The organism is Yersinia sp. 22-579 (assembly GCF_030433455.1).
Classification (GTDB): Bacteria; Pseudomonadota; Gammaproteobacteria; order Enterobacterales; family Enterobacteriaceae; genus Yersinia; species Yersinia enterocolitica.
In genome coordinates this window covers 54,484-110,767 of record NZ_JAUJTZ010000001.1, presented here as the reverse complement: position 1 = coordinate 110,767, position 56,284 = coordinate 54,484, and the positions used below count along the sequence as shown (strand labels likewise).

Sequence of the window (56,284 nt, the reverse complement as noted above, 5' to 3'; positions counted from 1 at the left end):
ACCCTATCCGTACTCAACGATATCCATGATCAACCTTGTATCGAATAAATTATCCTTGGAATTGTTAAATCAATTCCATTCAAGGTTAAGCGCCCATCTTAGCGGCATAATTAAGATTATCAATCGTTGAACCTAAACAATCAGTCAAAGTGACATTTCATTACAAAGCCATTTAGCCAAAAACACAATCTGACGGTATGGGTCACGCACATTTACAGGTATTATACCTGCAACCCGCGGGTCACCGTAGATCCTCCTCACTGTCGCCTCCACTGCGAAGGACTGGTTATATGCAACCGTTGAACGGCCCAGGTGTTCCTATTGCCAATGATCGCAATGTTGCGCCAACCAAATTGCCCTCTGCGGGTCAAGTGGAAGAGCGGGCTTTGACCCCGGCACAGCGCACCACGCTGGAAAAGCTAATAGTGCGGATCATGGCGCTCAGCCCGATAAAATCTGCCGAAATTTGGGCGGGGTTGCGCCATGACTTATCCCTTAGCAGCACCAGTGATTTACTGGCTCGCCACTTCCAACCAGCCGAGCAGTTACTGCAAACTCGCTTGTCTCAGGCTCAGGAAAACCATGCCAATCACCAACTACGCCAACAGCTTACCGAGTTGCTGCCCCAAGGCAATAACCGCCAGGCGGTGAGCGATTTTATCCGTCAGCAGTTTGGTCATACAGTGTTAAGTCAGTTAAGCCATGCTGAGTTGCAACAGGTGTTGGTATTACTGCAATCCGGTACGCTGAATATTCCACAGCCTCAGTTAACAACGATAACTGACAGACCATTGCTGCCTGCGGAACATCAACATATTCAATCATTAGTAGCAAAACTCAGTGCGGCGACCGGCGAGCAGCCAGCCAAAATTTGGCAGGCACTATTTGATATGGTGGGAGTGAAAAGTAATGACCCGCTGCCCGCGCGCCATTTCCAAATACTCAGCCAGTTTTTACAGGTCAAAGTGGCGCTCAGCCAGCAGACTGCACCAACACTGATTAATCTACAAACGGCTCTGAAACAGCCCGCCGATGCGCAGGAACAGCAGCTCTTAATTGATTATAGTCAGAATCGTTTCCAGGCTAGCCCAACCACACCGCTAACGCAGGCGCAGTTAAACGACATTATTAATGTCTTGTTTGCCGCCCGATTAGACCGGGCGAATGCCGCCCAGCGCTTAGCCGAAGATCAAAAAACCCTTCAACCTTTGATTAACCCACTGATTGCCGCCCTACCACAGTCATTACAACCTTTGTTGCAAAAACCATCACTGGCCTTTGTCGCGCTAATTATTGTCATGGCTTTTTTACTGGCTATTTTTCTCTAAGTGCATTGAACCACTTTATTGGCTCAGGTTATTTCGCTCTAAGCCAATAAAGTGACGCCCCTTATCTCAGAGCACTAATAATAGCCAGCCGACCAACCCACTCCATAATAAAAATGGCAGTGAATAAGCATGGAATTTTAGCCAAATGGCCGGTTCACCCGCCATTCTAAGTGCAATTAAATTGGCCATAGACCCCAAAGCGAAACCAAAGCCGCCAATATTAACGGCATAAGCCACCAGCGCACTGGAAGGCAGATAATTAAGTAATAAAATGGTCGCCGGAACATTACTGATAACCTGGGATAACCCGATGCCCAATATATAAGCCGCAGCCGCAGATAAGGTTTTGATTTCACCGAAGAGTGGCTGTAAGCCAGGTAATTCAGTCAGTAAGCGCACATCAATAAACATCGCCATAAAGACCACGATCAAGCTCCAGTCTATTGCCAGTAAAACGCGCCGCGCCAGTAATAATAACCCAGCAAAAACAACCAATAGCCCGTAACCCGCCCAGCCAAAATCTACACAAATAATAAAAATTACATACAGTGCCAAACAGCTGAGTAATAAGCGAGATTGATAAGGGTAAACCGGGCTGGAAGCTTGTTTGCTAATTTTACGTGCTGGGAAACGCCACCAGGTCACGGCCAGCAAGGTCAACAAGATTGTTGCCGCCAGCGGGGCCATTTGCCGTGTAAAACCAATAAATGACAGCTCGGAACGGCTCCATAAAAGAATATTTTGTGGATTGCCGATCGGCGTTAATAATGACCCTGCATTCACCGCCAGTGCTGAGAAAATAATCAGGCGTGAAACCGGTAAAGCAGATATCTTTTTTAGCGTTAAAATCAGTGGAACAATGATAAACAGTGCCACATCATTGGTCAAAAAAGAGGACAACACTGCCGCTGACAAGACTAAAAACAGCGCCAGATGCCGCTCCGTCTGTAATGTATTAATAATCTTCCGACCGATAAAATCGAAGTAACCACTCACCTCGACGCCTTTCGTCAGTAGCATTAATCCCAATAAAGTGACAATAGTGGTCCAGTCAATAAACTGAGGGAAGGCCGAAATCTTTGCGGGCATCAATGCGGTCAGGCCGATACCTAAAATCAACAGTATATGCAGCAAACGATCTTTCAAAAAAGGCCTGAAAACAGTTTTTGCTGCGTGATGGGTAGTCGTGAATAGTGTCATCAGAAGATCTACAAATAGCAGGGGCTGACAAAGAAGGCCACGTTAGCGCAGCCCGTCGTTTTATACCAGCCCCTATTCTCTACTTCAGGCCAAACTTATCCGCAGTGGCCTCAAGCTAGATTTGGGTATTTTGTTTTATCGCTTTTCTAAAATCATCCATTGAACAGAATCCTTTAGCATCAATCGGACACCCTTTAATTTCCAGTGTGATGCGTTTTGGCGGAGCTTGAAGTGACAGCGGTGTTTTATTACGGATTTGCTCGGTCGACAAATAGATATACTCAATCTTCATCAATTCTTTGTTTTGTTTAATATCTTTCCAACGCTCAAATACTACCTTACCGCTGATGGGTGTTTTCTCATACTGATCTGGCAACTGATATTCTTTCGTTTTGAGTGCGGCCAATAATGACGCAATATTGGAGTCATGCCCAACCAACACCGCCAATTTGGCTTTTTGTGCCGCTAATTCATTGGGCGTTTTCTCACCCATCGGATCAAGGGCTGAACTGATAAAACCAACCAACTTCTCGGCAGCATTATCTGCTATAGCGGGTGAGCCGAATAAAGTTTCATGGTAGAGATTTTTAATATCGATTAATTTACGCCACTCTTCAGAAGAGTGAATGCGCCCCCAGGCGACATCTTTGGCTGGAAAACCTTCATAATATTGCAACATGAAAGCATCCGAGGCACCGGTACCTAATCTTAGTGGGCCGGTAATGCCCGGTTCTTTATTTTGTACTAACACAATATCAGTCGGTTGTGCGCTCCAGTCACATTTTTTATCGATCAAACACGCAGGTGAGTTTTTATAATCCAAAATATTGGACAGCAAATCATAATTAGGTTGTAAGCGCTTATTCAGCCCCTCAACCCCACCTGGCCCGGCGTGTTGATTAATAGAGGCTAATGCCTTCTCTTTAAACTCGGGCGTTATATCCAAGGTAATGATTGGATTAAATACCGGGTCCATTTTGCCAATTTCTTTTTGGTGGACAACGGGCACATTACAACCGGGGAAAGCACCAAATAAGAAATGCTGCGCGGTATCAATGGTTCTGGGTAAACTGTTGGCGTAGGTAAATACCGTCGTAGTTACTGGGCATCCTTTTGATTTTAATAACTTAGTATCTGCCAGCCACTCGCGGAAATACCCGCCCATCATCGCCTCAAGCTCTGCTCCTTTTGGCGTCAGATAGCCTCCAGGTGTCGTCCATTGCGGCCATTTGTCCGGTGTTGCACTGGAAAGCATATCGCCATAATTCACCAGAGGTGCGCGTATACCATGACGACTCATGACCAAAACCTGTTCAAGCTTATAATTATCGCTTTTATCTTGAGCCATAATATGGGGTGAAGCAGGAAGGAGTATTGCCAATAAGGTCAAGGTATACGCCGTTTTTACTTTTATCATCTCAAGCTCCGTCATCCAGTTGATGGTATATCCCCTTCTCGCTTGACGTTGCGGGGTGGGCTGCAAAGCCAATCACTGCGGGTATAAGAATCGATAGATATCCAATTGCTACAGATTTGTTACAACAGACATGATAGACACAGAAAAGAGGTAAAAGCGGAGTCACATCACAGTTCCACTCATTTCTTATCCCCGTCATACTTCGAGCTGCAGGTGTGTTGGCTACGCTCAATAACCCGAATCACTTACTCATGTAAGCTCATCGGAATTATCTCCCTTGCCGCCTTCCTGCAACTCGAATTATTTAGGGTATTTGGGGAGCAATCTGAGTGTTGCCACAGCGATATTTTAAACAGAAATTATTTCCTGGCAGGTATATCCGGAATAATTAAATCCCCACGCAATGCGTATGAGCCCAGCACATTTTTGGTTTTCTCATTAAGCCATGCCACTATTTTTGCCGCCATCGCATCCATAGAATATTCAATCGCAGGAATGGTCGGCACCCCTGGATAATGTAATGACCCAGCCAGGCTAAATACCATAATGTCATCAGGAACAGATTTATTAAACGCCTGAAGCTGTGGAATAACGCTTTGAGCTTCCCGCTCATCCGCCACCAGTAAGGCATTAAAATTGAGTGTCGCACTGCTATTAAGTAGCACTTGTAACGCCACTGATGAAGAAGAGGAGTCCATGAAGATCAGATCACGGTTGAAGGGCAAAAAGTTATTTTCCAATGCTCGCTTATAACCCAACAGCACTTCGTCCACATACCCGCTGCTATCCGGATTTATTAAAGCAATCTTTCTTCTACCCTGTTTTATTAAATAATTACAGGCGGTTTCTGCGGCAAAAGCATGATCAAAATGGATACTATTAGTCGCATCGACGTCCATACAATCGACCAGAATAATACTTTCATCCGCGAGATTAAGCGGGAAACGGGCACCAATGATCAGCACGTCATCACACAAGCCACAGGTCAATTCATCCAGTGCCTGCATAACTTCAGCTTTGTTATTGGCAAAACGCAACAGCAGATGCTTTTGATGCTGACTCAGATGTTTTTCAAGTGCATACAGATAACCGGTGGTTTGGTTTATATTTTCCTGCGCACAGATAACACCAATGCACCCCGTAGACTGGCTCAATAATGATTGTGCGATAACATTTGGCCGATAATTAAGTTCATCGACCGCTCTCAGTACGGCCAGGCGGCTGGCTTCCTTAACGCCACGTGAACCACTCAACACCCGTGAGACTGTGGCTTTAGAAACCCCAGCTAAACGTGATACATCGTTGATTGTAGACATGATTCTCTCCTCGGCAGGCTTTAGTCCTTGCCTGTCATTCCTAAATACAGCTCGGCCCAACTATTGCAGCTTCCTGAGTATAGTCGTTTCCATTTGTCATGGAAACCGAATTTCCATCACGTTTCAAAATAGTTATCCAAACCTCAAAGCTGTGATAGCCATCAAATAAATAATCCCTTTATATACTGGACTTTGATGGCTATCACAGTTCTCTCCACTTTGGATGGAAAACGGTTTCCGTATGATATCCAATCATTCTCGAAACAGCCGCATTACCTAATTGGAAAACGGTTTCCGTGGAGTGTCAAAATCGTTTTTCATCTCGTTTTTATATTTTGAGGATGGTTGTAGATGTTCAAGATTATGTTGTGTTGCTCTGCCGGGATGTCCACCAGCATGTTAGTTAAGAAAATGCGGGTCGTTGCCGATGAAAGAGGGATTCCTGTTGAGATTGATGCTTTTGGCGTATCTGAATTTGATACTCAGTTTCCGCGCTATCAGGTCGTACTCCTCGGGCCGCAAGTGAAATACATGTTAGGTATGCTCTCAGAAAAGGCCGCTGCTCACGGTATTCCTGTTCAGCCCATCGATATGATGGATTACGGAATGCAGCGTGGCGATAAAGTCCTGGACTATGCACTGTCGCTCATTAACGCGACCCACTAAGAAGGTGTTCAAATGAGTTCTCTTTATCAATCGATGGTTGCTGTTATTGAACAATCTATTACTCCACTAGCCGGACGTCTCGGACAGCAAAAATATGTTATTGCTATCCGTGATGGCTTTACCGCAGCACTGCCTTTCATGATCATCGGCTCATTTATGCTGGTGTTTATTTTTCCCCCCTTCTCTGCCGATACCACAATAGGATTTGCCCGAGCATGGTTGGACTTTTCTCAGACCTACCGTGCACAGCTCATGCTGCCATTCAATCTGAGCATGGGGGTCATGACATTTTTCATTTCGGTTGGAGTAGGAGCAAGTCTCGGTCGACAGTTTAATCTTGATCCGGTCATGACAGGTTTACTGGCATTTATGGCCTTTTTGTTAGTCGCAGCACCTTTTGCCGACGGCAAAATCTCGACTCAGTACCTTTCTGGTCAAGGGATCTTCACTGCACTGATTACCGCTATTTATTCTACCCGCGTTTATGCCGCATTGAAGCAACACAATATTACTATTCGCTTGCCGAAAGAGGTGCCAACCGGTGTTGCGCGCTCTTTTGAAATTCTAATCCCGGTTCTGGTCATTATTGCCACCCTGCATCCACTCAATTTATTCATTGAATCGCAGACTGGCATGATCATTCCAGAAGCTATCATGCATTTACTGGCTCCATTAGTTTCTGCATCAGACTCATTGCCAGCAATGTTACTGTCAGTATTGTTGTGTCAGATTTTCTGGTTCTCCGGTATTCACGGCTCACTGATTGTTACCGGCATCATGAGCCCATTCTGGATGACCAATCTGGCAGCAAACCAGGCAGCCTTGGCCGTCGGCGCAACCTTACCGCATATCTATCTGCAAGGTTTTTGGGATCACTACTTACTGATTGGTGGTGTAGGTTCCACATTGCCACTGGCTTTCCTGCTGTTACGCAGCAAAGTCACTCATTTACGTACCATTGGCAAATTGGGCGTAGTACCAAGCTTCTTCAATATAAATGAGCCTATTTTGTTCGGTGCTCCCATCATTATGAACCCAATAATGTTCATACCTTTCATTTGTGTACCCATGATCAACGCCGTGCTGGCCTACACTGCAACCAAACTAGGATGGCTGGCTCAAGTGGTTTCTCTGACCCCGTGGACAACACCGGCTCCGATTGGTGCATCCTGGGCGGCAAACTGGGCCTTTAGTCCTGTAGTGATGTGCTTGATATGTATGATGGTTTCTGCCCTGATCTATCTGCCATTCCTACGTGCTTATGAGCGCTCGTTAGTCAAAACTGAAGGGGAAAAAGTCTCAGGCAACGCACCATCACTTTCAGATACCGTCCGTAGCAACTGATAAAGAGAGCAGATTAATGAAATACCAATTTCCAGATAACTTCTGGTGGGGCAGCGCCAGTTCTGCATTGCAAACTGAAGGAGAAAGCTTGCGCGGAGGCAAAAGCCCCACAACCTGGGATGCCTGGTACGCCAGCCAACCGTCGCGCTTTCACCAACAGATTGGCCCGAATGATACCTCTACGTTCTATCGCAATTGGAAACAGGATATTAATTTACTTAAACAACTGAATCACAACAGTTTTCGCACATCATTGAGTTGGGCGCGATTAATCCCAAATGGCGTTGGGGAAGTGAATCCTGAGGCAGTGACTTTTTATAACAATGTGATAGACGAACTTCTGGCCCAAGGTATTACGCCTTTTATTACCTTGTTTCACTTTGATATGCCGATGGCGATGCAAGAAATTGGCGGTTGGGAAAACCGTGAAGTGATTGATGCCTGGAAGCACTACGCCGAAGTATGCTTTGAACTGTTCGGCGACCGGGTTAAGCATTGGTTTACCTTCAATGAGCCAATTGTTCCGGTTGAAGGTGGCTATCTATATGACTTCCATTATCCCAATGTGGTGGATTTCAGACGTGCGGCGACAGTGGCATATCACACGGTGCTGGCACATGCGACAGCAGTTAAAGCTTATCGCGCTGGTTCGTATGAGGGGGAAATCGGTATCGTGCTGAACCTGACCCCGTCATACCCACGCTCGCAGAACCCTGCTGATTTGCAAGCGGCCGAATGTGCTGATCTCTTGTTTAACCGCAGCTTCCTTGATCCAGCATTGCGCGGTGAATATCCACAGGAGCTTATTGATTTACTGTGTGATTACGACCAAATGCCGCTACGCCTGCAAGGGGATAAAGCCTTAATTGCTGAGGGTAGAATCGATCTGCTGGGTATTAATTACTATCAACCACGGCGCGTAAAATGCCGTGACAGTGCGGTAAACCCACAAGCACCTTTTATGCCCGAATGGCTGTTTGATGCCTACGAAATGCCAGGCCGTAAAATGAATCCTTATCGCGGCTGGGAGATTTATGAACCTGGTATTTACGATATTTTGACCAATTTACGGCTTAATTATGGTAACCCTCGCTGCTTTATTTCTGAAAATGGTATGGGGGTCGAAAATGAAGAGCGATTTATCCAAGACGGAAAAATTAACGATCAATATCGCATAGACTTTATTTCCGACCATTTGAAATGGCTACATAAAGGAATCAGTGAAGGTTGTAATTGCCTTGGCTACCATATGTGGACATTTATCGATAACTGGTCCTGGTGCAATGGTTATAAAAACCGTTATGGCTTTATTCAATTAGATTTACCCAGCCAGAAACGAACAATTAAAAAAAGCGGGGAATGGTTTACGGCTACCGCGGCAAATAATGGTTTTGATTAATTTAGGAATAAATCATGATTGAATTAGAAGAAGCAGTAATGGAAATTATTGTTAATGCCGGACAATCACGTAGCCTGTGCTTTGAAGCATTACAAGCTGCACGCAAAGGCGACATTGATAAAGCCAAAAGTTTACTACAGGAAGCTGATGGCTTTGCCCGTCAGGCGCACCATATGCAAACCAAGCTAATTGAACAAGATGCAGGAGAGGCCAGACAACCGATGACACTTATTATGGTTCACGCACAGGACCATTTAATGACTTCTTTATTGGCTCGCGAATTATCAGAAGAAATTATTCATCTTTATCAGCGTTAATTTTTAATTATAAAAAATATCATCCATCTTAAACGGAGAGACTATTACGCCTAAAATTCAAATAAAACTTATTCTAATGAAATTATAGAAACAACCTTACTTTGGTGATAGCACTATTATCCTGTTAAATTCGGGCGAGATAATATCGCCTACTATAATAAAATACTAAATTGAGATAGCGATGAAAATATATAAACAACTTCCATTAGCAATGGCGGTTATCGCCGCGCTTTGCCCTCTTTCTGTACTGGCACAAGAAACAGTTACCACGATTACCACTGAGCAACTTAATAAAATAGTGGCCGATGCAGTAGAAAAAGCACTGGCAGAACGTAAAGAAAAAATAGAAGCTGCCACTATTCAAAAACCAAGCGTAGATATCGTTGAGAAAGCCTCTATTCCGCCAAGCCCGGATATGGCTATCCCTTACGGTCTAAAATTCAATGCTTATGCACGTTATGGCGCACAGTTCCAAGCGGGTGACCAAAAATACGTAGGCGTTGATGGCTCCTATAATGGTTCTTCAGCGATTGGCCGTTTGGGTAATGAAGGCAACGGTGGGGAGTTCCAACTTTCTAAAGCCTTTAAAGGCGACAATGGCGCGATATGGGATGTGGTGGTCATGCTTGACCATTGGGGTGATGAAGTTAACCTGAAAAAAGCGTACGCCGGGGTGACTAACTTATTTGAATCTCAGCCGAATGCTTATTTATGGGCTGGTCGTGATTTCCATCAGCGCCCACAACAAGGTATTAATGACTACTTCTGGATGACCCACGACGGACAAGGTGCCGGGATAAAAAACCTGGATCTCGGTGGTGTTCAACTTGATGCAGCAGCTGTTGGTGCAGTGCAATCCTGTAATCCTGAAGTTGTCGCAGACCAATCAAATCCATCACGCATTACCTGTACTGGTGGTTCAGGAACCGGTGATAACGGGCATTATGCTCTGACCTCCAAAATACATGGCGTGAAGTTGGGGCCGATCAATTTTGAATTGTTTACCAACTATGGTTTTGATTCTAAAGCTATTGAAAGCGAAGAAAAGTTGAAAGCCTGGCAGACTGCCGTAGTGCTTAGCCATACAGGTGAAAACATCGAAAATAAATGGGTTACCCGTTATTCAGATAATTCCGACAACAGTGTTTATAACAAAACCGCTGACCTCCGTACTATTTATACCAGTGTTGAGGGTACCTATAAGTTCACACCACAAACCTCCGTGACCTACCTCGCCGCATTCCATGATTATGATAGAAGTAATCATAATGAGGATAATCGTCGTAACTATGGTGTGATTATTCGCCCAATGCATTTCTGGAATGACGTTCATTCGACCTGGCTCGAAGCGGGTTATCAGCGGGTAGATTATGATACCGGCGGCGATAACAAAGGCTGGAAACTAACACTGTCCCAGAATATTTCTATCGCAATGGGCGCAGACTTCAGACCAATGCTGCGCTTCTATGTCACCGGTGGTGAAGTCGATAACAAACATACTGCCACCACGACCGACACCGAAGATACACGTCTTGACTCTTTCAACGTCGGGGCGATGTGGGAAGCCTGGTTCTAGTCCATATTCAGGATAGCCGCTACGGCGGTTATCCTGAGGCAACACTGCATTGATAAATATCGAATTAATAAAAATCCTATCTCGCCATCATTACCTCATATTGTCTTACCGTATATCTGCCGTTATCTTGGTATCCATGCGGAATTACACTTTCACCGGCCATAAACAACGGATAGGAATAATAATGATGAAGGTTTTGGGCCTTATTGGCGGTATGAGTTGGGAATCAACTATCCCCTATTACCGGATGATCAACCAACACGTTAAAGAGCAATTAGGCGGATTACACAGCGCCAAGATTATTCTCTACAGTGTGGATTTCCATGAAATTGAGCAGTTACAGGCCAAAGGTGATTGGCAAACTGCGGGCCAGGTGCTATCCGATGCCGCGCTGTCCTTAAAACGTGCCGGGGCAGAGGTTGTGGTGGTATGCACCAACACCATGCACAAAGTGGCAAATGATATTGAAACGGCCAGTGGATTACCTTTATTGCATATTGCCGACGCCACTGCGGCGCAAATCAAGCAACAAGGGATCAATAAGATCGGTTTACTCGGCACCCGCTATACCATGGAGCAAGATTTCTACCGTGGGCGTTTAACTGAAAAACACGATATTAACGTGATTACGCCAAACAGTGCAGACCGCGAAATCATTAATCGCATTATTTATGAAGAGCTATGTCTTGGCATTACCAGTGAAACGTCACGTCAGGAATATCGCCGTATCATCGGCCATTTAGAAGAGCAAGGCGCACAAGGGATTATCTTTGGCTGTACTGAGATTACCCTACTGGTAAATACGCAAGATGCCAAGGTGCCGGTATTTGATACCACGGCGATACATGCTAAAGCCGCAGCTCAATATGCGCTTCAGCCATAGTAATACTGAAAGTTGATAGCATCACGGGCCAAGAATATCAGCCGATAATGATATTCTTGCCCGCAGCTTTTGCGCTATAGAGCATTTTATCTGCGCGAATGAGTAATTGCTCCTGCAATTCGTTTTGTTCCAACTCAACCACACCCAGACTCATTGTGACATGAATATTGCCATCCACCGGCATGATCTCAACCAATTTTCTGATTTTCTCAGCGATACTTTTGGCCTCAGTTAATTGCGTATTAGGTAAGACAATCATAAATTCATCGCCACCCCAACGGCCTAAAACGTCAATCTCTCTAATGCTATTCCTAATGACATCAACAATATGTGTCAGAGTTAAGTCACCCACCAAATGGCCGTATTTGTCATTAATAGATTTAAAATTATCTAAATCTAATGAAAGTAATGAGAGTGGCTGGCAAAAACGCTTAGCACGGTTATATTCATGCTTTAGAACCTTTTCTAACAAATAACGATTCGCAGCAGAGGTTAATACATCCGTTTCTGAAAGAATTTTTTTAATATCTAATTGCTGTTGAAGCTGAAAATTACTTTCACGTAACTCAGTAGTTCGTTCTTCGACTAATGCTTCCAAGGTTTTATTTTTTAATTCCAATTTTTCAAGACGATTCTTTCTGTCATGGATATTCCGGTGAGCACCTATCATTCTGGATACTGTGCCATCACTATTACGTTCAATCACCTTGCCGCGATCCTCTATCCAGATATAGTCACCATCATGAGTTCGGCAACGGTATTCAATCTGATATCTTTCGGCTTGTTGATTTATATACGCATCGAACTGAAACATAACCCTTTCAAAATCATCTGGATGAATAATTTTCTCCCAGGTATGTACTGTATTCTCAAAAGCATGGGCCGGATATCCCAGCATTTCATACCAGCCGGTATTGCGATAAACAAATCCATTGTTGGCGTTCCAGTCCCAGATACCATCACTTATCACTTCGAGAATTTCATGAACGACGCGCTCATTTAAATCGGCAATCTTAAACTTCTGATCACTTTGATTATGGCTCATTAAACTACCCTGCTGTGTTGGTAAATTAGAAAGCAAAAATAGATTTGTTTAATTATTGTTCTAATATTGTGAATTAACGTTTTTGAGCAGGCAAGGATTTTTTAGCTCTAAATTTGACTTTAAAAGAATATAAACACAGTAAAAACAGGCAAGATTAGCGTGAATACTTTACGATTCAATCACCTACTTTTTATAGTGTTATCTTTACCAGATCTTGAGTATAAGATATTTTTATGAATAACATGTGATCTACCAGACTTCTTTTATAAGAAACGCAGAAATTAAGCTAAAAAATAGGTATTTTTGTTAATTGGGCTATTTCCGAGAGCTGTGTTTATTTTATAGCGAATAAAAAAGCCTGCGATCTCTCGCAGGCCTAATTATTAACGATCATCTAGCAGAAATATCTGCGATTGATCTTATTTCTGGTATTTACGCATAACCAAGGTAGCGTTGGTGCCACCGAAACCGAAGCTGTTAGACATAACCGTGGTCAATTCACGTTGAGTTGGCGTAGTGATGATATTCATCCCATCAGCCTGCTCATCCAGATTTTCAATATTAATGCTTGGAGCAATAAAGCCGTGCTCAACCATCAATAAGCTAAAGATAGCTTCGTGCACACCGGCGGCACCCAGAGAGTGACCGGTCATGGCTTTGGTTGAGGAGATAGCTGGCGTGTTATCACCAAATACTTCGCGGATCGCACCCAACTCTTTCACATCACCCACAGGAGTAGAAGTGCCGTGTACGTTCATGTAGTCAATTGGTGTATCAACGCCGTCCATTGCCATCTTCATGCAACGTACTGCGCCTTCACCTGATGGGGCCACCATATCAGCGCCATCTGATGTTGCGCCGTAACCCACAATCTCAGCATAGATATGTGCGCCACGCGCCAGCGCATGTTCCAACTCTTCAACAACAACCATACCGCCGCCGCCAGCAATGACGAAGCCATCACGGTCTTTATCATAGGTACGGGATGCTTTATCTGGAGTTTCATTGTATTTAGTAGACAATGCGCCCATAGCGTCGAACTCGCAGGACATTTCCCAGCACAGTTCTTCACCGCCACCGGCAAACACCACATCCTGTTTGCCCAGTTGGATCAGTTCCAACGCATGGCCAATACAGTGTGCTGAGGTGGCACAAGCGGAACTGATGGAATAGTTTACGCCTTTGATTTTAAAGGGTGTTGCCAGACACGCGGAGACACCAGATGCCATCGCTTTAGTCACCATATAAGGGCCTACGCCACGCAAACCTTTCGCGCGCATGCCATCAGAACCGGCAACCTGGTTACGTGGTGAACCGCCACCAGAGCCGACGACCAGCCCACTGCGGAAATTGGAGACTTGTTCTTCCGTCAGACCAGAATCTTCAATGGCCTGTTTCATGGAAAGATAAGCATAAACAGAGGCATCGCTCATAAAGCGCAGCACTTTACGGTCGATATTTTCTGTAATGGTCTCAGGTGCGAGCTTTACGTCGCCCCACACATGGCTGCGCATGCCTGCGTCTTTAAATTCCTGAGAGAAAGTAATGCCAGAGCGGCCTTCCTGTAAAGATGCCAGAACTTCCTGCTGGTTATTACCAATGCTGGATACAATACCCAAGCCAGTAATGACTGCACGCTTCATTCAATACCTCTTCCACTTATTTTACATTCGGGATTTTGCAACGCACTTTAGCGTACAGTTGTACGCCGAACAAGTCCGATCAGCGTAATATACCCAGATAATTTTACGATTTGCACGCAGCGGGTCACATAGTTAGAATCGCCCTACCCCTTGAGATATGAGTCTTTCAACGTGAGCCACCCCCCAATCCAAACGGCAACATTAAGCTGGAATGAACAGGGTACACCTGTATCGGAACAGTTTGGTGACATCTATTTTTCTAATGAAGATGGATTAGAAGAGACTCACTACGTTTTTCTCAAGGGAAATGGCTTTCCCGAGCGCTTTGCCCAACATCCGCGTGATAACTGTATTTTTGCCGAAACTGGTTTTGGTACTGGGTTGAATTTCCTGACATTATGGCGTGACTTCGCCCAGTTTCGCCAGCTTCATCCCGCAGCTAAACTGCAACGTTTACACTATATTAGTTTCGAAAAATACCCCCTTCAGGTCGCTGATTTAGCCGCCGCCCACCAGCGCTGGCCTGAACTGGCCTGTTTTGCCGAACAACTCCGTGCTCAGTGGCCGTTGCCGCTGGCCGGATGCCACCGCATTTTACTGGCTGAGGGGGCTATCACGCTGGACCTGTGGTTTGGTGATGTGAATACCCTGCTGCCTCAGTTGGATTCCAGCTTGAATAATCAAGTGGACGCGTGGTTCCTTGACGGTTTTGCACCGGCTAAAAACCCTGATATGTGGAATGATGTGCTGTTTAATGCCATGGCACGAATGGCAAGGCCCGGCGGCACATTCGCCACTTTTACGGCGGCAGGATTTGTACGCCGTGGCTTGCAACAAGCAGGGTTTGATGTCGCTAAAATAAAAGGTTTTGGGCAGAAACGTGAGATGCTGACCGGCGTACTGCCACAACGCCTTAATACCCAATCTGAGCCTTGGTATCACCGGCCATCGGCCACTCGTTGTGATGATATCGCCATCATCGGCGGAGGAATTGTCAGCGCCTTAACCGCACTAGCGTTACTGCGCCGTGGCGCTAAAGTGACACTTTATTGCGCCGACGCACAACCTGCCCAAGGTGCATCAGGCAACCGACAAGGCGCACTCTACCCACTGCTTAACGGCAAAAATGATGCACTGGAAATCTTTTTCACCAGTGCTTTTACCTTTGCCCGCCGCCAATACTCTCAATTACTTGAGCAAGGTATCCGCTTTGATCATCAGTGGTGCGGCGTCAGCCAGTTGGCCTTTGATGCTAAAAGCCGTGGCAAGATTGATAAAATGCTGCAAACCGATTGGCCGGCATCACTTGCCGCAGCGATGAGTCGCGAACAACTCAGTGCGCTGGCTGGGTTAGATTGCGCTCACGATGGTATCCACTACCCCGCCGGTGGTTGGCTTTGCCCATCAGACCTCACCACAGAACTCATGGCGCTGGCACAACAAAATGGTATGACCTGCAACTATGAGCATGAACTGCATCAGCTAGAGCGGATTGACGGGCAATGGCAGCTCACATTTAAGCAATCGATAGCAAACAATAAGCAATCAACAGCAAACAAGCAACCGCAGGCAAGCAGGCAACATGCCACTGTGGTGCTGGCCACCGGCCACCGCTTACCCGAATGGGAGCAAACACGGCATCTGCCGCTGTCGGCTGTGCGCGGGCAGGTTTCACACATTCCCACCACGCCGGTACTCAGCCAGTTGCGGCAAGTGCTGTGCTATGACGGTTACCTAACACCAGTGAACCCCGCTAATCAGCACCACTGTATTGGTGCCAGTTATCAGCGCGGTGATGTTACGACTGATTTTCGTGCCGACGAACAGCAAGAAAATCGGGATCGCCTGTTACGCTGCCTGCCTGATGTCAGTTGGCCGCAACAGGTGGATATCAGTGATAATCAGGCGCGCTGTGGCGTGCGTTGTGCTATTCGTGACCATTTGCCGATGGTGGGCGCAGTACCGGATTACAGTGCCACACTGGCGCAATACCAGGATTTGCCAAGTAAAATTCAGCATGGCGAAGACATTCCCCTCGCGCCGGTGTGGCCAGAGCTATTTATGGTAGGTGCTTTGGGGTCACGCGGTTTGTGCAGCGCGCCATTGGTGGCAGAGATTCTGGCCGCACAAATGTTTGGCGAACCGCAGCCATTAGATGCAACCACGCTGGCGGCCCTGAATCCTAACCGATTCTGGATTCGAAAATTACTGAAAGGCAGGCCGGTACAACAGCGTACCTCGATATTATCTTAGCCGGAGAATCGCGTGGCTAACTCCTGCGACTCCAAGGACACATGAATCCCCAAAGTCATTGACGTCGCAGGTAGGCAGCAAGCGAGCAAATCCCGATGAGCTTACACCGGTAAGTGATTCGGGTGCGTGAGCGTAGCTAACACCCCTGCTGCTTCAAAGACGAAGGGGGATTTTGGGCGTTTTCCAATAAACGATCCCACAACCCCAATACTAAAGCCTGATCCGGAGGGGAAAGCTCACCGGCTTTGATGGCTTTATCCAGACTGGTTTGGACCCTTGCGTGTAGCTGCTCAGCAGTGTGCTCACCAAACTCTTCAGATTCAGCCACTGCCAATGTCAAATGACCGCGCAGGTAACCGCCAGCAAATAAATCATCATCACTGGCGTGCTCTACCATGTCATCAATCTGCGCCAGGATGTGCGTTTCAAACTCTGCGATCATCGTTTCCTCAATATATTCATTTTTATATCCAAAAATAATGGATGTTCAGTCAAACAGAAAACTAAGCTAAATCTTCCGGGTAAGGGAAAAGCTCTGCCGCGAATGATGGCGTATTGTAAAACGATTGTAGCGCCTGAATAAAGCGCGCAGGTCGTGGGGATATTCCGTTTTCCAGATGCCACAATACCTGTTCGCGCACTTTTCGTTGAAATGTGATGCGGTCTGGCTCGCAATCACCTTCCAGATTGTCGCAACTGACATTGAACGGGAAACCGGCTGCCACGCAAAACATCCATTCCAGTGCCTGTGGCTTGATCTCAACCACTTCAAACTGGCTTTGAGTTAATGCATCGCGCCCATCGGGGCAGTACCAATAGCCAAAATCGACTAACTTGCGGCGCTCTTCCCCGGCAATACACCAATGAGAGATTTCATGCATACCGCTGGCGTAATAACCATGAGCGAAAATCACCCGATGATAAGAAAACTGTTCATCGGCGGGTAGATAGATGGGTTCATCATCGCCTTTCACCAATTGGGTATTATATTCATCACTAAAACAGCTATTAAAAATATCGATTAATTGTTGATAATCATGAGTCATGCTTGGGTCCGTAACAGCGGTATCAGCAGCGGCATTCAAGCTCACTGTTCTGTTTGATATTTTCAGTTATGCAAAACAAATTATTATGCGAAAACATGTAATCCTAGCCAGGTGGAAATCTCAGCACCGTGGCTGTCATACAGTAGCTTGCAGCTCATGACGAATGACACCACGACAATCATTGGGCGAATCAATTTCTGCCCTTTGGTCAATACCATGTGAGCCCCCAGGCGTGCCCCCAGGACTTGCCCCACCAGCATCACCAACCCGATACTCCACACCACTTTGCCGCCGACAATAAAGAAAATCAGGCTACCGAGATTGGAGGTGAAATTGAGCACTTTGGCGTGAGCCGTGGATTTCGCCAGATTAAAGCCACACAAGGTCACAAAGGCCAGAGCATAGAAAGAACCGGCTCCAGGGCCAAAGAAACCATCATAAAAACCTACACCACCGCCCGCTATTAGGGCGAAGGGCAGCGCAGACAGACGGCGTTGTTGGTCAACTTCTCCGAGCTTGGGGGTCACCAGAAAATAGACCCCAATACCTATCACCAACAGTGGCAAAATTTGCCGCAGAATATCGGCCCGCATATGCTGGACTAAAATGGCGCCTAACATTGATCCCACCACAGTGAGAGCAATGGTAAGCCTTTGTTCCTTCAGATTAACCGCTCCACGGCGGATAAAATAAAGGCTAGCGGAGAATGATCCACCAACAGATTGTAGCTTGTTGGTCGCCAACACCTGCGCCGGCGGTAACCCCACCGCCAGCAGTGCCGGAACGGTTAGCAACCCGCCGCCGCCGGCGATGGAATCAATAAATCCGGCCAATAAAGCGACTAAAAATAATATCCCTAAAACCGCAGGACCTAGGGTAAACCAATCCATGATTTATTCCGCAGCGAAATGGTTATCCAACAAAGCCTGACAGGAAGGTGGCAATGGTGGTGGTAAGGTTTTGCCCGGTTTAGCACTTGGCTGATGAGGCTGGAACCAACTTTCCAATTCAGCACCACACCCATCACCCGGTGGTGGCGTATCTTGGTCCAGACATTCCAGGCTATCGGCCGGGCAACGCAAACGCACATGCATATGGGCACGATGCCCAAACCACGGCCGCACCTTATGCAGCCAGGTACGATCCGCACCGGCGTCTAAACAAAGCTGCTTTTTAATCGCCGGATTAACGAAAATACGTGTCACTTCATTATCATTGGCAGCCAGTTTAATCAGGCTTTCAACTTGCGGCTGCCACAATGCTGGCATCACGCGTTTACCGTCGGCGGCAACCAAATCAATGGGTTGTGGTTTTAATAATTGCTGCTGGCTCCAACGTTGCTTCGGCAGTTGCAGCCAAATATCCACATCCAGGCCAGATTGATGGCTGGCATGACCGCTGCTAAAACGCCCGCCAGCGGGCATCGCCATATCACCAATCAACAGGGTACCCAGCTGATTTTTCTGGGCTTTATCACTCAGGCGATGGATAAAGTTCAACAAATCCGGATGTCCAAAATAGCGGCGCTGATCCGGGCGCATCACCTGATAATCGGCTGACTCAAGTGGCAACGGCATCGCACCAATAACGCAGCCATTGGCAAAACCACCAATTGCCTGCGGAGATCCTGCCACCGGGTGAGTAATCTGTTGCCATGGCGTCGCTGCCATAACCGGGCTGATGGCAATCAGTGCCAATAAGCCCGCTATCCATTTTTTCATTGTACTTACCAGCGCGGAACGTCTGAAACCACATCGCCACACTGTGCACGCTGGCGCAGTAGGTGATCCATTAACACGATAGCCATCATCGCTTCGGCAATCGGCACGGCGCGGATGCCAACACAAGGGTCATGACGACCACGGGTAATCATCTCAACCGCTTCGCCCTGCCGGTTAATAGTTTGCCCCGGAACCGTGATACTGGAGGTGGGTTTCAACGCGATATGTGCCACCACTGGCTGCCCACTGCTGATGCCACCTAAAATGCCGCCAGCATGGTTACTTTGGAAACCTTGTGGCGTAATTTCATCGCGGTTTTCGCTACCACGTTTGGTCACCACAGCAAAACCATCGCCAATTTCCACCCCTTTCACCGCATTGATACTCATCAGCGCATGGGCTAAATCAGCATCTAAACGATCAAATACGGGTTCCCCCAGACCGACAGGCACATGTTCAGCCACCACGGTAATTTTGGCACCAATAGAGTCACCCGCCTTTTTCAGCTCGCGCATCAGGGCATCCAGTGATTCCAATTTGCTGGCATCCGGGCAGAAGAAAGGATTTTGTTCAACTTGATCCCAGTCAACCACGTCACAACTGATATCACCGATTTGTGCCAAATAACCACGCACCTGCACGCCAAATTTCTGCGCCAGATATTTTTTCGCAATAGCACCGGCAGCAACACGCATCGCCGTTTCACGGGCAGAAGAGCGACCACCGCCACGATAATCACGCACCCCGTATTTCTGCTCATAGGTGTAGTCGGCATGGCCTGGGCGGAACACATCTTTAATTGCGCTGTAATCTTGCGAACGTTGGTCGGTATTTTCAATCATCAAGCCGATACTGGTACCGGTGGTGATCCCCTCAAACACGCCAGACAGAATGCGCACTTGATCCGGTTCACGGCGTTGAGTGGTGTAGCGAGAGGTACCTGGCCGACGTCGGTCGAGATCCAACTGAATATCAGCCTCGGTGATAGGAATGCCCGGTGGAACACCGTCTATAATACATCCCAAGGCGATACCGTGAGATTCACCAAAAGTGGTGACGCGGAAAAACTGCCCTATACTGTTCCCAGCCATCACGGCTCCTTGAATTCTCGAATAAGCACTTTGTCAGGGCAATACTCGTCACCCTGACAGGTTTAAAAGTCAATGATCAATCGCGATACATGCTGAAATGTGACGCACAATCAATTAGTTGCTGTTTGGTCAGCATAAAGACGCCATCACCGCCATTGTCAAACTCCAGCCAAGTGAACGGCACATCTGGATATTCATCCATCAAATGCACCATGCTGTTGCCCACTTCACAAATCAGCACGCCATCATCTTGTAAAAAGTCTGGCGCACAAGCCAGAATGCGACGGGCCAGTTTCAAACCATCGCTGCCCGCAGCCAGACCCAGTTCAGGCTCGAAGCGGAACTCCTGTGGCAAATCAGCCATATCTTCAGCATCAACATACGGCGGGTTGGTGACAATCAAGTCATATTTGATAGGCGGTAAATCGCGGAACAAGTCAGAGCGAATAGGCGTGACCTGATGCTCCATGCCGTGCTGCTGAATATTGTGCTCAGTCACCGCTAACACGTCATTGGAGATATCGACAGCATCCACTTCCGCTTCCGGGAAAGCGTAAGCACAAGCAATAGCAATACAGCCGCTGCCGGTGCACATATCCAAAATATGCTTAGGTTGCTGACGAATCAGCCCAGAAAAATTGTTATTAATCAGTTCACCAATCGGTGAACGTGGTACCAATACACGCTCATCAACGTAATATTCCATGCCACAGAACCAGGCTTTATTAGTCAGGTAAGCAACAGGAATGCGCTCATTTACCCGGCGAATAACTCGCTCAACAATACGATGACGCTCGCTGGATGTCAGACGCGCACTGCGCATATCTTCTGGAATATCTATCGGTAAAAACAGGCTTGGAAAAACCAATTGCACCGCTTCGTCCCACGGATTATCAGTACCGTGACCATAAAAAATATTGGCCGCGTTAAAACGGCTGACGGCCCAACGCAACATATCCTGAATGGTGTGCAGCTCATTTACTGCTTCATCGACGAAAATCTTGTCCAAGGTATTCTCCAACTGGGGCTTAAAATCATTATCTATGCCCCTAGTTTGCCATGAAGCCCGCCACAAATCAGCAGCAATACATCAGTTGAATGATAACCAAATAATGAAATAGACATTAAAGCCATCAATCCTACCGTTACATTTATTTAGACAGATGAATCTCAACAGGTAAACTGGGGGAATTGCATAAGTACGATGAACAGATAATGAAAAATAAATATCACCTGACAACAGATGAATTACAGCTATTTAAAGAGTCGATAGCCGGAGCAAAGAAGCTAAAACAAGACACGATCGTCCATCGCTCGCCACCCAAACTGGGTAAAAAAATTGCACCAGAGCGGTTGCTGCAAGAACAAGTGGATGCCAGTTATTATTTTTCCGACGAATTCCAACCGCAGTTGGATACCGAAGGCCCCACACGCTATGTGCGACCCGGTGTTGACCATTTTGAAGTGAAAAAACTGCGACGCGGCGATTACTCACCCGATATGTTTTTGGATTTACACGGATTAACGCAGAAACAAGCCAAGCAGGAGTTGGGAGCATTAATTGCGGCTTGCAAACGCGAACATGTACATTGTGCCTGTGTGATGCATGGGCATGGCAAGCATGTTCTGAAGCAACAAACACCGCTATGGTTGGCGCAACATCCAGATGTGCTGGCATTTCATCAGGCCCCGAAAGAATGGGGAGGCACGGCAGCATTATTGGTATTAATCGAATTAGAACAGTAGCCGAATTGGCTGGTGGGATGCATTTTTGCTAACGCTGTATACATACAATCTACCCGTTACAAAGAGTAGAAATAACAAGAGCGCGACAGTGACGCCGCGCCCATTGATCATTGGCTCAAATGATACTTAGCCGTGACAGGCTTTAGCTAAAAGCTGTGTCGGGCTAACCTGCCAGTCAAAAGTCCCTTTGCCCGTCTCATCATCCAAATCAACACAAGCGATGGCTGACGTCGCAAACATCGGCGGGCATTGCCCCGGACAAAGTTCAGCCACTAAATAGCCGACCAGCGGCAAGTGTGAAATGACTAGCACCGCAGCGCAGTCTTCTTTTGCCAATGCTTGTAAATAGCAACTAACAAAAGCAGCATCCCCACCTGGCGTTAATTCTGGCATCACTTCCTGTTCAGCCGGAAGGGTCAGCACTTCACGCACCACTGCCAATGTCTGCCCTGCGCGTAAATAAGGGCTAACTAATACCCTATCAACATCAACGGACTGGTCGTTTAACCAGCTCGCGATCTGACGTGATTCATCTTGACCACACAGAGTCAGAGGCCTTTGCGCATCACTGGCTGCGTCAAGAGCCGCGTCGCCGTGACGCATAATGAAAACTTGCATATTGCACCGTTTTTGTTAACAAAATAACGCTATACAGAAACGCTTTGCGTGCTGTACCGCCGAAACCTTTGCTTGAGAGCAAAGAAACTTCATAACGATAACGCGCCGTCTCTCTATGGCGGCCGGGCATTTTGCCTGAAACTTAAGGTAAAGAAAATGGCTGTTTTTACACCAGTAACACCGACAGCCAACCTTGATTGGTTACAGAGTAACCATATCAACAGCTTAATCCAAACTCTATCACCTATGCAATAAGTGACAATTCATTCATTTTGGCATGAATAGTCACTTTACGTGATTCTAATTTAAGGTAGCGCGGGTAGCTCCCGATGTATAGCGGCCTTATCCGTTAGAATTGCAGGTGGTGATCTTGTTCACACTCTTAATTATGTGCGGTAATAGCCTCTTCATCCATACTGTTTTCAGGCGGATAAAACCTTTTTTGCTGTTCAGCCATCGTGACCAATAATGAGCAAGGCTCAAAACGCTCGCCATATTGCTGGGCAAGTAAATTCAGTGTTTTTACCACTTTATCTGCGCCCAGCCTGTCCATATAGCGGAAAGGCCCGCCCAAGAACGGAGGGAAACCAATCCCGAACACTGCACCAATATCCCCATCACGCGGATTACGGATGATGGATTCATCCAGACAACGCGCGGCTTCATTCAGCATCATCATCGTGCAGCGCTGTGCTATCACCGCAGATTCGAGATGCGTCTTCGGTGTGACACCCAGTAAGGTATACACGCTGGTGTCCACTTGCTTACCGGGGCTTCTTTTCCACTTAAAACCGCTACTTTTAGCGGGATAAAGGTAGAAACCGCGACCATTTTTACGCCCTTTCCGCCCATCCTTCAATATGACATCAAAAGAAGGCGGTGCGGCAAAACGTGCCCCTAATTTCTCCACCAAAATAGGCATTATTTTGGTTCCCACATCAATTCCCACTTCATCCAGCAAGGTTATCGGGCCAACCGGGAAGCCAAAATCGATCAGCGCTTTATCAACTGAATCGATAGGTTCACCGTCTAATAGGCAGCGGGCTGCTTCATTGATATACGGAGCCAAAATACGGTTTACATAGAACCCGGCACGATCAGCGACCACAATCGCTGTTTTGCCCTGTTTGCGCGCTAAGGCAACCGTGGTTGCAATAGTTTCTTCGCTCGTTTTTGCATGCGGAATAACTTCCACCAACGGCATTTTATCCACCGGACTAAAGTAATGCAGGCCGATAACCTGCTCCGGCCGCTGTGCCTGTGCCGCTATGTCGCTGATTGGCAGAGATGATGTGTTTGAGGCGAAAATAGTGTGAGGAGCCGCGAAATGCTCAATATCTGCCACCATCTGCTGTTTCAACGATAAATCTTCAAATACCGCTTCAACCACAATATCCACATTGCCAAAACCACAATAATCTGTGCTGCCGGAAATCAGCATCATCTGCCGTTGCCGCTCAGCCGGGCGCATCCGTTTACTGCGCACCCGCTTGCCTAAAGCATCCCAGGTATATTTCAGCGCCTGATTAATTCCAGCTGGATTGATATCTTTAATCCGGACTGGCAAACCCGCACGGGTTGCAGTGACATTAGCAATACCACCGCCCATCAGGCCCCCCCCTAAGACCCCTACACGATGGATCGCACGAGGCTTCGCTTTGCCACCGGCCTCTTTTTTCAGCGAGGTGGTGGCAAAAAACAAGCTGCGTAATGCGGCTGACTCAGGGGTCATCGCCAGCTCACCAAAAGCTTTAGCTTCGGCTTCATAACCCGCAGGGCCGCCGTGGTCTAACCCTTTACGCACCACATCAATAATACGCTCGGTTGCTGGATAATGGCCTTTGGTCTTTGCCCGCGTTTTCTTACGGACAATATTAAATAACAGTGCTTTACCTAGAGGGCCACTGAGTAAACGTTCCTGCCACGGCAAGGCTCGCTTATCAAGCCAACCGGCTTTTGCCCGCTGAATAGCCACATCCAGCAAGATGTCCTGTGGCACTACACCGTCCACCAGCCCCATTTTAAGTGCCTGTCGCGCACGAATCTGCCTGCCCGTTAATATCATATCCAGTGCCCTACTGACCCCCACCAGGCGTGGCAAACGCTGAGTACCGCCAGAACCCGGCAGCAGCCCCAATTGCACCTCTGGTAAACCGAGCACGGTTTTATCATCCTGTGAGCAAATTCGGCTATGGCATGCCAGCGCCAATTCCAGACCACCACCAAGACAAGCGCCGTGGATAGCGGCGACTACCGGTACAGGAAATGCCGCGATTTGTGCCAGAATGGATTGACCTTTCTGAGCCAAAATTCGGGCATCCTGCGCAGTGCGACAAGCGGCAATCATGGTGATATCAGCACCAGCGATAAAAGAGTCCGGTTTGCCAGAAATAATCACTAAGCCTTGTAATTGGCTCAAGGCCTGTGCTTGTTGCAGTATTTCAGCAATTTGTTCTGCGAATTCAGCTTTTAAGGTGTTCACTTTATCACCGACAACATCAACAGTAATGATACCAATATTGTCGGGCCGAACACTGAGGGTGAATACAGAATGGGCCGGAGCGACAGCTTCCACCTGGGTCATTTCATCACCACTGTTAAGCGTATTTTCCTGACTCATTACTCCACCTCCACAATCATTGCTGCACCCAAACCACCCGCAGCACATGCGGTTGTTAGCCCTAATCCCCCACCGCGACGACGTAATTCATGCAGTGTTTGAGTAATCATACGCGCGCCAGTTGCCGCAAAGGGGTGGCCATAAGCAATAGAGCCACCTAATACGTTGAATTTGCTCATATCAACTTCACCAATCGCTTGGCTGCGCCCCAGTTTTTCCCGTGCGAAGCTATCACTGGCAAACATTTTCAGATTCGCCAGTGTTTGTGCAGCGAATGCTTCATGCATATCGATAAGAGTTAAGTCTGCCAGGGTGATTCCGGCGCGATCGAGTGCTAATGGTGTGGCGTAAGAGGGGCCTAATAACATGTCTTGCCAGACATCAATGGCCGAAAAGGCGAAGCTGCGCAAGTAACCTAACGGCTGGAGACCCAATTCCTTCGCTTTTGATTCACTCATCATCATGACGGCGGCTGCACCGTCGGTCAGTGGTGTGCTGTTCGCGGCCGTGACACTGCCGTGTTTGCGATCAAATGCCGGACGTAATTTGGCATATTGCTCCATAGTGGAATCTTTGCGGATATTATTATCTTCAGTGATGGCATCACTAAAAGGTGGAATATAAGCCGTCATCACCTCATCGTGTAATAACCCTTGTTGCCAGGCCTGTGCCGCCATTTGGTGAGAACGCAGCGCTAACGCATCCTGATCCTGGCGACTAATTCCATAGGTTTTTGCCATCTGCTCGGCCGTATCCCCCATGCGCAAGCCCGTTGAATACTCAGCAACCGCAGGTGCTACCGGCAGTAAATCGCGCAGTTTTAAGCGGCTAAACAATTTCAATCGTTGGGATAACGTTCGGGCTTTATTGACGTCAACCAAGGTTCGTGCCAGCGCTTTGCTGACACCAATAGGCAAAACAGAAGAGGAATCTGCACCGCCGGCAATCGCTACCGTCACGGAGCCAGCAATGATGCTTTCCGCCACATTGGCCACCGCCTGAAAGCTGGTCGCACATGCGCGCGAAACACTGTAAGCGTCGGTATGCACACTCATGCCCGTGCCCAATACTATTTCACGGGCAATATTTGGCGCTTCTGGCATCTGTACCACTTGGCCGAATACCAGTTGATCAATCAATTCAGGAGCAACACCACTTCTGGCTAATAATTCACTGACCACAATTTTGCCTAAATCTACAGCTGGCACACCATGATAAGCAGTTGCCTGCTTGGCAAAGGGGGTTCGCAGGCCGCTGACTATGGCAATGCGATCGCCCTGGCGCGTCACTAGCGGTAATGGCTTACTCATAAATGCTCCTGATAAGTCAAAGTGGCTTTGATTAAAACTATAACAAATAACAGGTCTGACCTGATCTAATTATTGTTAACCAAATATTTACATTTGGTAAACCTATAGAACAGGAAAGTGAGAGCAGGAGCAACTTTTCGGACTAAAAATGGGAAGTGAGAAGAACTGACAGGCTAATAACTTATCTGGAAGTGATATATCAAATGTGATGAATTCAGAAGGCAAATCATCCAAAAACAAACGCGAAGCCAAAAGCTCCGCGTTTTAGGTATTCAGCTGAACTGAATAAACTCACAGCAAGGTGTGAATTAACGCAGACCTAACTGGAAAATCATGGTTTCAGCCTGGCAGGCAAAAGTGAAATCGACGGTTAAGCGCACGCCACCATCAGTTTCTTCCAGCTTATGCTCGATTAGGCAAGGCTCAGATTCCACAGCACGCGCTTTTTCAGTTAGCGTTTTCAGCATCGCTTCAGCTTCTGCACGATTGTCGAATACACAGCTATAGGAGGCGGTGCAATCGGTGTTGTCCATGATAGTACCTACATCGATACAGCAGCAGGCTGCGGTTTCTTCTGCGCTACAGCGGTTGTTTGTTGATCCAACAGTTGCATCTGACATCTTCAATTCTCCTCAACGGACATTTCAAAATAGGTGCAAATTGCCTATCAGATAGCGCAAATAACAATTGGCGCGAACAAATAAGACATAGTGCAAAAAATATTTTCTCTGACGCTATTTTACTACCGTCAGTCATCTGGCACTAGGACTTACTGTTTATAGGCCTATTAAGTGACGGAAATCACACTCAAATTGTTTGTTCAATCATCAATAGTGTAATAATTGCTACGAATTTGTGAGCTTTTTGTTAACTACGTCTATTTTTTGCAATCAAATCCGCTCAAATGTAAAAACATACTTGCAACACCCTCGCTGGTCAGACCTATACTTCAGCCACTGGTCTGCTTTGTCTGACCGATAACGGACCCTACAATCCCGCATTCTCTTGTTACGGTATGTAACATTAATTAAAACAATGAGGTTTTGGTCATGAACCAGAAAAACCTGTTTACCCGATCAGCTCTGGCAGCTGCAGTGGCAATAATTTCTTCAAACGTTTCTGCGGCCGGTTTTCAGTTGAATGAATATTCAGCAGCTGCATTGGGCCGCTCTTTCTCTGGTGAAGGCGCTGTTGCTGACAATGCTTCTGTTGGTAGCCGCAACCCCGCCGCAATGACCTTATTCGACCGCCCTTCATTCTCCGGTGGTTTCGTGTATGTCGATCCTAATGTTGATATCAGTGGAACATCGCCAAGCGGCAGAAGTACCAGCGCCAAAAACATCGCGCCATCAGAGTGGATCCCCAATATCCACTTTATTATGCCACTGAATGAGCAATGGGCAATTGGGGCTTCCGGTACCTCAAACTACGGTTTGGCCACTGAATTTAATGATGACTATGTCGCCGGTTCTCTGGGGGGTCAGACTGACCTGAAAACTGCAAACCTCAATTTAAGCGGTGCCTATCGCCTGAATGAAAACTTCAGCTTCGGTCTGGGCTTTAATGCCGTTTATGCCGATGCGAAGATTGTACGCCATCTCGGTGAAGCTGGTGGTGGACGTTTACCGTACAGCACTGAAGTCACCCGTATGGAAGGGACCAAGTGGGGCTATGGTTGGAATGCGGGCGTTCTGTATGAAGTGGATAAAGAGAACCGTTACAGCTTCACCTATCGCTCCAAAGTGAAAATCGACTTTGATGGCGACTTCAGCAGCCAGTTACCACCTCCAGGTGGCACTGGTGGTGCAGTGATTCCAGGCGCCCTGACTCTAAACCTGCCAGAAGTCTGGGAAGTGTCTGGCTACAATAAAGTGGCACCACAATGGGCGATTCACTACAGCCTGGCCTACACCAGTTGGAGCCAGTTCAAAGAGCTGAAAGCCACCGGAACCAACGGTAACACTCTGTTTGAGAAGCAAGAAGGCTTCCACGATGCTTACCGTATCGCGCTGGGTACCACCTATTATTACGATGATAACTGGACCTTCCGCACCGGTATTGCTTTCGATGACAGCCCGGTTCCAGCCGATAACCGCACTATCTCGATTCCAGACCAAGATCGTTTCTGGATAAGTGCCGGTACCACCTACGCATTTAACAAAGATGCATCAGTTGATGTGGGTATTTCCTATATGCATGGCCAGAACGTGCATATTACAGAAAAAACACCAACAGGATTGGGCGGACAAACTTATGAGTTCGACTCTAAAGGTACCGCACTGCTGTATGGCGTGAACTTCAACTATGCCTTCTGATAGCAATTATTAGCAGCGTTATTTTCCTCACAATAGTTGCCCACAAAAAAGCGCCTCACGGCGCTTTTTTATTTATTCAACCCCGAGAAGAGAGTAGATGTTCACCGCCAATGAGCGGGATAAGCCTTGCTAACACCTCATTATATAAACCTGATTCTGATTCAATCAGAAATTTAGCCTTACGCTGACGCCAGTCAAAGGTTTGGATTAGGGTCGTTGCCACAACACAAGGCTCATCAAGGTTGGTAACCGGAACTTCGGTAGGTGAGCCACGGACACTGCTACTCACAGGACAACACATCACCAATCCGGTTAAGCGGTTATATGTTTCATGTGAAAGAATAAGAGCAGGACGATATTTGCCAATCTCTTTCCCTTTCGTTGGTTCAAAATCCAACCAACAAATATCGCCTCGCTTTGGTGTATACATTAATAATCAAGCTCCCTCTCCGTGGGATGTGTAAGTTCATCAGCATGTGCCGTGTAAGCGCTAAGTCCGGCAAGCAGGCTTTCTTCGGTCAATGGCTTTTTGACGACTTTTTGAATCACTAATCCTTGTTCGCTAATATCGATATCAACAATGTCACCCACCTCAAAATTAGGGATAGTTTTAAGATTACCCGACAACCGTAAGGCAACACTATTACCCCATTTTTGTAATGTGGCTTGAGCTCGCATAATCACCCCCTTCACTTTATGTATCTACAATGAGTATACACCCTTCAACTACGTAGATACAGCAGCAACAAAAAAGCGCCTCGCGGCGCTTTTTTAATTGTCGGAATAGCACATCTATCAGTTAGGTGAATCGATACTTTCCAAATCACCCTCAATAGCTTGAGCATTCGAGTTTGCTTCTGGTTTCAATTGCCCACCGTTCGCCAGGAAATCATTCCGTTGGAAGTAAGCTTCGCGCACCATCAGATACGGGTCGGAAGAGTTACGCAGCAAGCCATCTGAATCCAATAGCTGGGCACGGGTTTCAACACCATCCAACATCCATTTGCCTGCCGACATCCAGAAAGTCAGATACCCCAGCACTGGATAGACGTAATCAACCGCATTACCACCATCTTCACGGATCGTGAAGCTGCCATAGCCCGGTAATACAACGTAAGGCCCATAGCCGACATTATAGTGCCCCAACGTGCTACCAAAGCGATTCGGCACTTTTTTCGCCAGTTTTGGATTCGCCATACCGGCTACATCTATTAAGCCCCCCATCCCCAAAATAGTGTTGAGGAAGAAGCGGTTAAAGTGCTTCATAGCGTTGTACGGGTCACCGACCAGGAAGCTGTTAACCATGCTGGCTGGCTCTTCAAGGTTACCCAGGAAGTTACTCATCCCATTACGCGCAGGTTGCGGCACATAATCGCGCCAAACAACAGCGACCGGACGCACGACATAAGGGTCAAGAACCTCATAGTTAAAATTGAACATTGCCCGGTTAAAACCTTCCAGCGGATCTGAGCGGCCCTGCTCCCTTTGATCCGGCGAGCTACTGGCGCAGCCTATTAACAACACGGTTGCAAAAGCCAGCCCAATCAGGCGGTAGTTCATATCTTTCTCCATGAAATTCTTTCCAGCCCCTTATATTTAAGGGATCTGTTTGTTTATCTGAACATGAATAGTTTGGGGCTGCCCTTTGGTGCCAAAATCCTGCACACCGCTTTCACCAAACCAATCACCTGGCTGCGAATTAGCAGTGCCATCCAGTGAAATACGCGCACGCACTTTCACCTGTTGCAACGAGGAGAGCAAACGCTCCGGCATCATTGCATTGCTATCATCCAGTGTCACGGATAGCGGAAATCGGCTCAAAGGTAACTGTTTTACCGCAACGGGGATCGGGTTTGCGCCATCCGTTACCGAGATAATCAGCGCCCCTTGCTGGGGTAATTTCTGGGCAGCCTCTGGTGACAACGAGATCTCTATTCCCAGTGTAGCTGTTTCCTGCCCTGCCTGTGATTTCGCTTGCGCGATACTGCGTTTTATCACTTCGACGCGAGAATCACCAGCAGGCAGCAATTTTAGCATAACTTCCCATGCACCAATGGCTTGTTTGAAATCACCCTGCTCAAAAGCATTAAAAGCTAACAAGCTCATGGCACGTAAGTTGGTGTGATCCTGCCCAACCATAGTACGTAACATCTTGGTTGCCAGCTGATTATCTTGCGGATCATTGGAACGAGTCAGCACTTCAGCATAGCCCAGCCTAACGTCATCATTATCGGGCGCTAGTTGGTAAGCTTTAGCAAAAGCTTGCGTGGCGGTGGTGGCATTATTCAGTGCCATGCCCACTCTGCCAAGCATCATCCAATCATTGACGTTACCGCTATCTTGTTGCAACGAGGTACGCAATCCCAGCCCTAAACGAGCGACTTCCTCCATAGTAAGAGGCTCAGCCCGCTCATTGGCAACTCTGGCGCGTAACTCTGGCATCTGAGCTTCAACCTGATGCCATGCCTGCACTTGCGCTAAGCCGCCTGTTTTCACATATAACCCGACCGAAACCACCACCAGAATGACTACGCCCGGTAATAAAACCCAGCGGTTGATTGGGCTGGTGTCTTCGGTGGATTCATGTGGGATATCTGTTAGCAGATTTTGCTGTAATTCCTGAATCAATTCAGGCCGCTGTTCCACTACGCCCTGGGCTTCGTCTTCTGCCAATTCAGATAACCGGTCTTGATAAATCGCCTTATTTAGCTCATCTCGGGTAGTTACCGATGAATTGTTCTCTTGTCGCAGCGCCGGAATGACCAACAAGGCACCCGCGACCGTCAGCAAAATAATCACTATCAGCCAAAAAACCATTATGGTTGTTTCCTGTTCGTCTTTTTGTGTGAAGCCGAAGGTTGTTTTTGTTCAGCCAGCAGAATGTCTAACCGCTGCTGCTCCTGCGGTGAAAGTGAGGCCTCTTTCTCCACCCGCCGCCGGGCGCGTAACACTACTATCACTGCACCAATCAGAACAAACATGGTCGGGCCGACCCACAAAATCAAAGTTGCTGCCGTCACCGGTGGCTCATAAGTGACGAAATTGCCGTATCGGGCCACCATATAATCAATAATTTGCTGTTTAGAATTGCCCTGCTGCTGCAATTCGTACACCTTGCCGCGCATATCAGCAGCAATGATGGCATTGGAATCAGCAATGCTGTTGTTTTGACATTTAGGGCAACGCAATTGCTCGGTTAACTCACGATACTGCTGTTCCTGCTCCACGGAGCTAAAGGTGTAAGTATCAATGGCTGCAAAAACATTGGTCGCAAAAATACTCCAACCCAATATCAGGCCCAGTACCAGACTGAATAATCTCATGCGCCCCCCTGATACTTTTTATACAGTGGCAGGATTTCCTGCTGCCAGACGCGATCATTAAGATCACCGGCATGGCGATAGCGAATAATGCCCTGACCGTCAATCAAGAAAGTTTCCGGCGCGCCATAAACCCCCAGATCCAGCCCCAACATGCCATCGCCATCATACAAACTCAGCGCGTAAGGATTACCCAGCGAATTAAGCCACTGCACCGCTTTGGCGCGATCATCTTTATAGTTCAACCCCACCACGCGAATACCCTGCGCCGCCAGCTTATTCAGATATTCATGCTCGGCGCGGCACGTCGGGCACCAGGTCGCCCAGACATTGAGCAACATGGGTTTGCCGTCATGTAATACCGCCTGATCGAAAGTTTTCCCCGGCTGCTCAAGGGATTCTAGTTTAAAAGCCGGTACCGGTTTGCCAATCAGCGCTGACTCCAGCATGGTGGGATCATCGCCATTAGCATTGCGGGTCAATTGCACCAGAAAAGCCACAACCAGCAGCAGAAAGAGCACCAGTGGAATGAACATCAGCTTATTGAATGAAGATTGAGATTTCATTATTTAGCCTCCGTCGCCGCGCCGCGTTTTAACTTTTTGCTCATCCGATAGCGGGGATCAAACATACAGAAAATGCCGCCGATGGCCATAAACACCCCGCCATACCAGATCCAACGAACGAATGGCTTGTAATACAAGCGCACCGCCCATGAGCCATCATCCAGCTCTTCACCCAGTGCAGCATACAGATCACGTGTCAGGCCACCATCAATGGCGGCTTCCGTCATCATCGAGCGAGCCACACTGTAATAGCGTTTTTCTGCATGCAAAGTCGCTTCAGGTTTGCCGTTTCGGGTGACATCAATAATGCCCACACCGCCGGTATAGTTTGGCCCTTTAACGTCATGAACATCGCGGAATACGAAGTGATAATCGTGGATATCAATGCTATCACCGGCTTTCATGCGCACATCACGTTCGACACTATAATTTTGACTGAAGGCAATACCGATCACCGTCACCGCCACCCCAAGGTGCCCCAGCACCATCCCCCAATGACTACGGGAAAGATGGCTCAGACCACGCCAGAAACCATGACGATGCGTGGCGCGTTCGTGCAACTCCATCACAGTCAGGATAATCACCCAGATAGCCATCATCAGGCCAACTACGGTCATTCCGGCAATAGTATCTTGCAGTAACCAAGGGACTAATATCGACATTAGCAAAGTGACCACCAGCGCCACACCCAAGCGTTTGTAAAGCTTGCTCGGCTCATCGCGACGCCAGCGAACTAATGGGCCAATCCCCATTAAGAGCGCCATAGGAGCCATCAGCCAGGTAAACATGGTATTAAAGAAGGGTTCGCCGATGGAGATGCTGCCCAATCCAAGCTGTTTGTGGACCAATGGCAGCAATGTGCCGAGCAATACCACCAACATAGCAGCAATTAACAGCACGTTATTACCCAGCAGGAATGTCTCGCGCGAGAACACTTCATGCTGGGTCCGGCTGCGCACTTGTGCGCCTTTAACCGCATACAGCAGCAAAGAGCCGCCGATAACTATCACTAAATAGGCCAGAATAAACATGCCGCGCGCGGGATCAGAGGCGAAAGAGTGCACCGAGACTAATACACCGGAGCGCACCAGGAATGTTCCCATCAGGCATAAAGAAAATGCGGTAATTGCCAGCAATACTGTCCACGCTTTGAATGTTCCGCGTTTTTCAGTGACGGCCAATGAATGAATCAGCGCCGTCCCTGCCAGCCACGGCATAAAGGAAGCATTTTCTACCGGATCCCAGAACCACCAACCGCCCCAACCGAGTTCATAGTAAGCCCAGGCGGAGCCGAGCACGATCCCCATAGTCAGGAATACCCATGCGGCCTGAGTCCACGGGCGTGACCAGCGAGCCCAGGCACTATCGAGCCTTCCGGCCATTAAAGAGGCAATGGCGAAAGCAAATGCTACCGAGAAACCGACGTAACCCATATAAAGCAAAGGTGGATGGAAAATCAGCCCGACATCCTGCAACAGCGGGTTCAAGTCATTACCATCAATCGGGAAATCCGGCAAAGTGCGGTTGAACGGATTCGAAGTCAGAATAATAAATAGCAGAAAGCCGCCAGTAATCATTCCCAATACCGACAACACTCGGGCGACCGCATCATCCGGCATGGAGCGGCTAAACAGTGCCACCGCCAGTGACCAACAACTGAGTAGCAATACCCACAACAGCAATGACCCTTCGTGCGCGCCCCAAGTTGCCGCAATGCGGTAATAGACCGGCAGATGTGAATTTGAGTTCGCCGCGACATAAGAGACGGTGAAATCATTTACTACAAACGCATATACAAGGCATATAAATGACAGCGCGATGGTGGCAAACATACCGTAGGTCAATGGCCTGCCGGTTGCCATCATACGGGTATCCTGGCGAGCAGCCCCCCACTGCGGATACAAACTCAGCAATAGCGAGATAGCCAGCGCCAGACATAACAAGAAACTGCCAATTTCGGGCATCATGAGGCATTACCTTGTGCAGCGGTGCTGTTGTAGGCCTCAGCCGGGCGGGTATGGTTTTCTTTCATCGCCTCTTTGACTTCCGGTGGCGTGTATTTTTCATCATGTTTTGCCAAGACTTCTTTGGCATTGATGGTATTTCCTTCAGCAAATACCCCTTGCGCCACCACCCCCTGCCCCTCACGGAATAGGTCGGGTAGAATACCGGTATAAGTCACTGTGACGGCACCTCGCGCATCGTAAACCTTAAAACTCATTTCTAACGTTTTGTCGTCACGCTTCACTGAACCCGGCATCACCATACCGCCGATACGCAAACGCTGACCGATTTCCGGCTTCTCATGGCGCTCGCCTTTGCCCTGCAAAATTTCGCCCGGTGTATAAAACAAATCAATATTAGAACGCAGCGCATACAGCACCAGTGTGGTGGTCAAACCGATACCGATTAGAACCACCATCGCCAGATAGAGCCGACTTTTTCTACGTGGGTTCACTGTTGTTTCTCCTGCAAGCGGGCTGTATTTTTAACTGAGTGATGCTGAGCCTGATTCGCCTGACGAATACGTTGTTCTCTCGCCTCACGGCGTTGAATATCCGCTAATAATTGTTTGTGCTGCCATACCGTGTGTATCCATAGGCCAAGCAGCGATAAGACCGTTGCCGCTATCGCCAGCCAGACATAAAAGGCATAGCCCCCCATGGCAAAAAATGCCGCCCAAGAATTAAAGGCCGGATTCATACACGAGGCTCCTTACGCAACAAAGCAGCGACCCAAGGCCGATGGCGCTCTTGCTGCAAAATCAGATTGCGCAGGCGCATTAATGTCAGGGTGATAAAGAAGAATAGATAACCAAAAATAGCCCAGCGCAGCGGGGATCGCATACTCGGATCAATGCTTTGCTGCATGTTAGTCGAACCTTGATGCAAGGTATTCCACCACACGACAGAGAAATGAATAATGGGGATATTGACCACGCCGACCAGTACCAAAATACCGGCGGCGCGCCCAGCCAGTTTGCGGTCTTCAAAAGCGTTATACAGGGCGATCACCCCCAGATAGAGGAATAACAGCACTAACTCGGAGGTCAGCCGCGCATCCCAGATCCACCATGTTCCCCACATGGGTTTACCCCAGGCCGAACCGGTAACCAAAGCGATAAAGGTAAATACTGCGCCCACCGGGGCCATGGCGGCCACGACGTTATCGGACATTTTCATTTGCCAGACCAAACCGACAAACGCCGCGATAGCCATCGACATATAAATGCCCATCGACCAAATCGCCGCCGGAACATGCAAGTAGATGATACGGAAGCTATCACCTTGCTGGTAATCCGACGGGGCGAAACCAAAGCCCCACACCCAGCCCACAATCAGGCAGATAACGGCCCCGATACCCAGCCATAGAATAAATCGGCCACACAACTGATAGAGCCGTTCAGGTTTAGCGAATTGATGAAACCATTTCCACATTTTTCATTGCTCACATTAAAATTGGACGGGCATCACCGCATGGGCAATACCGGTGCAGGGAACGGCGCGCAATCTGCTCTGACTGGCGTTGGCTACCGCGCTTAAGCTTCTGAAAATCGGTACTCTTTACTCCCTATAAGGCTTTTCTTCCTATAAGGCTTTTATTACTCATACCCGCCCTAAACAGCTAGTGCACACTCACTCTCAATGCAGCGGCGGTAGCAAAAGGCGCCAGTGTCGCGCTCCCCGCCAACATCGCGCCCAAAATCGCCAGATAACCATCGATGGGTAGCGACATTGAAGCAGCGTCAATGGCCGCAGTAGCAAATATCAGCACCGGGATATACAGCGGCAGCACCAATAAGCTCAGTAAAACTCCGCCCTTACGTAATCCCACTGTTAGTGCCACACCGATAGCCCCGATAAAGCTTAACGTCGGCGTCCCCAATAGCAGTGTCAGCGCCATCGCAATCGCGGTGTTACTGTCCAGGGAAAGCAATAAAGCCACCAGCGGCGATAAAATAAGTAAAGGTAGCCCGGTAACCACCCAGTGAGCACACACTTTACCTAACACCGTGAGTGTCAGCGGGCTGGGTAACAACAACAATTGCTCAAGAGAACCATCGTGAAAATCATCACGGAAAAGTCGCTCTAGTGATAATAGTGATGCCAGCAAGGCTGCAACCCAAACTATGCCAGGTGCAATGCGCGCCAGTAATTGCGGCTCTGGGCCGATACCCAGCGGAAACAAGGTAATCACAATCAGAAAAAACCAGAGCGGATTAACGATTTCTGCACCTTTTCTGAAGGCAATTTTTAATTCACGGCGCAACACGCTAATAAACATTAATTCTCCTGCGTGTTGGTTAAACGAATTTTACGTACCTGCTGCCCGACACCATCCAACTCCTGATGAGTGGTGAGCAGCACCATGCCTCCTTTGGCGGCATGTTCCACAAACAGAGCCAACAAGGTGCTAACCCCCTGTTTATCAATTGCGGTCAGGGGCTCATCCAAAATCCATAACGGTGCCTGACTTAACCACAAACGAGCTAAAGCCACCCGCCGTTGCTGACCCGCAGATAACTGCGATACCGGCAAATCTTCATACCCCACCAGCCCAACTTGAGATAATGCCTGCCAAATAGCAGCGCTATCAACCGATTGAAATACCGACTGATAAAAGGCCAAATTCTCAAAAGGGGTGAGTACAGATTTGATCCCTGGCTGATGACCTAAAAAGAGTAAATCCTGGTGATAACATGCGCGGTCGCGACGGATATTCTCACCCAACCAATTCACCTGCCCTTCGTCGGCATCGGCAAGGCCCGCCAGAATGCGCAACAGGCTGGTTTTACCGGCTCCGTTTTGCCCCTCGATCTGCACAATCTCCCCCGCAGCCACACAAAAACTGAGCTGTTGAAATAAGCTTCTTTCATCTCGGATGCAGGTCAGATTTTTAGCTTCCAGCATGAAGGATTGTCTTCCACCGTAGGATTGTCAGTTCAGTAAAACCGAATGATAACATAAAGGCTTAATCCTTACGTAGTATGGGCCCAACGCTATCCCTACCCTTATAGAGGTAATATTCGGGTTAAGATCAATATTCTGTAGAAAAAACCAACAACATGAAAACCAACTGACCTTTTACTTCCATCTGCATGACCAAAAAGTCGCGAATAAAAATTTGCAACTATGCTTATGGCTTGGCTATTGCCTTTTTCCTCTACTAATCAGGAATCCCTTATGAGTAATGAAAAACGGTCTCAAGATAAGGGCGAATTAACCGTGGAAAGTGATGAGCCACATGAAAAGCAAGAAATTGAAGTCAATGAAAAGAAGCTCCCCTCCAAAGCGGCGGCCATTCATGAGATTATCCGTGTCGACGGAGAGAAAGAGTTAGAGCGCGACAGCTTTGCACTATTATGGTCAGCGGTTGCGGCGGGGCTTTCAATGGGAGCATCCCTGATTGCCAAAGGTATTTTTCATGCAAAATTGCCTGAAACTCCGGCCAGTTTTCTCCTGGAAAATATCGGTTATACCTTTGGTTTTATTATTGTCATTATGGCTCGCCAACAGCTCTTTACCGAAAATACCGTCACACCCGTATTGCCAATAATGCAAAAACCGAGCCGCCAAAACTTCATTCTATTATTTCGCCTCTGGGGGCTGGTGCTATTGGGCAACCTGATCGGCACGGCAATTGCCGCCTATTCCTTTATTCATATGCCAGTATTTGATAATGCAACACGCGCGGCGTTTGTCACTATTGCCCAAGGGGTGATGGAGAGTTCTGCGGGAGAAATGTTTGCTAAAGGCATATTTTCCGGTTGGATTATTGCCACTATGGTATGGATGATGCCCTCGGCAGGTGGGGCCAAGATATGGGTAATTTTCCTGATGACTTATTTAGTTGCTTTGTGCGATTTGACCCATATTGTCGTCGGCTCAGTAGAAATCTTCTATTTAGTATTTAACGGCTCAATACCCTGGCAGCAATTTATTTACCCGTTCGCGATCCCGACGCTGGCAGGTAACATTATTGGCGGCACCTTTATTTTTGCCCTAATAAGTCATGCACAGATTCGTAGTGATATGGCCCATCAACCTAAAAAAAGCGAAAAAGTGGACAGTGATTCACCGCCCCCACACCCGTAGCAGCTCGTATTTTGCGGCTATGTCTGATGTTTTTTGCCAACAAATACTCATTATTCACCACCAGTTGGTGACAGAGTAACCAAACAGACAGCTAACTGCTTATTATCTGGGTCAAAATGCGTATAATACTCCGGCAGTACACTTCATCGGCAATCACCCTGTCGATGAACAGGTCCCCGTAGTTAAACGGATATAACAAGCCCCTCCTAAGGGCTAGTTACTGGTTCGATTCCAGTCGGGGACACCACTACAGCATTACCTCGCATAACCACATCACACCGAAAACCCTTTGATAGCAACCACTCCAAACAATCGACGTAACCACAAGTAACCACAAATAACCGTGAATTAAGTACAAAGTGGGGGTAGTATCAGGGGTATTGAAACGACCTCTACATAGGATACCCCCGCAATGCCATTATCAGCCAGGCAGGTAGAAACAGCTAAGCCGCAAGAAAAGGCCTATAAACTGTCTGACGGTGGAGGGCTGTTTCTCTATGTCTCTATCACTGGAGCTAAGTCATGGCGGCTCAAGTACCGCATTAACGGGAAAGAGAAGCTACTGACTATTGGGTTGTTCCCAGCTACAACACTTGCTGATGCGCGTCAAAAAAGAGATGAAGCAAAATCGCTACTTGCTGATGGTGTGGATCCATCTCAAGACAAGAAAGCGAAAAAAGTTTCACAACGCATATCGGCTGAAAACACTTTCGAGGCAATTGCAAAAGAATGGCATAGTTCAAAAAAGAAAGTATGGACGCCAGACTACAGTGATTTAGTGCTATCCATGTTTGTTCGTGACGTCTTTCCTTTTATAGGACATATGCCAATAAAAGATGTGAAGCCATTAATGCTTTTGGATGTACTCAGGAAAATTGAAGGGCGTGGCGCTATGGAGATGGCGAGAAAAACAAGAAGGCGGTGCGGGGAGGTTTTTAAATATGCGATCGTTACTGGTCGGGCTGAATATAATCCGGCCCCAGATTTAACGGTGGCAATGACGCCACCTAATAGCACTCACTATCCATTCCTCACTGAAGCTGAGGTTCCAGACTTCATTGTGGCATTGAACTCATACTTTGGCAGCGTGATAGCTAAAGCCGCTACTCAGATATTAATGCTAACAGGATTGCGCACCAAAGAATTACGCCATGCAAAATGGAGTGATGTGGATTTAGATTCGGGAATATGGACTATCCCAATTGAGGTAATGAAGAAGCGACGGTTACATATAGTCCCGTTATCCAGCCAGGTAACTAACCTGTTCAAGCAATTGCAGCCGGTAACGGGACACTTTGAATTGGTATTTCCTGGGCGAAATGACAGAACCAAGCCAATCAGCGAAAATACCGTGCTTGGGGTGATCCGCAGGGTTGGCTATGAGGGACGAACGTGCGGTCATGGATTCAGGCACCAAATGAGTTCAATACTTAATGAGCATGGATTCGAAGGTGATTGGGTTGAGCGTCAACTTGCTCATCTGGACAAAAGTAAAATCAGAGGCGTATATAACCATGCCCAATATATTGATGATCGCAAACGCATGATGCAATGGTATGCGGACTATCTTGACTCAATGATCGCTAAGTGAAAACAAGCGGCGTTATTCTGCGCCGCCACCTAAAAAGGCATCCCTGCCTCCATCACACTAATAAAACCAGCTAAAACTTTTTGGCACCTCACCCCAACAAGACTCGCTTTATCACGCGCTTAATCCTGCCAATGGTTCCCAACTGAACAGGCGCACTTACCTCTTCAATAGCGATGACTTCTTCAATGGCAACTTCTTCTTTTTCTTCCTCAGCACCAGGGTGCTTTCTATCCAAGTGAAACATTAGGCAGCAACTGTCAGGGAGATACTTATTTAGCAATCCTATGGTGTAAGTGTTTTCTGTGTATGGAACCCAAGGTGGGTTAACTGATGAAAGGAATAAACTGTCCTTTTCTTCATTTCCAGTCAGATACTGATATAAGTTTTCATTTTGAGGGGTTGACCATGGATGACCATTTATTTTTCCTTCAATTAATTCATCCACGCACAACATTTTTATATTTTCATTCAGAATGTATTTTCTGTAAGCCATGTAGGAAATCCATTCGAAAGATGCCCCTCTGAATCTGCTCGCGGCTAACACAAATTTATCGGTGAATGAATCACAACCCTTAGTAAGGTGATCAAGGAATTGGTAAAATTTATCTTTATTATAAACGCATAGATTTTCATACCACCCATAAGATCTAGCAAAATGATCTCTCGAATCAAACGACCAAGATACGCTTCTTATTGAGTCATTTTGTATTTTTGTCATTATTTCATGGTTGTATGCAGCCAGGCTGTATCTATAAACATCATCAATTACAAGCTTCTCAAGTGAGCGCAGTAAGTCGGACTCTCTAAACAAAAGTATTTCACTATCAAGTACGACTACATTCTCAAATCCCAAAGAAAAAACATGATCCACGCCCGATAATTTCTTAAGGTTTATTAAACCACACCTCCCATCCCTAAAAAATACAGTTGCATCAGAGTCGTACTGAGCACTAGAAAGATAAGTGTTGTATTCTTCAACTGAAGATTCAACATCAAAAGCGTGTAATTTACACCTAACGCTTTCATCATATTCTTTGAAATGCAAAGAAAGCTCCTCAGCTTCTGCTCTGGAGCTTGTTGCAAAGAATATATTTGGGATGCCATCATCCTGGCAATTTTCCATCACACTATTAATGAACCGAATATTTAATGATATGTGATTAGAATATGTTGGTATGAGAATCGCTATGCTCATTTATCATCCATTTTTCCACTATTTCCATATAAGATATTACATGGATAATGTGTGGCACAAAAGATTAAATAGGCGGCAATTCTCCAGTATAGTCAGGAAGCGCAATCCTAATGGCTATAGGCATTCTGTAGTAAAACTCGTAGTATATATCACTTGAAAAGTCGACAAGAACCATGTCCTCATCTCCTTGCGGGCCTTGCGCCATATAGATGATATATCCATCATTCCCCAGCTTCGCATAGTAGTCTGTCATCAGAAGTCGTACCCCATTACAGAAAGATTATAAGAAATACTGGCAGACTGAATTCTCCAGTATAATTGATGTGAATAATCCACTATTGGCATTTCCATATAGCTCGTAGTGCTCAGCGTCCCTCCTGTTCCTGATGAACCAATAGATATTCGCTTGGCACCCACCAGAGCCGAATTTGGGGAAACTTCAAAAATTCCTGTGGTATCTATCGCCATAAGACCAATGGCAACAGTCATTCTGATTAAGGTTGAGTTCACTGGAATGACACCGATATTAAGAGCTGTAAGAGACGACGGGGCACCAGAACCAGATAGCATGTTTGCACTAACAATTGAGACTCTTCGCCCCTGCTGAATCACTGGAGCAAGTTGAGATGAACTGGTAGGCAAAACACTAACAAGCGCTGATGCCGTATAGCCCGCTGGCATATTACTGCCGCCGTACACCTCCGGAGCAACAACTAATGAAGCATTCACAGCAAGCAATGCTGATATCTGAGTTGTTGGGTTATAAATCGCATATAACGCAACAAAGCCGTTGGCTGGCACAGTACCGGTATCCATCCCACCCACACCAGTGGTGGCAAGGTTAATGGTTTTGCTGAAGCTCGATAGTTTGTACTGAAGCCCCCCCAAAGCAGTTTGCACGATCAGTTCATCTGCCGTGAATGTTGCTGTTGATGATGCAGCAGTAACGCTCATTTTCGCATTACGCGATGTGCCTATAACGCCAGTTAGTTGTGGCAGGTGCGCCACATCACTGAGTCCAAGATTTGTAAGTGCTGTTGGTACGCTGGTTAAATCAGATAGATTAGCTGTTTTTTGGAGTGCGCCCACAGTTAATGATGATTCATTGGCGGTTATATTAGTGCCATCCCCAATAACTCTGGCTGTTACGCCTGTCGCAACGCCTATTCCAGTACCCGATGGTGTTTTGCATGTAACAGTAAAGGGACCAGTGCAGTTATTAACGATAGTCCAGCTCTTGCGCCATGCTGGGAAAATCAGGTTAATGTTTGCAGTTAGCACCCCGGCTAATGTGATGCGTTCGTTTGCTGCCTGCAACGCAGTAAGGGTGACATTTGCAGCAGCTAAACCAGCCAGCGCAGTTGTTCCATATGCGAACGCAGGAACCCACCCAGTAAGTGTCCCATCCGTGTTCTCTGGGTTGGCTGCGTTAGCTTCAACAGTATTTAGCCAGCACCCTGTGAATGTTGAGTTGCTCAGTACCGCCCCTTTGGGATACCCAGAGATTGACGAGCTAAATGTTGAATCAAATACGTTCAGGGCCCCGGCGCTAGTCCATCGCGCCAAACTTGATAGCTCATAGAGTATTTGATTCATGTCCTGACCTTTTGGCGGCAACCCGCCAGCGGCTTTCAGGAGCATTGTGATCGGCGGAAACCCTGAGTTATATGATGCTGAGTTATCGCCGGTTGGTGTGGTCGGCCCGATATCTTCTCTTGGCCCATTTACGCCAAAGGGGATGGGTTGTTTTTTTGGGTCATCAGTTCTATTCATTTATATATCTCTAAAAAAGGTTCCATCATTGAAAGGGTATGCGTCATCTGCAAATCCAAAGTACGGAGATACGACCTGCCTGACGATTGCAAGGACGCCGCTTGGTATTGGCAGAACTTCATAATTTTCTAAAATTGATATTTCGTAGGGTTCTAATTTAAACTCGCAAATTATCCCCATTTTCATATCACCATAATCAACGCAATAAGACCGGCCACGCCCAAGAAATAGCATGGTGAGAAATTTATTGATGTCTTTAATTGTGGCGATACTTATATTTGAAAATGCTTTGCACAAAATAAGAGTTCGATAAGCCTCATTGCTTAATCTTACTGTTTCAGTTTCTTGCACCCCTGCATAGAATGGACTATCACCAAAAGGGGCCGGATATCCACCGCCATCATCTGCCTCCGAAAATCCAAAGCAGTCATTATCTATTCCAGCTCTAATGTAACGAGAGACTCCAACAACCTTCCCCCACATATCCAGTCCAAAGGTTTCGCAGGTCGTAATATCCCAGACCTTTAAAATAAATTCATCTGTGAAATCTGCCAGGCTTACAGCCTGATTGAATGTGTCGATGATGGAGAGGATTCTATTACTGGCTGAGTATTGCGTTAGAATTGTGTCTTCTTGGCTCACACTAGTATCACCTCAATATCAGATTGTTGAATTGTGGGTATCTGGTCTATGCCCGGCGTTACTGATTGCGTAAATGCCAATCCATCAATAGATATTGATATCGATGAGATGTTCACATAGTCAGGTGAAATTGAAATGATAGGTGCATAATAAATACCAGAATTAATTCTGGCACCTATTCTTGCTTTGGTTATCCCTTCATATTCTCCGTTAAATACACGTTCAACCATCGTCTTAACTTGAGCTGAAATGTCAGATGGTAGGTTCTCATTTGTTTCTATTTCTACTTTGTAATAAATGCGTACCGGAGCAACTTTTTCCCACTGCATATCGTAAACCGGATATGGGGCGCTATAGTTTTCTTTATCTTCAATGGAATAATGGGTATTACCGTTTAGATCAGCGCCAGGGTTTTTTCTGCTTAATATTGCATTTGCAACATCAGCATCTTCTCCTCCGTATACTCCTATATAGATAGAGCGGGCAACGACGGGAAAGTTTGTTGTTCCTTTGTTCACCACTGCGGCCGTCCGGTTTGACCAGACATAGGCGTCAAGAACCCCATCAGTTTCAAGCAATACAGCAAGCAGTGATGCATCAGTATTACTACCATTTCTTGCCACAGACTGGCGGCGGCGAGTCTCGAATGCTACGCGGGATTCAACATCAATACCCACCACACCAGGAGCATCATTCGTGATTGCATCCCAGCCAGAAACAGTCGCATATATTTGGTTTAACTCACCAGATCCGCAAGGTATTGGGCCAGTAGTTTGATTTTGGAATTGAACGTCAACGGATCCAGTTGGCCCGATAGTGGCAGCATTGATTGACTGGTAAATATATCCAGCCTCATCTTGCGCAGTGCTTCCTGTTGGGATTAGCGTTTCTACTGCTCCATTGCATGTTGCTGTGACAACGGTCCCTTGTGCTGATATGCGCTCCTGAAAATAGATTCTCCCTATACCATCCTGAAATCGACCGGTAGCATAGTCAGGATTCATCTGGTTGAATAGACAAAGCAAAGCATCATAGTTTGTGGCGATAATCTCTGTGTCTGACTGCGATATTTGCCCCTGCGGTGATGATAGTGACTGACTGGCACCGCCACCCATGGCTGAATCAAAATCAGTAAGCCTACCTGATAGGACGTCAGCAATATCAGGAACAAGCAAGCCAGTCTCTGTGATTGTTACGCCGGGAACCGCTGTTTTCAAAGTTGTCATAGAATTACCTGTGATTGGTTTCCGTCTCTATCAGTCACCAGAATGGCCCCCCGCGTTTTACGTGTGTTCTTGTCGAAAAACACGTTAGCGATGGCTTGGCTAACAATGGGTAATTTCTTGGCTTCACCTTCCATCTTTTTGGCGATATAGCCAGCAGAGGGGCGCGAGCCTAATACCTCTTCTTTCCATGGAATTCCCAGGGTGTTGTCGTAATAACACTCACCAGAAAAGACCAGGCAGGCTGATGCGACATCCTGAGCTACAGCATAACCACCATCTGCAATGGCAATGCTCCCATTGCCATCTAATGTTAAGTCCCACGTATCGGGGTCTAGCAATAATGTTCTGTATGTCATGCTGGGCTGTCCGTTACATTAGAAGTTACCGTTGAGGTGCCAGTTTGCACGCCAGTAACTGGGTGCTTATGACCATCGTATTTATCACGTAACGTTTTCAGTGATGCACTTTGCGAACCAGCATTATCAGTGATATTCCCATCAGCTTTGATATCACCAGAAAAGTGAGCCAGTGGAGTCGTGAATTCCACGCCATCAGGAGCGATCACAGTGGCCTTTGAGCAAGTTATGTTTACTGGATTTGGAGACGTGATATTTATCGCACCATCTGCAAACTCGATGAACTGTGTTGGCTGACCATTCAGCACACCACCAAAGTAAATAGCATCTGATTGTGAGTGAGTTCTGAGGCTACCAGGAACAGATTCTTTCCGAGTTGCCCGCGCCACTGATATATCCACATCGCTCACTGCGATAAGCCCAATATCACCAACTACTGGGTCCATAATTATTGCGCTACCACCACGCTGTAATCTCCAAACGGGAATGCTGTAGATCTGCGAACCCTGAATGATAGTTCTATCACTGCTACGGACATCTGCTACCAGTGGTAATACATCGACCACAAGATTAGGTGCTGCACCACGAACAGCGGTTACAGTAGCAAGTCTGATAAAGTAATTTGAGTTAAGTAGCTTATTGAATGATGAGGCGAATGCATCACTGTCATTGGATTGATTTTGAGATTGAGAATAAGGATTATTCATTGGTTATTCTCCTGCATCATTCTTGAGGCTTGGCACACAGTGTGCCAACTGCCGCCTTCCGTCCATGAACTGAGGAAGTGCTCAACGACATTCAATAAATATCTTCCGCTGGCATTAGGTAGTGATGTAACAAGCTCAATTACTCTTCCTTGGGATAGCAATGTGGAAAATTGAGTTTGGAAAGTTATTCCGTTTTGCGAGAACACAGGATAGCCAATCAATCCACTTTCTGAAGAGACTAATGGAACAACATCATCTATTGCCGACTTCTCCGGCCATACGGTTACAACATTATCGAAAATCTGATATCTCAACCCATGAGCAAGGCATATGTCCCTTATTTGATCCATTGGGCTACCGGCAAAATTAGGGCTTTGAGCAATCATTCCATCAAGGCCGTGAGCGTTTAATTTAAATCCAAATATATTGCAGATTGCACCAAGCATTGTGGATACAGGGACAGCGCCAGGCTGCGAGAATGCGCTAGATGATGAAGTCTTCAGGCTTAATCCAGCAACCGCATTCATAATTAGAGCGGTTTCTGGCTGACCATTCATGTTGGCGTAACTGGCGAAAATACCACCTGAAAATATTTTATTTACCCCAACGTAGACGCTAATGCTTGTGTCTTGTGCTGGAGTCCATACCCCAATACCTTTACCTGACAACATGGCTAAGCGATCTAAACTAAGCCCGAATATCATTATTTCTGATTGAACGCCGCCGTAACTTCCATACGAACCAACCCTAAATGAAGATTTAACGTTATCAATGCTTATTTTGTCATTTCCCTCTTTATCAAAAGAGCCATTCGATAAAGCAAACTCATAACGTAGTTCTTTTTTGCTATACAAGTTCAGCCTCCGTTATGAAATAAAGAGGAAATCTATCCGCAAGCCCATTCCATTGAGGGTCAGACTGACCTTCATTATCAAGAAAAAATAAATCACCTCTAAACCCAAGATATTTGTATCTAACAATCTTATTTGCATATAAGCATGGAACACCTTGAAGTATGGGGTCGCCATTGACTGTGAGATCCATATATATAGAACTATCTCTTTGTATAATCCTTATTAAGCAACTTTGACCTTCAAGCGTTATAAATATTGATTGAGATTTTTTATTTTCCAGCGTGATTACATTCATGTTATCTCGCTTTTTATAGAGTTAACCAGATTGGTTGTTTTATCGGCAGCCGATGTAGCAGCCTCAATCAGAGGCCCCTTAACTGTATCAATAGCAGAGGTGAACCCTGTTGATATTGCCCCAGTTACATCATCTACCGTATCACCAACTGCTTTTTTCAAGTTAGTCCATGACTTTTGAAGTTCGTCAATTTTTGATGGTGACGAATCTCCGTTATTGGCGCCCTCTCCAACTCCAGTATTGCCGTTCTGAGTCCCATCTTTTGTGGGGGTGTTTTTTGCTTGAGTGTTTGATAGATGGACCTCCATTTGCTGCCTAATCTCTTCAAATATCAGACTGACAACAAGCAAAGACACCCCACGCTTACTATTTACTGAGTAGCTATAATCAACAAGGTCATAGCTTTCATAAACGTCCTTTGGCGTGTCGATATCATACGTCTCCGCTGCGGAGATCATGTTTTTTATTGTGGTCAGAGTATCTGACTGGCTGGTAAATGTTAGGTTGAATATATTTGGTATAGAACCAGTTAATCCAGTGAGTCCAGATACAACCACGTCACATACAACCCTGCCAGGACGCACCACTTTATTGATAGATTGGTACTTGCCATTTTCAATGGGAGCAGTAACCACACTAGCCCCAGCGCTAGGCTGGATTGATGCCATACCACTGAATTCTAGTGCCGTGGTTGCCTGTCCGTGATTTCTAATCGAGTAAGATGGATGGATCACGCTATCAATAATCGACAACGGAGAACCACCACCAATAGCGTTGAATATGTCACTGGTGTTTATGTCTATAATGCTCATGGTTACCGCCAATAAAAAACCCAGCACTATGGCTTGGATAGGGAACTAGAAAGCAAAAGGTGCATCTAAGTGCGTGAATATTTACACCATTTAACAATTTAAAACAGGATCACATGCCAAACCTTAGTAAGGAAGAATGCCTAATTATTGGGAAAATATTTCTACCAAAAACATCTGACAAAGATTTTGAAATCATTAAAAAGAGCATTATAGAGGTCAAAGGATGCAAAGGAATTTACCGTGAAGTAATTAAACATGGCGCAAATCTATTTGAATTAAAAAATAGCTTGGTTGAATTGACTGGGATTAATCAATCGTCTGCTAGTGAGCTTGCCAGAATTTTGTGGCGGATTGCTACCTCAGCCATTGAAAGAGAAAAACGCATAAAAATTGGCATCGTCTATGGCATCTGGATTTACGAAGACTATCTTTGCCAACACCCTAGCCATGCAAGTTTTAATGGTAAGAAATTCACAATCAAATCAGGTGTAAAAGTGGGAGTTTTCACACGCATCCACGCAGGACAACTGGTTGGATGTAACTGCCTGATCAAGCCAGTGATGCCATTTTAAGAGCTTAAAATGGGCCATATTGCGTGTTATTGCATCAAATAATGGGTAAAATCATCAAAAACATAAGGACATTGATATGAAAAACAAATTAAAACTAATAACACTCCTTTTTATTGCATCTATTACATCTTCATCTTTAGCAGCAAAGAGCCTAACCAATCACGATGTATTGGTTGATTGCAATAAGTCAGCTTCCGCACTAGTTGAGTCATACGAAAAAGATGTTAAATTGAGAGAATCAAAAAGGCTTGACCTCATCGACCTCATTTCTGAGGGCTGTCAGAGTGGCTACAAATCAGCCCATGACGGCATGCAATACAAAGATATTGAAAGAGGCATACTTGCCGATGCCAAGGAAGATTCTATTAATCTTGATGGGCAAAGCCTGAAGAGCTCAGAGCTTCGTGTCGGTCTAATATTAGCCTCTATCCAGGCTGGATATTACATTTACAATAATGGCGGGCTAACAAAAAACTAACCAATCACCCATTCCCAGAAATAAACGCCCCCGTCATACTACTGCGACGGAGCTGATCCTCAATTGACTTCTGTATTGCATCAACAGATTGTGGATTAGAATTAACATTTACATTATTTATATGGGTTGCCTGTGACCGGCTGTTGTCTACGCTCTGCGATTGAGAAGGCATCCCTGACATTGATGCATATTGACTCATTTGCTCATAATAGCCGAGAACTTTACCTGGGTATTCTATTGTTTCCGGCTTAAGCGGCTCACCTTTACCTGCAAGGTGGTTATCAATTCTACCCATTCCGCCATTATATGCCATCAGAGCTAGTTTTTTATTCCCACCATAACGATTGAGAAGAAGGTTTAAATACTTTCTAGCAGCTTCTCTAGACTTCGCTGGATCTAATCGTTCATCTACAAACGAGTCCACGCGCAAACCCATGTCTTTGGCTGCTGGAGTCATAAATTGGTAAGCACCAGTAGCACCAGATACCGGATGTACAGCGTTAGGTCTTCCGCCACTTTCCGTCTTCATGACGGAATCCAGCAATTTCTCCATATCAACATCTTTATTATCTTCTGGTTTATCACCTGAAAATAAATCCCCGATATTCTTATCCTTGACTTCTTTCCACCATTGCCACGCAGAGTTACCCTTTAATTTTTTATCCAGATATCCGCCTAAATCAACGACTGGCTTATCAAACCCAGATATTAGGTTAAAGTTGTCTGATACCTGCGCCCACTGATGAATGGCATTTTTATTGCCAGCCAATGCTGCGGAAAATTGCCGAACCCACTTATCGGCATCTTTGAAGAAATCAATAACATTACCTCCGTTTGCGGTAACCCATTGATTAAAGGTTTCCATAAGTGCCACAGCATCGGGGCCAAAAACCTTAACCAGATTATTGCCCAAGCTCTCAGTGGTCTGGTCTAGCTTCACCATAACCTCTTTTACTTCCAGAGCCTGCTTAATCATCTGTTCAGTATTGTTTGAAGTACCTTGAAACTTACCCTGTTTTTGGTCAAGAGAGCCATCAAGGATTGATGGTAGCAATGATGTGTCATATCCAAGACGCTGAATATAGGTCGCCGCTTGCTCTTTGGGAAGTTTACGCAATGCCTCTTCAACCTTTTTAAACATTTCACCTGGGTCTTTGGCCCCAATGATATCCACCCCAACTTGTGAGCCTAGTTGTAATATTGCTTGGGTAGAATCGTCCGGTGCTCCCATGCCCGATACTGACCAGTTTTTGGTGTTTTTTAACTTCACTAATGCACTGGTTATTGCCTCAGCAGAACTCCCTACCGATTCAGCACCTTTCTTCCAACCATCAACCTCTTTAGGATCTAGGTCTAGGAACTTTGATGCATTGCCTAAATCAACAAGGCTATTAGTTGCCGAAGTAAACAGCCGACGAGTACCTTCAATGGACAGTGCAAGGCCTAGGAACTTGGCAGTGCCGGTGACAACACTACCCAATGCTTCCTTGCCTTCTTTGCCAAACTCCTTGGCACCCTTGGCCGCACCAAAGAACCCGCCACTGATAAATCCAAATGGGCGCTTGGTATCATCGGCAGTACGGCGCACTTGGTCACCGACTTTCTTAACTTCCGTGCCAATGCCCTTGGTGCTGGTTTCAGCATCACCCAATGCATCTGACACATTCTTACCAAGGGATTTTGCTCCCTCTTCAACCTTTTTCTTTCCAGAGAGAAATTCCTCAGTTCTTACAGTAACTTTGTATGCCAGTTCTTCTATAATCACCTTGGTTTCTCCATATGCTGCCGCCAGGCAACGCTGTTGTGTGCTTCCACCGCGATAACTTCCAGCAGATTAAACATATCCCTCACAGATAGGTCGTTCTGCAATTCTGCATACGTGGCCTTTCCTGAGCATATAACGGCGTATATGTTCTTAGGTATGTTTACCGTTGAAGTGAGTTTTCGCGGTGGATTTGGGGTTTCGAGGTAAGGAAACTTTACTTGGCGGCGAGTGATAAAAAACCAAAGTTCAGTTCAAAAACCTTATCCTTCAGTGTCCGAATTGTTGAGATTTCTTCGAAGTCGAGGGGCTTGATAGCTCGGTTAATATCTTTCCCTTCATTAGTTATCACAATCTCTACTGTCGATAGAATTCTATCGGAAATAGGTCGCGATACTGATGCAGGAGCAGCGGCAAGAACAGAGATGCCTACAGTGGCCAAACCTGCAACCCCCATCGACACAACGTCAGCCGGTAATGAGTTGAATTCACCATGACCCATGGCCCGGTAAATCTCTTCCGAAAGCTCTTCGGCATCCCACGCTGACATCTCAGTGATAATGAACTCCTTGCCCTTATCTCTGCCTTCATCTTCCACGATATACGTGATTTGTTTTCTGGACATTATGCGGCGCTCGGTGTGCAGGATTCAAAGTGGAATATCGCGGGCCGTGGTTGTAATACCCGCTTGCCCGGAGGTGCTGGGGTCCACGTATAAAGCACGCCATTCACAAAGTTATACTTGATGTTAAGCGCTGGAATGGTAAGCACTGCATTACAAGCAAACTTCGCTACCGCGGTTCGCTCGGCTGCGTACCAGTCCCCAATGAGCTGTGCGGCGTTAGACGTTGCCATTAGGGTAATAGTTAGTTCGGTGGGGTTAAAGATGAAACCAGCGTGGTATTTACCATCCGCTGACATCATGTCTTCAGCGTTCTGCAATGCTCCGGTATCAAACATATCTTCAGCCGCGTAATCATCAACATCAAACCCGCCAGGGTAAAACGATGGCACGATGATACGCAGCTTCGAATTGGCACTTGTAATATCGATAGGCATTTTCAGTCCTTACAGGATATTTGTTGAGGTCATGTCGATGCTTTGAATCAACTGCCCGTCGACGTAATAGAAGATTGCACCATCAAGGCTGCGCTCAGTGCGCGATGCGCCAGTTTGCTGAGGGATGAAGAAGAACCAGCCTTGTGTATACAGCACATTGGAAATATCGGTTCCGACCGCATCATTCACTATATTGATTTGGGCTTGATCCAATGTCACGCCAGCACGAATAGCGCCGAAGTTAATCGCATTGGTAGCCACATCAATCACAGCAGCAGATATAGACGCATAACCACCGGCATTGAACGCATATGACGAGTTATTAGTGAACAGGTTAGCGAATGCAGCAACCAGGTTAGCGTTAATCCATACTTGGCTAATGAAGCTATCAAGCCACAGAAATTTGCCTGTGATAGCACCATCCGACACATAGTTAGCCAGTGTCTTGTTCTGCCCGTATGCACCATAGAAGTTATAGCCATTCGACTCTAGCGCGGCAGCAGTTGCGTTATCCGTTACGTTTGGCGCGACACCTGCGAATGCCCGGAACTTGTAAGATACTCGGCCATTGGTTCGGTTGAAATTAAGCGAAGCTGAGTAAGCCAGCGCCAGCACTGCGTAGAGATATGAACCATAAACAGGAAACACATTTTCATAGCCATTCGAAATAACTACGCTCTGAACGAAGCACGATTCATTATTGGCTACTGTTGCATCTTTCGATGTGTCATACACTGAATAGGCATAGCGGTTAGTTGACGCGCTGACCCATGCACATAATTCTTCTTTTTCTTCATCAGTGAGATCAACCAGACTAGCGGTCATTACCCAATCCTGGTTCTGATTTACGATCGTTGCCATTGTGTTTGTGACGCTTGTTACAGCTGCGCCCGGTGAAACTGTTGCGGCCGTATCTGCGGTCAACTTCAATGCGGTTGCTGCGGCACCAGGAACGGCCTGTGATACTTCGCTGTTAGCTCCAGTAGTGGCTGACCGGATAATGAAACGACTCTGCACCGGCAGCCAGTCAACTTCTACCCCGCTACCAAATGCTGTGCCGATTGCTGCCGCGGCATCAGTGAAGCTTGTTGCGGTTGCCAGATTAATGGATGTGCTGGTTTTCGATGCCCCGTCGAGCATTAACGTAATAGTTCCAGTAATTCCCTGTAGCGCAGCTATTTTAACGCCTTTGAAGCTACCAGATAGAAGCCAACCAGCCACAGGATCTTCCCGTACTAAACGACCAAATAAAACAGCACCAGGTCGAACCGTGGAATTTTCATACCCGGACATATATAGAGAGGCCGCCAGATATTCTTTACTGGTTGTGCCGAGGGCAGCCCCAACATCTGCCGCGCTGGTAAACTCTGATACTTTACCAACAGGCAGCAACTCGTTATCAGATAAAAGAAGACCGTAAACATCCAGCGCGGTACCGGCTGCGTTTACAGTGGATGGCGTGATTTTAAAGTCACGCGATAATGGAATTTTGCTCATGAAGTCGCCTTATCAGCCTGTTCGATAGTGAAGTGAACTTTGTCAAAGTAGTCCTGCGGAACGTCGATAGTGATGTGAACCTGTAGCGATACGGTCACCATGTACCGTTCTTGCCACTGGTTTTCTCCGTTAATCATTGGAGCCTGAATCGCCTCGGAGCTGTAAAGAGGTGCCACTCGCTCATCAATGGATTTAATGAGGTCATATGCATAGCCAGTGCGAAATAAGGTCTCCAGAGCGATAGCCCTATCCCCAGCGTTATCGCCGTAGATATCAACCTGAATATCGGCCTGCCTAACCTCAGTAAAACCAATAGCGCTTGTTGTTGGTGAACCGGTATCTTTCTTGATTTCTCGGTTGGTTGAGTGACGCTTGAACCGTAAAGGAGTAAGAATGCAAAACTGGCCCTTATCCATCGGAACCCGGTTAGCCTGTGCTTGCTCACACTTACCGATGAATGGCTCTGCAAAGTCAGCCAGCACATCAATCACGTTATCAATGGTCATATCATTCATGGCGTCACCTGCAATTGGACAAGCAATCGGCACCAATCTGGCCACAACTCAAGTGGTTCAATAACTAGCCATTCTTCACTGCCAATAATAAAAATGTCACCGCCGAGCACTTTTTCACGGTTCACGCCGTAAAAATTCCCATCAACATGAATAGATTTGAGCAGGCCGGATATGTTTAGCCCGTCCACATGCTTCAAGTCACCAGCGGATAGAGGCTGCAATTGAATGGTGACCGGCGCGTCAGGGAGATACTTAGGGGCTTGTTTCCGGCCCTCACCATTAGTGAAACCATCAGACCGGCGAACAAGTGCAGAAATAAATGGGTTTACACGATTAATGGCAGGCTTAACTATCCGATGAAGGTTCAATTTCTCCCACCTCGTAATTGACATCTCCGATCATGACTTTAGTGTCAACCAAAGGCTTATCAGATTGGTTAGGGAGCACCTTTCTCGTTTTACGAATGTGAAGAGTTACATCAGAAAGTTTTGGCTCCATGAGGGTGGCTATAGATTCCTGTACATCTCCTTTGATTTGAGCGCCCACAACCTCAAGAACTTGCGTGGTATCAATCCCAGCGCGAATCCCCCTGGATACCGTTTCGGCCCAATCACCAGACTTTTCACTTATCGCGTTACGAAAGAATGGGCGAGGTGGTTGGTTATTGCTGGGATTTCCGTACTCATCAATTGCCGCAACCATTGCCACGCTTGTTCCGTCTGGATAGGTAGAACCATCAACAAAGCCAACCTTTACTTGCTTGGCTTCCAGAGATTTGCTGACCTGCTCCAGAAACTCGGTTATCTTTCCCGCCATAACTCACCCCGGATAGTATTTCGCCATGCGGTAGACTTTTGTTGCCTGCCAGAAATCCATGCCATACGGGCTCTGCGTGTACCACATGTAACGAAATTCCACCGTCCCAGCATCAAAGGAAGCTGATGCGCTTCCCTCAGATGCTGATGCTAGGCGACCAACAATTCCCGTACCACCGTTACCTTTATCATCACCAAACCGCATGTATGCCAAATGCGCCATAAGCATGTAGAGCAGACGCTCGCGCTTTATGACGTCATCGACTAATGAAAACTCAGAGTTGTTAAGATAATCGGTGGCCTGTTCAAACAGGTAAGGGAGTTGTTCGTCGGTTACATTGGAGAACTCAGGGAACATAGCGCGGAATTTCGTGATATTTAACACCACGATTGCCATGCTTAATCCTCTTTTTGTGGTTCCACGCCGCCAGTGGTTTGCGATGCTTGCTCAAGTCCTGTCTTCACTTTCGCTCGTTCAAGGCTTGCATCTTTAGCTGACTCCTCATCAGAAACGGCAAAAATAATCCCGTTTTTAATGAACTTAGAGTCAGCGTGATTTTTTTCGAATGCTTCCCATGCTTCCGCAGGAACATCCTTCGTCATGCCAAAGCCATTCACCAGCACGGAGGTGTTAGCCCCCGCCAAGGTAATGACTTTATCGTCATGCCGAAACGACAAGCCGCAAGGAAGTTTACAGCCGATAACATAGGTGGATTTTTTAGCTGCCATCTTAAACTCCGAGCATTTGAGCAAACAGGAACGGCTGAGTGATTACCGCGCCGTAAGTGGTACCGGAGTGCTTCTGTTTCCAGCTTGATGTCATAGTGATGATTGGATGTGCGCGAAGCTTGTCGCTATATGCACAATAACCAGCCTGCTGCCCCTGAGCAGTTTCAACGAACATCTGCACCAGTTCACCCGCATCCGTATCGTACTGTGGGGCAACTTCAATTCGGATGTTAGTGAAGGTGTCTTTAACCATCTTCTCTACGGTATTACCGAAGATTTCGTTAGCGCGCTTGAACCACACAGAAGCGTTAGGACTCATCACCAGAACCAAAGGTGATGCCATATCCACACCGTCACCTACCGCACCATTAGTGCGAGCAATCAGGTCTGCATACAGAGCAAGGACATCGTTGTAAATATCCACTACCTGCTTATCTTTCCACAGGGTTTTACCATCAACAGTGGCTGGAGTGATCGGAGTCGGCAGTGCTGGGTCATTCAGGATGCCGTAGTTAAGCAAGCCTGATACACCGTAGAAGTAGAACTTGTTCTGTGCCTGGTTTAGTGTCCA

The 56,284-nt window shown here is 46.7% G+C and carries 61 protein-coding genes and 1 tRNA gene (1 of these 62 cut by a window edge); 16 read left to right on the top strand and 46 right to left on the bottom strand.

Annotated elements, in window-relative coordinates; translation table 11 throughout:
- Positions 1–290: 290 nt before the first annotated feature.
- Positions 291–1,328, top strand: coding sequence for a flagella biosynthesis regulator Flk (flk, locus tag QSV56_RS00655; protein WP_019083569.1), 1,038 nt, complete (start codon positions 291–293; stop codon positions 1,326–1,328).
- Positions 1,329–1,394: 66 nt separating this feature from the next.
- Here flk and QSV56_RS00650 read toward each other — a convergent pair whose 3' ends face one another.
- The 3 genes from QSV56_RS00650 to QSV56_RS00640 form a co-directional block, all read right to left on the bottom strand.
- Positions 1,395–2,528 (bottom strand): SLC13 family permease, encoded by a 1,134-nt coding sequence (locus tag QSV56_RS00650; protein ID WP_019081980.1) that lies wholly within the window; start codon positions 2,526–2,528, stop codon positions 1,395–1,397.
- Between the two features lie 115 nt (positions 2,529–2,643).
- Positions 2,644–3,945, bottom strand: coding sequence for a bifunctional glucose-1-phosphatase/inositol phosphatase (gene agp / locus QSV56_RS00645; RefSeq protein ID WP_046050561.1), 1,302 nt, complete (start codon positions 3,943–3,945; stop codon positions 2,644–2,646).
- 359 nt (positions 3,946–4,304) lie between these two features.
- Positions 4,305–5,261, bottom strand: coding sequence for a LacI family DNA-binding transcriptional regulator (locus tag QSV56_RS00640; protein ID WP_301210213.1), 957 nt, complete (start codon positions 5,259–5,261; stop codon positions 4,305–4,307).
- A 351-nt stretch (positions 5,262–5,612) separates the two neighbouring features.
- Between QSV56_RS00640 and QSV56_RS00635 the strand changes: the two genes are divergently transcribed.
- The 6 genes from QSV56_RS00635 to QSV56_RS00610 all read left to right on the top strand — a co-directional run bounded on the left by QSV56_RS00635 (position 5,613) and on the right by QSV56_RS00610 (position 11,446).
- Entirely contained in the window at positions 5,613–5,927 is a 315-nt protein-coding gene (locus QSV56_RS00635; RefSeq protein ID WP_005158553.1) for a PTS sugar transporter subunit IIB, read from the top strand.
- A 12-nt stretch (positions 5,928–5,939) separates the two neighbouring features.
- Entirely contained in the window at positions 5,940–7,271 is a 1,332-nt protein-coding gene (locus tag QSV56_RS00630) for a PTS cellobiose transporter subunit IIC (protein WP_005171888.1), read from the top strand.
- Positions 7,272–7,287: 16 nt separating this feature from the next.
- Positions 7,288–8,670, top strand: a complete 1,383-nt coding sequence (locus QSV56_RS00625) for a glycoside hydrolase family 1 protein (RefSeq protein ID WP_076707313.1) — start codon at positions 7,288–7,290, stop codon at positions 8,668–8,670.
- A 14-nt stretch (positions 8,671–8,684) separates the two neighbouring features.
- The gene (locus tag QSV56_RS00620) at positions 8,685–8,987 is read left to right on the top strand and encodes a PTS lactose/cellobiose transporter subunit IIA (RefSeq protein ID WP_005171894.1); all 303 of its coding nucleotides are present in this window, start codon (positions 8,685–8,687) and stop codon (positions 8,985–8,987) included.
- Between the two features lie 181 nt (positions 8,988–9,168).
- Positions 9,169–10,563, top strand: a complete 1,395-nt coding sequence (locus QSV56_RS00615; protein WP_019081977.1) for a carbohydrate porin — start codon at positions 9,169–9,171, stop codon at positions 10,561–10,563.
- A gap of 187 nt (positions 10,564–10,750) precedes the next feature.
- Complete coding sequence (locus QSV56_RS00610; protein ID WP_162197873.1) at positions 10,751–11,446, top strand: aspartate/glutamate racemase family protein; 696 nt, start codon at positions 10,751–10,753, stop codon at positions 11,444–11,446.
- A gap of 37 nt (positions 11,447–11,483) precedes the next feature.
- On the opposite strand, the gene QSV56_RS00605 is transcribed toward QSV56_RS00610, so the two are convergent.
- A complete protein-coding gene (locus QSV56_RS00605; protein ID WP_019081975.1) occupies positions 11,484–12,491 on the bottom strand; it encodes a sensor domain-containing diguanylate cyclase in 1,008 nt (335 codons plus the stop codon).
- Positions 12,492–12,910: 419 nt separating this feature from the next.
- Entirely contained in the window at positions 12,911–14,134 is a 1,224-nt protein-coding gene (gene fabB, locus QSV56_RS00600) for a beta-ketoacyl-ACP synthase I (RefSeq protein WP_046694784.1), read from the bottom strand.
- A gap of 171 nt (positions 14,135–14,305) precedes the next feature.
- On the opposite strand from fabB, the gene mnmC reads away from it, so the two are divergent.
- Positions 14,306–16,387 carry a bifunctional tRNA (5-methylaminomethyl-2-thiouridine)(34)-methyltransferase MnmD/FAD-dependent 5-carboxymethylaminomethyl-2-thiouridine(34) oxidoreductase MnmC gene (gene mnmC, locus QSV56_RS00595; RefSeq protein WP_046050560.1) on the top strand — a complete coding sequence of 694 codons (2,082 nt, stop codon included), beginning with the start codon at positions 14,306–14,308 and terminating at the stop codon, positions 16,385–16,387.
- A 136-nt stretch (positions 16,388–16,523) separates the two neighbouring features.
- Here the strand turns inward: mnmC and QSV56_RS00590 are convergent, their stop codons facing one another.
- From QSV56_RS00590 to prmB, 6 genes are all read right to left on the bottom strand, one after another.
- Positions 16,524–16,829, bottom strand: coding sequence for a YfcL family protein (locus QSV56_RS00590; protein WP_046050559.1), 306 nt, complete (start codon positions 16,827–16,829; stop codon positions 16,524–16,526).
- A gap of 61 nt (positions 16,830–16,890) precedes the next feature.
- Positions 16,891–17,433 carry an elongation factor P hydroxylase gene (locus QSV56_RS00585; RefSeq protein WP_005171927.1) on the bottom strand — a complete coding sequence of 181 codons (543 nt, stop codon included), beginning with the start codon at positions 17,431–17,433 and terminating at the stop codon, positions 16,891–16,893.
- Between the two features lie 83 nt (positions 17,434–17,516).
- Entirely contained in the window at positions 17,517–18,323 is an 807-nt protein-coding gene (locus QSV56_RS00580; RefSeq protein WP_046050558.1) for a sulfite exporter TauE/SafE family protein, read from the bottom strand.
- A gap of 3 nt (positions 18,324–18,326) precedes the next feature.
- Positions 18,327–19,154, bottom strand: a complete 828-nt coding sequence (gene mepA, locus QSV56_RS00575) for a penicillin-insensitive murein endopeptidase (protein ID WP_050915624.1) — start codon at positions 19,152–19,154, stop codon at positions 18,327–18,329.
- A gap of 5 nt (positions 19,155–19,159) precedes the next feature.
- On the bottom strand, positions 19,160–20,245 hold the full coding sequence (aroC, locus tag QSV56_RS00570) for a chorismate synthase (RefSeq protein ID WP_046050557.1): 1,086 nt from the start codon (positions 20,243–20,245) through the stop codon (positions 19,160–19,162).
- A gap of 76 nt (positions 20,246–20,321) precedes the next feature.
- Positions 20,322–21,254, bottom strand: coding sequence for a 50S ribosomal protein L3 N(5)-glutamine methyltransferase (gene prmB / locus QSV56_RS00565; protein ID WP_019081969.1), 933 nt, complete (start codon positions 21,252–21,254; stop codon positions 20,322–20,324).
- A gap of 206 nt (positions 21,255–21,460) precedes the next feature.
- On the opposite strand from prmB, the gene smrB reads away from it, so the two are divergent.
- Complete coding sequence (gene smrB, locus QSV56_RS00560) at positions 21,461–21,991, top strand: endonuclease SmrB (RefSeq protein ID WP_019081967.1); 531 nt, start codon at positions 21,461–21,463, stop codon at positions 21,989–21,991.
- Positions 21,992–22,117: 126 nt separating this feature from the next.
- Here smrB and sixA read toward each other — a convergent pair whose 3' ends face one another.
- The 4 genes from sixA to QSV56_RS00540 all read right to left on the bottom strand — a co-directional run bounded on the left by sixA (position 22,118) and on the right by QSV56_RS00540 (position 27,159).
- A complete protein-coding gene (gene sixA, locus QSV56_RS00555) occupies positions 22,118–22,609 on the bottom strand; it encodes a phosphohistidine phosphatase SixA (protein WP_005158598.1) in 492 nt (163 codons plus the stop codon).
- Between the two features lie 382 nt (positions 22,610–22,991).
- The gene (fadJ, locus tag QSV56_RS00550; RefSeq protein WP_072083040.1) at positions 22,992–25,193 is read right to left on the bottom strand and encodes a fatty acid oxidation complex subunit alpha FadJ; all 2,202 of its coding nucleotides are present in this window, start codon (positions 25,191–25,193) and stop codon (positions 22,992–22,994) included.
- 35 nt (positions 25,194–25,228) lie between these two features.
- On the bottom strand, positions 25,229–26,539 hold the full coding sequence (gene fadI, locus QSV56_RS00545; RefSeq protein WP_019083578.1) for an acetyl-CoA C-acyltransferase FadI: 1,311 nt from the start codon (positions 26,537–26,539) through the stop codon (positions 25,229–25,231).
- Positions 26,540–26,847: 308 nt separating this feature from the next.
- Positions 26,848–27,159 carry a YfcZ/YiiS family protein gene (locus QSV56_RS00540; protein ID WP_019081964.1) on the bottom strand — a complete coding sequence of 104 codons (312 nt, stop codon included), beginning with the start codon at positions 27,157–27,159 and terminating at the stop codon, positions 26,848–26,850.
- Between the two features lie 429 nt (positions 27,160–27,588).
- On the opposite strand from QSV56_RS00540, the gene fadL reads away from it, so the two are divergent.
- On the top strand, positions 27,589–28,854 hold the full coding sequence (gene fadL, locus QSV56_RS00535) for a long-chain fatty acid transporter FadL (RefSeq protein ID WP_050164296.1): 1,266 nt from the start codon (positions 27,589–27,591) through the stop codon (positions 28,852–28,854).
- 76 nt (positions 28,855–28,930) lie between these two features.
- Here fadL and QSV56_RS00530 read toward each other — a convergent pair whose 3' ends face one another.
- From QSV56_RS00530 to QSV56_RS00485, 10 genes are all read right to left on the bottom strand, one after another.
- Positions 28,931–29,284, bottom strand: a complete 354-nt coding sequence (locus tag QSV56_RS00530; RefSeq protein ID WP_046050554.1) for a type II toxin-antitoxin system PemK/MazF family toxin — start codon at positions 29,282–29,284, stop codon at positions 28,931–28,933.
- Entirely contained in the window at positions 29,284–29,532 is a 249-nt protein-coding gene (locus QSV56_RS00525) for a programmed cell death antitoxin MazE (protein ID WP_019081961.1), read from the bottom strand. The genes QSV56_RS00530 and QSV56_RS00525 overlap by 1 nt, the downstream gene beginning before the upstream one ends.
- 117 nt (positions 29,533–29,649) lie before the next feature.
- Positions 29,650–30,414 carry a phospholipid-binding lipoprotein MlaA gene (mlaA, locus tag QSV56_RS00520; RefSeq protein WP_026018281.1) on the bottom strand — a complete coding sequence of 255 codons (765 nt, stop codon included), beginning with the start codon at positions 30,412–30,414 and terminating at the stop codon, positions 29,650–29,652.
- Positions 30,415–30,450: 36 nt separating this feature from the next.
- Positions 30,451–31,671 (bottom strand): c-type cytochrome biogenesis protein CcmI, encoded by a 1,221-nt coding sequence (gene ccmI / locus QSV56_RS00515; protein ID WP_046694780.1) that lies wholly within the window; start codon positions 31,669–31,671, stop codon positions 30,451–30,453.
- Positions 31,671–32,177, bottom strand: coding sequence for a cytochrome c-type biogenesis protein (locus QSV56_RS00510; RefSeq protein WP_046050552.1), 507 nt, complete (start codon positions 32,175–32,177; stop codon positions 31,671–31,673). Before QSV56_RS00510 ends, ccmI begins: the two co-directional genes overlap by 1 nt.
- On the bottom strand, positions 32,174–32,740 hold the full coding sequence (locus QSV56_RS00505) for a DsbE family thiol:disulfide interchange protein (RefSeq protein ID WP_005158625.1): 567 nt from the start codon (positions 32,738–32,740) through the stop codon (positions 32,174–32,176). Before QSV56_RS00505 ends, QSV56_RS00510 begins: the two co-directional genes overlap by 4 nt.
- Positions 32,740–34,707: a heme lyase CcmF/NrfE family subunit gene (locus tag QSV56_RS00500; RefSeq protein WP_046050551.1), complete on the bottom strand. Its 1,968-nt coding sequence runs from the start codon at positions 34,705–34,707 to the stop codon at positions 32,740–32,742. The genes QSV56_RS00505 and QSV56_RS00500 overlap by 1 nt, the downstream gene beginning before the upstream one ends.
- A complete protein-coding gene (gene ccmE, locus QSV56_RS00495) occupies positions 34,704–35,198 on the bottom strand; it encodes a cytochrome c maturation protein CcmE (protein WP_019081957.1) in 495 nt (164 codons plus the stop codon). The genes QSV56_RS00500 and ccmE overlap by 4 nt, the downstream gene beginning before the upstream one ends.
- Positions 35,195–35,443 (bottom strand): heme exporter protein CcmD, encoded by a 249-nt coding sequence (gene ccmD, locus QSV56_RS00490; RefSeq protein WP_019081956.1) that lies wholly within the window; start codon positions 35,441–35,443, stop codon positions 35,195–35,197. Before ccmD ends, ccmE begins: the two co-directional genes overlap by 4 nt.
- Positions 35,440–36,177 (bottom strand): heme ABC transporter permease, encoded by a 738-nt coding sequence (locus tag QSV56_RS00485; RefSeq protein ID WP_301210183.1) that lies wholly within the window; start codon positions 36,175–36,177, stop codon positions 35,440–35,442. The genes ccmD and QSV56_RS00485 overlap by 4 nt, the downstream gene beginning before the upstream one ends.
- Between QSV56_RS00485 and QSV56_RS00480 the strand changes: the two genes are divergently transcribed.
- The gene (locus QSV56_RS00480) at positions 36,160–36,282 is read left to right on the top strand and encodes a hypothetical protein (protein ID WP_019083585.1); all 123 of its coding nucleotides are present in this window, start codon (positions 36,160–36,162) and stop codon (positions 36,280–36,282) included. The two genes, QSV56_RS00485 and QSV56_RS00480, sit on opposite strands and share 18 nt — an antisense overlap.
- A gap of 82 nt (positions 36,283–36,364) precedes the next feature.
- Here the strand turns inward: QSV56_RS00480 and ccmB are convergent, their stop codons facing one another.
- Together ccmB and ccmA are read right to left on the bottom strand one after the other, a co-directional pair.
- Positions 36,365–37,024, bottom strand: coding sequence for a heme exporter protein CcmB (gene ccmB, locus QSV56_RS00475; RefSeq protein ID WP_011815897.1), 660 nt, complete (start codon positions 37,022–37,024; stop codon positions 36,365–36,367).
- A complete protein-coding gene (gene ccmA / locus QSV56_RS00470; protein WP_046050550.1) occupies positions 37,024–37,650 on the bottom strand; it encodes a cytochrome c biogenesis heme-transporting ATPase CcmA in 627 nt (208 codons plus the stop codon). Before ccmA ends, ccmB begins: the two co-directional genes overlap by 1 nt.
- A 273-nt stretch (positions 37,651–37,923) precedes the next feature.
- On the opposite strand from ccmA, the gene QSV56_RS00465 reads away from it, so the two are divergent.
- The 3 genes from QSV56_RS00465 (at position 37,924) to QSV56_RS00455 (ending at position 40,426) form a co-directional block, all read left to right on the top strand.
- Positions 37,924–38,835 (top strand): formate/nitrite transporter family protein, encoded by a 912-nt coding sequence (locus QSV56_RS00465; protein WP_050322252.1) that lies wholly within the window; start codon positions 37,924–37,926, stop codon positions 38,833–38,835.
- Between the two features lie 172 nt (positions 38,836–39,007).
- Positions 39,008–39,082 (top strand) — tRNA-Arg (locus QSV56_RS00460).
- Between the two features lie 165 nt (positions 39,083–39,247).
- A complete protein-coding gene (locus QSV56_RS00455; RefSeq protein ID WP_145551345.1) occupies positions 39,248–40,426 on the top strand; it encodes a tyrosine-type recombinase/integrase in 1,179 nt (392 codons plus the stop codon).
- Positions 40,427–40,514: 88 nt separating this feature from the next.
- Here the strand turns inward: QSV56_RS00455 and QSV56_RS00450 are convergent, their stop codons facing one another.
- The 9 genes from QSV56_RS00450 to QSV56_RS00410 all read right to left on the bottom strand — a co-directional run bounded on the left by QSV56_RS00450 (position 40,515) and on the right by QSV56_RS00410 (position 48,286).
- The gene (locus tag QSV56_RS00450) at positions 40,515–41,621 is read right to left on the bottom strand and encodes a hypothetical protein (protein ID WP_301210175.1); all 1,107 of its coding nucleotides are present in this window, start codon (positions 41,619–41,621) and stop codon (positions 40,515–40,517) included.
- A gap of 252 nt (positions 41,622–41,873) precedes the next feature.
- The gene (locus QSV56_RS00445) at positions 41,874–43,394 is read right to left on the bottom strand and encodes a hypothetical protein (protein ID WP_301210173.1); all 1,521 of its coding nucleotides are present in this window, start codon (positions 43,392–43,394) and stop codon (positions 41,874–41,876) included.
- Complete coding sequence (locus QSV56_RS00440; protein ID WP_057627508.1) at positions 43,395–44,036, bottom strand: DUF2612 domain-containing protein; 642 nt, start codon at positions 44,034–44,036, stop codon at positions 43,395–43,397.
- Positions 44,033–45,262 (bottom strand): baseplate J/gp47 family protein, encoded by a 1,230-nt coding sequence (locus QSV56_RS00435; protein ID WP_301210169.1) that lies wholly within the window; start codon positions 45,260–45,262, stop codon positions 44,033–44,035. Before QSV56_RS00435 ends, QSV56_RS00440 begins: the two co-directional genes overlap by 4 nt.
- Positions 45,259–45,618, bottom strand: a complete 360-nt coding sequence (locus QSV56_RS00430) for a hypothetical protein (protein ID WP_301210167.1) — start codon at positions 45,616–45,618, stop codon at positions 45,259–45,261. The genes QSV56_RS00435 and QSV56_RS00430 overlap by 4 nt, the downstream gene beginning before the upstream one ends.
- Positions 45,615–46,325: a phage baseplate protein gene (locus QSV56_RS00425; protein WP_301210165.1), complete on the bottom strand. Its 711-nt coding sequence runs from the start codon at positions 46,323–46,325 to the stop codon at positions 45,615–45,617. The genes QSV56_RS00430 and QSV56_RS00425 overlap by 4 nt, the downstream gene beginning before the upstream one ends.
- Complete coding sequence (locus QSV56_RS00420; protein WP_301210163.1) at positions 46,322–47,179, bottom strand: hypothetical protein; 858 nt, start codon at positions 47,177–47,179, stop codon at positions 46,322–46,324. Before QSV56_RS00420 ends, QSV56_RS00425 begins: the two co-directional genes overlap by 4 nt.
- On the bottom strand, positions 47,172–47,474 hold the full coding sequence (locus tag QSV56_RS00415) for a hypothetical protein (RefSeq protein ID WP_050875786.1): 303 nt from the start codon (positions 47,472–47,474) through the stop codon (positions 47,172–47,174). The genes QSV56_RS00420 and QSV56_RS00415 overlap by 8 nt, the downstream gene beginning before the upstream one ends.
- Entirely contained in the window at positions 47,471–48,286 is an 816-nt protein-coding gene (locus tag QSV56_RS00410; protein ID WP_301210160.1) for a hypothetical protein, read from the bottom strand. Before QSV56_RS00410 ends, QSV56_RS00415 begins: the two co-directional genes overlap by 4 nt.
- Before the next feature lie 113 nt (positions 48,287–48,399).
- On the opposite strand from QSV56_RS00410, the gene QSV56_RS00405 reads away from it, so the two are divergent.
- Positions 48,400–48,858 carry a hypothetical protein gene (locus QSV56_RS00405; protein WP_057627520.1) on the top strand — a complete coding sequence of 153 codons (459 nt, stop codon included), beginning with the start codon at positions 48,400–48,402 and terminating at the stop codon, positions 48,856–48,858.
- A gap of 76 nt (positions 48,859–48,934) precedes the next feature.
- Positions 48,935–49,336 carry a hypothetical protein gene (locus QSV56_RS00400; RefSeq protein WP_057627522.1) on the top strand — a complete coding sequence of 134 codons (402 nt, stop codon included), beginning with the start codon at positions 48,935–48,937 and terminating at the stop codon, positions 49,334–49,336.
- Between the two features lie 4 nt (positions 49,337–49,340).
- On the opposite strand, the gene QSV56_RS00395 is transcribed toward QSV56_RS00400, so the two are convergent.
- From QSV56_RS00395 to QSV56_RS00350, 10 genes are all read right to left on the bottom strand, one after another.
- Positions 49,341–51,101, bottom strand: coding sequence for a lytic transglycosylase domain-containing protein (locus QSV56_RS00395; protein ID WP_301210156.1), 1,761 nt, complete (start codon positions 51,099–51,101; stop codon positions 49,341–49,343).
- 214 nt (positions 51,102–51,315) lie between these two features.
- On the bottom strand, positions 51,316–51,723 hold the full coding sequence (locus tag QSV56_RS00390; protein WP_301210154.1) for a hypothetical protein: 408 nt from the start codon (positions 51,721–51,723) through the stop codon (positions 51,316–51,318).
- Entirely contained in the window at positions 51,723–52,157 is a 435-nt protein-coding gene (locus tag QSV56_RS00385; RefSeq protein ID WP_049525852.1) for a hypothetical protein, read from the bottom strand. The genes QSV56_RS00390 and QSV56_RS00385 overlap by 1 nt, the downstream gene beginning before the upstream one ends.
- Before the next feature lie 9 nt (positions 52,158–52,166).
- Positions 52,167–53,654 (bottom strand): DUF3383 family protein, encoded by a 1,488-nt coding sequence (locus tag QSV56_RS00380; RefSeq protein WP_301210150.1) that lies wholly within the window; start codon positions 53,652–53,654, stop codon positions 52,167–52,169.
- The gene (locus tag QSV56_RS00375) at positions 53,651–54,169 is read right to left on the bottom strand and encodes a hypothetical protein (protein ID WP_301210148.1); all 519 of its coding nucleotides are present in this window, start codon (positions 54,167–54,169) and stop codon (positions 53,651–53,653) included. The genes QSV56_RS00380 and QSV56_RS00375 overlap by 4 nt, the downstream gene beginning before the upstream one ends.
- On the bottom strand, positions 54,166–54,537 hold the full coding sequence (locus tag QSV56_RS00370) for a hypothetical protein (RefSeq protein ID WP_098057270.1): 372 nt from the start codon (positions 54,535–54,537) through the stop codon (positions 54,166–54,168). The genes QSV56_RS00375 and QSV56_RS00370 overlap by 4 nt, the downstream gene beginning before the upstream one ends.
- On the bottom strand, positions 54,515–54,985 hold the full coding sequence (locus QSV56_RS00365) for a hypothetical protein (RefSeq protein ID WP_301210144.1): 471 nt from the start codon (positions 54,983–54,985) through the stop codon (positions 54,515–54,517). Before QSV56_RS00365 ends, QSV56_RS00370 begins: the two co-directional genes overlap by 23 nt.
- A gap of 3 nt (positions 54,986–54,988) precedes the next feature.
- Positions 54,989–55,381, bottom strand: coding sequence for a DUF4054 domain-containing protein (locus QSV56_RS00360; protein ID WP_263697762.1), 393 nt, complete (start codon positions 55,379–55,381; stop codon positions 54,989–54,991).
- Between the two features lie 2 nt (positions 55,382–55,383).
- Positions 55,384–55,713, bottom strand: coding sequence for a hypothetical protein (locus QSV56_RS00355; protein ID WP_072083847.1), 330 nt, complete (start codon positions 55,711–55,713; stop codon positions 55,384–55,386).
- Between the two features lies 1 nt (position 55,714).
- A protein-coding gene (locus tag QSV56_RS00350) for a hypothetical protein (RefSeq protein ID WP_301210140.1) crosses the window boundary here: on the bottom strand, positions 55,715–56,284 show its 3' portion. Its footprint extends 456 nt past the window's final position; the window shows 570 of its 1,026 coding nt (coding positions 457–1,026); its start codon lies off the right edge, out of view — the gene reads right to left on this strand; the stop codon is at positions 55,715–55,717.

What these genes read in the sequence shown, in the direction of transcription:
- mepA (WP_050915624.1), bottom strand. Translation starts at nt 19,154, where the DNA reads ATGAAAAAATGGATAGCGGGCTTATTGGCACTGATTGCCATCAGCCCG.
- QSV56_RS00640 (WP_301210213.1), bottom strand. Translation starts at nt 5,261, where the DNA reads ATGTCTACAATCAACGATGTATCACGTTTAGCTGGGGTTTCTAAAGCC.
- QSV56_RS00590 (WP_046050559.1), bottom strand. Translation starts at nt 16,829, where the DNA reads ATGATCGCAGAGTTTGAAACGCACATCCTGGCGCAGATTGATGACATG.
- flk (WP_019083569.1), top strand. Translation starts at nt 291, where the DNA reads ATGCAACCGTTGAACGGCCCAGGTGTTCCTATTGCCAATGATCGCAAT.
- fadL (WP_050164296.1), top strand. Translation starts at nt 27,589, where the DNA reads ATGAACCAGAAAAACCTGTTTACCCGATCAGCTCTGGCAGCTGCAGTG.
- QSV56_RS00635 (WP_005158553.1), top strand. Translation starts at nt 5,613, where the DNA reads ATGTTCAAGATTATGTTGTGTTGCTCTGCCGGGATGTCCACCAGCATG.
- QSV56_RS00500 (WP_046050551.1), bottom strand. Translation starts at nt 34,707, where the DNA reads ATGATGCCCGAAATTGGCAGTTTCTTGTTATGTCTGGCGCTGGCTATC.
- QSV56_RS00610 (WP_162197873.1), top strand. Translation starts at nt 10,751, where the DNA reads ATGAAGGTTTTGGGCCTTATTGGCGGTATGAGTTGGGAATCAACTATC.
- QSV56_RS00615 (WP_019081977.1), top strand. Translation starts at nt 9,169, where the DNA reads ATGAAAATATATAAACAACTTCCATTAGCAATGGCGGTTATCGCCGCG.
- QSV56_RS00355 (WP_072083847.1), bottom strand. Translation starts at nt 55,713, where the DNA reads ATGGCAGCTAAAAAATCCACCTATGTTATCGGCTGTAAACTTCCTTGC.
- QSV56_RS00620 (WP_005171894.1), top strand. Translation starts at nt 8,685, where the DNA reads ATGATTGAATTAGAAGAAGCAGTAATGGAAATTATTGTTAATGCCGGA.
- QSV56_RS00405 (WP_057627520.1), top strand. Translation starts at nt 48,400, where the DNA reads ATGCCAAACCTTAGTAAGGAAGAATGCCTAATTATTGGGAAAATATTT.
- QSV56_RS00540 (WP_019081964.1), bottom strand. Translation starts at nt 27,159, where the DNA reads ATGTCAGATGCAACTGTTGGATCAACAAACAACCGCTGTAGCGCAGAA.
- QSV56_RS00445 (WP_301210173.1), bottom strand. Translation starts at nt 43,394, where the DNA reads ATGAATAGAACTGATGACCCAAAAAAACAACCCATCCCCTTTGGCGTA.
- fadI (WP_019083578.1), bottom strand. Translation starts at nt 26,539, where the DNA reads ATGAGTAAGCCATTACCGCTAGTGACGCGCCAGGGCGATCGCATTGCC.
- QSV56_RS00380 (WP_301210150.1), bottom strand. Translation starts at nt 53,654, where the DNA reads ATGAGCAAAATTCCATTATCGCGTGACTTTAAAATCACGCCATCCACT.
- QSV56_RS00510 (WP_046050552.1), bottom strand. Translation starts at nt 32,177, where the DNA reads ATGAGATTATTCAGTCTGGTACTGGGCCTGATATTGGGTTGGAGTATT.
- fabB (WP_046694784.1), bottom strand. Translation starts at nt 14,134, where the DNA reads ATGAAGCGTGCAGTCATTACTGGCTTGGGTATTGTATCCAGCATTGGT.
- fadJ (WP_072083040.1), bottom strand. Translation starts at nt 25,193, where the DNA reads ATGACCCAGGTGGAAGCTGTCGCTCCGGCCCATTCTGTATTCACCCTC.
- sixA (WP_005158598.1), bottom strand. Translation starts at nt 22,609, where the DNA reads ATGCAAGTTTTCATTATGCGTCACGGCGACGCGGCTCTTGACGCAGCC.
- QSV56_RS00410 (WP_301210160.1), bottom strand. Translation starts at nt 48,286, where the DNA reads ATGAGCATTATAGACATAAACACCAGTGACATATTCAACGCTATTGGT.
- QSV56_RS00425 (WP_301210165.1), bottom strand. Translation starts at nt 46,325, where the DNA reads ATGAATAATCCTTATTCTCAATCTCAAAATCAATCCAATGACAGTGAT.
- QSV56_RS00530 (WP_046050554.1), bottom strand. Translation starts at nt 29,284, where the DNA reads ATGTATACACCAAAGCGAGGCGATATTTGTTGGTTGGATTTTGAACCA.
- QSV56_RS00385 (WP_049525852.1), bottom strand. Translation starts at nt 52,157, where the DNA reads ATGCCTATCGATATTACAAGTGCCAATTCGAAGCTGCGTATCATCGTG.
- QSV56_RS00450 (WP_301210175.1), bottom strand. Translation starts at nt 41,621, where the DNA reads ATGAGCATAGCGATTCTCATACCAACATATTCTAATCACATATCATTA.
- QSV56_RS00435 (WP_301210169.1), bottom strand. Translation starts at nt 45,262, where the DNA reads ATGACAACTTTGAAAACAGCGGTTCCCGGCGTAACAATCACAGAGACT.
- QSV56_RS00630 (WP_005171888.1), top strand. Translation starts at nt 5,940, where the DNA reads ATGAGTTCTCTTTATCAATCGATGGTTGCTGTTATTGAACAATCTATT.
- QSV56_RS00505 (WP_005158625.1), bottom strand. Translation starts at nt 32,740, where the DNA reads ATGAAATCTCAATCTTCATTCAATAAGCTGATGTTCATTCCACTGGTG.
- mlaA (WP_026018281.1), bottom strand. Translation starts at nt 30,414, where the DNA reads ATGAACTACCGCCTGATTGGGCTGGCTTTTGCAACCGTGTTGTTAATA.
- aroC (WP_046050557.1), bottom strand. Translation starts at nt 20,245, where the DNA reads ATGGCTGGGAACAGTATAGGGCAGTTTTTCCGCGTCACCACTTTTGGT.
- QSV56_RS00455 (WP_145551345.1), top strand. Translation starts at nt 39,248, where the DNA reads ATGCCATTATCAGCCAGGCAGGTAGAAACAGCTAAGCCGCAAGAAAAG.
- QSV56_RS00625 (WP_076707313.1), top strand. Translation starts at nt 7,288, where the DNA reads ATGAAATACCAATTTCCAGATAACTTCTGGTGGGGCAGCGCCAGTTCT.
- QSV56_RS00390 (WP_301210154.1), bottom strand. Translation starts at nt 51,723, where the DNA reads ATGTCCAGAAAACAAATCACGTATATCGTGGAAGATGAAGGCAGAGAT.
- QSV56_RS00375 (WP_301210148.1), bottom strand. Translation starts at nt 54,169, where the DNA reads ATGAATGATATGACCATTGATAACGTGATTGATGTGCTGGCTGACTTT.
- ccmD (WP_019081956.1), bottom strand. Translation starts at nt 35,443, where the DNA reads ATGAATCCGGCCTTTAATTCTTGGGCGGCATTTTTTGCCATGGGGGGC.
- QSV56_RS00480 (WP_019083585.1), top strand. Translation starts at nt 36,160, where the DNA reads ATGAAACCATTTCCACATTTTTCATTGCTCACATTAAAATTGGACGGG.
- ccmA (WP_046050550.1), bottom strand. Translation starts at nt 37,650, where the DNA reads ATGCTGGAAGCTAAAAATCTGACCTGCATCCGAGATGAAAGAAGCTTA.
- QSV56_RS00580 (WP_046050558.1), bottom strand. Translation starts at nt 18,323, where the DNA reads ATGGATTGGTTTACCCTAGGTCCTGCGGTTTTAGGGATATTATTTTTA.
- smrB (WP_019081967.1), top strand. Translation starts at nt 21,461, where the DNA reads ATGAAAAATAAATATCACCTGACAACAGATGAATTACAGCTATTTAAA.
- agp (WP_046050561.1), bottom strand. Translation starts at nt 3,945, where the DNA reads ATGATAAAAGTAAAAACGGCGTATACCTTGACCTTATTGGCAATACTC.
- QSV56_RS00365 (WP_301210144.1), bottom strand. Translation starts at nt 54,985, where the DNA reads ATGGCGGGAAAGATAACCGAGTTTCTGGAGCAGGTCAGCAAATCTCTG.
- QSV56_RS00465 (WP_050322252.1), top strand. Translation starts at nt 37,924, where the DNA reads ATGAGTAATGAAAAACGGTCTCAAGATAAGGGCGAATTAACCGTGGAA.
- ccmI (WP_046694780.1), bottom strand. Translation starts at nt 31,671, where the DNA reads ATGGTTTTTTGGCTGATAGTGATTATTTTGCTGACGGTCGCGGGTGCC.
- QSV56_RS00360 (WP_263697762.1), bottom strand. Translation starts at nt 55,381, where the DNA reads ATGGCAATCGTGGTGTTAAATATCACGAAATTCCGCGCTATGTTCCCT.
- QSV56_RS00650 (WP_019081980.1), bottom strand. Translation starts at nt 2,528, where the DNA reads ATGACACTATTCACGACTACCCATCACGCAGCAAAAACTGTTTTCAGG.
- QSV56_RS00585 (WP_005171927.1), bottom strand. Translation starts at nt 17,433, where the DNA reads ATGACTCATGATTATCAACAATTAATCGATATTTTTAATAGCTGTTTT.
- QSV56_RS00525 (WP_019081961.1), bottom strand. Translation starts at nt 29,532, where the DNA reads ATGCGAGCTCAAGCCACATTACAAAAATGGGGTAATAGTGTTGCCTTA.
- QSV56_RS00415 (WP_050875786.1), bottom strand. Translation starts at nt 47,474, where the DNA reads ATGAATGTAATCACGCTGGAAAATAAAAAATCTCAATCAATATTTATA.
- QSV56_RS00485 (WP_301210183.1), bottom strand. Translation starts at nt 36,177, where the DNA reads ATGTGGAAATGGTTTCATCAATTCGCTAAACCTGAACGGCTCTATCAG.
- QSV56_RS00605 (WP_019081975.1), bottom strand. Translation starts at nt 12,491, where the DNA reads ATGAGCCATAATCAAAGTGATCAGAAGTTTAAGATTGCCGATTTAAAT.
- ccmB (WP_011815897.1), bottom strand. Translation starts at nt 37,024, where the DNA reads ATGTTTATTAGCGTGTTGCGCCGTGAATTAAAAATTGCCTTCAGAAAA.
- QSV56_RS00430 (WP_301210167.1), bottom strand. Translation starts at nt 45,618, where the DNA reads ATGACATACAGAACATTATTGCTAGACCCCGATACGTGGGACTTAACA.
- QSV56_RS00400 (WP_057627522.1), top strand. Translation starts at nt 48,935, where the DNA reads ATGAAAAACAAATTAAAACTAATAACACTCCTTTTTATTGCATCTATT.